Here is a 57,105-nt window from a genome sequence, read left to right on the forward strand (position 1 = left end):
ATGCCCGGCGAGGGCGTGGCCGGCCGCGGCACGGCGGGGGCGGCAGGCGCCGGCGGTCGTGGTGGGGCGAACGGCATGCCGATGGGAGCGGGCGCTGGGCGCGGCGGGAAGGGCGAGGAGGACAAGGAGAAGAAGGCTCCGGCGTACCTCCAGAACCCGGATCCCGACGAGACCTTCGGCGGCTATATCGAAAAACCGACCCCGCCGGTGATCGGCGAGAAGAAGAAGTAGCACCACAGTCCCAGGGGAGGGAGGCACGTGGTGCTCGCGCGCCCGGTCGAGATCACGCTCGACACACTGTTGACCGCGTTCCGTCACGCCAGATGCGGAGATCCGCATCTGATCTTCGCGGGCGGGCTGCGGTACATCCCGCCGTCGTCGCGAAACGGCGAAGACCGGGCGGCGTTCGAGGAGCTCGGAGGGCTCGGGTTCACCGAGGGCAAGCGGCTGACCAGCGACTTCGAAGACGTCCTGCACATACTCGACCGGCCGAACACCGAGTACTACGCGACGGTTCGCACGGAGACGGAGCAGTACAGCGTGCTCGTCGCCGTGCGCGGGCGCGCCGCGGTGACGGCGATCTGCGAAGGAAACCGGGTGTGGCTGAAAGGCGTGCGGACCTCCGACCGCGCGGCCGCGCTCGTGATGAACCTGCCCGAGTACCCGCCCGCGCGATTCTCCCCGTTCTCCTTGCCCCAGGACGATTTCAACGGCGACGGCGGCAACGACCTCTACGACGAGCCCACGTCTCGAAGCCGGGAGGCCCGGCAACTGGACGAAGTGTTCGAGCAGCCCTATTTCGGTGTCGGGTTCTTCGCCGCGGCCATGCGTCCTGACGGGGGAAGACGCACGGAGGCCACAGACGACCTGACCTATCTCGACCTCGACGCCGGCCGGGTGGCCATGCACGTGAGCGGTTCTCCCCGGAACCGGTACATCACCGTCCTCCCCGGCGAACCCACGTTACTGGCGCAAAAGCTCGCCGCGCTGCGAGCGAGCCTCGACCACTGACTCGATCAGACGCACCGACCGGGCGGGATCCAGCGCGACAGCGTCCACAGTGGACTGGACATAGGGTGCGACATCGCAGCGCCGGTGCAGGAACAGCCCGGTTCCCCGGTGTTTCAAGTGGACCAGCGGCCGCGCGGGACCGAATTCCAGCAGAACGTAGTCGCCGCCGGGATACGCTCCGGCGGCGAAGGGGATGACCCGGAGTTCGACCGTAAGCGGCAAGTCTCTTCTGGCCCAGCACCGCGAAAGAAGAGTTCGTAGCCCTCGCGTAGGCAGGCGTTCGGAGCGGCTCGGGGACCAGCGTGGTCCCGAAAGCGACGATCTTGGTGGCCTCCTTTCCATACTGTGCAAGCGTTTCCCGCTGGACGGCCAAGTCGGCGAACCACCAGGGGCCGCTGTCGCGGGCCAACGAGAGCAAAGCCTCCCGACGCTCCCCCGTGACTTGATAGACCGCAAGCAACGCCGAAACTTCTTCGGCGGACGCCGCGCGCAGGCCGGTTTCGATCCGGCTGATCGTCGACTGGGACCACGCCAGTTTGTCGGCCACCTCGGTCGCGGCCAGCCTGGCGGCCTTCCGTGCTACTCGCAGTGCCTCGGCGAGCGCTCTCGCCTGGGGTGTGGGCTTCGGCTTCGGCATCGCGAGCAACCTGCCCGGTGCGCCCTGGCAAGTCATCCCCCGAGGCGGGCGACCTCACGAACTGCCCCGGAGATGGCAGGAAAGTCCTTCTTCAGCAGCGCCCCGTGGTTGCTCTCGACCTTCGCGCTCACCTTGATGTTCGGGTTCCGGGCGGTCACGGCGTCGAGCCCGGCGCGGATCTGTTCCTGCTCATCCGCCTTGCTGCCGAACGAGGTTCCCGACGCGACCACGTACCGCATCGGCACCTTCACCCGGTCGAGCACCGGGCCCAGCTCCGCTTCCCGCGAGAGCTTGCCGAGTTCGATGTTGCTCTCCGCCTGCTGGGCAGCACTCATCCGCGGCGTCAGACCGGTCGGGCGCAGCAGCGGCATGACCAGGTTCAGTCGCTTGAACAGCTTGCGGATCCGCTGTTCCATGGCGTCGTCCAGCCAGTCGTAGGGGAACGCGCCGTCGACGAGCACCGCGCCGATGGTCCGCTCCGGATTCCGGGCGGCCCAGTGCGCGGCTACGACCGCGCCGTAGGACCAGCCCACCACGACGGCCCGCTCCACTCCGCGGGCCGCAAGGACGGCGTCGACGTCGCGGACTGCGGCCTCGAAGGAGTAGTCGGCCGAACGCCGCGATTTGCCGCGGGCGCGCTCGTCGTAGGTGATGTGGCGGAAGTCCGTTCCCAGGTCGGCGAGGATCCGGCGCCAGTAGCCCTGGGTCGCGAACTGGCCGTTGAGATAAACGATGGGGATGCCGGGGCCGCCGGTGTCCGTGACGGCCAGCGCGGTGTCTTCGACGGGGAGCATTCCGGTCCAGGAAGAGGAAGTCATGAGGGAACTATCGAGGTCCGGCCTGACACCGCTCTGACGTCGCCCTGACACGAAAAAGCCCCCTCACGACAGCGAGGGGGCCTTTCGCGAAACGGGACTACTTGAGGGCGAACCCGCCGGAGCCCGCCCAGTCGAGGGCGAAAGCCGGGAGCAACCCCAGCACCAGCGTGACGATGACGCCGAGCGTGATCGCCGTGGTGGTGAACGCGCCGGGCACGGTGACGGTCGGGCCGTCGGGCGCCGGCTCGGAGAAGTACATCAGCACGATCACCCGCAGGTAGAAGAACGCGGCGACGGCGCTGAAGATCAGGGCGACGACGACCAGCGGCGCCATCCCGTCTGACAGGGCCGCCGAGAACACCACGAACTTGCCGACGAAGCCACTGGTCAGCGGGATACCGGCCAGCGCCAGCAGCAGGAACGTGAACACACCCGCCAGTACCGGAGACCGCTTCGCCAGGCCTGCCCAGGCGGACAGGTGCGTCGCCTCGCCGTTCGCGTCCCGCACCAACGAGACGACACCGAACGCGGCGAGCGTGGTGAAGCCGTAGGCCAGCAGGTAGAACAGCGTGCTCGACAGGCCTTCCTCGGTCATCGCGATGGCACCGACGAGCAGGAAGCCGGCGTGCGCGATGGACGAGTAGGCGATCATGCGCTTCACGTCGGTCTGCGTCAGGCCGAGCACCGCGCCGATCAGCATCGAGATGATCGCGACGGCCCAGAGCACGCCGCGCCATTCCCAGCTGGTCGACTCGAACGCCACCTGGAACACCCGCAGGATCCCGCCGAACGCGGCGACCTTGGTGCAGGCACCCATGAACGCGGTGACCGGCGTCGGCGCACCCTGGTAGACGTCCGGGGTCCAGGTGTGGAACGGGCCAACGGAACCCTTGAACAGCAGGCCGACCGCGAGCAGCCCGAGCCCGGCGAACAGCAGCGTGTCCGACCGGTCCGAACCGGCGGCGGCGTTGGCGATGTCCGACAGTTTCACGGAGTTCGCGTAGCCGTAGAGCAGCGCGAGACCGTAGAGGAAGAACGCCGACGAGAAAGCGCCGAGCAGGAAGTACTTGACCGCGGATTCCTGCGAGAGCAGGCGACGGCGACGGGCCAGACCGCACATGAGGTACAGCGGCAGGCTCAGCACTTCGAGCGCGATGAACATGGTGAGCAGGTCGTTGGCCGCGACGAACGCCATCATGCCGCCGAGCGCGAACAGCGTCAGCGGGAAGACCTCGGTCTGCATGCCGGTGGTGCCGACCTGCGCGCGGTCCTGGACCGTGCCGGGGCGGATACCGGCCTGCGCGACGAACGCGCCACCCGGCTCGACCGAGCGGTCGGCGATCAGCAGCAGCGCACCCAGCGCGAGCGCCAGCAGCGTGCCCCACAGGAACAGCGACGGCCGATCGACGGCGATGGCGCCGCTGAAGGTCGTGACGCCGCCCTTCGGCGCGGAAGTGCTGGCGTACCAGGCGAGGAAGACGCCCGCCGCCCCGATCCCGACCAGGGACAGGAAGACCTGCGACGGCCACCGCATGTGCTTGGGCAAGAAGGCTTCGAGCAGCACGCTGACACACGCGGCCCCGAGGATGATCAGGATCGGCGTGACGGCGAAGTAGTCGATCGACGGCACCTGCACCGGTGGCGCCTGAGTCAAGAAGAGCACGGTTTACTTGCCTCCCTGCACGGACGACATCGTCGCCTGCACCGACGGGGTGATCGTGTCGAGCACCGGCTTGGGATAGAACCCGAGCGCGATGATCAGCACGACCATCGGCGCCAGGATCGCGATCTCCCGGCCGCCGAGGTCCTTGATGGCTTTCGTGGCACCGAGTTCGGGAGCCATGGCCGTGCCAGGGCCACCACCGGCGCCGATCAGGGCGTCGCCGCGGACGGGGCCCTGCATGACGCGCTGGTAGAGCCAGAGCACGTAAGCCGCGGCCAGCACCATGCCGACCGTCGCGATGATCGTGTACACCGGGTAGTCCACAAAGGACCCCAGCAGCACCAGGAACTCACTGATGAAGGAGTTCGTGCCGGGCAGGGACAAAGTGGACAGACCGGCGATGAGCAGCATCCCGCCGAGCAGCGGGGTCACCTTCGCCATGCCGCCGTAATCGGAGATCCTGGTGGATCCGCCGCGCATCACGATCAGGCCGACGACCACGATCAGCATGCCGGTGGCGAGGCTGTGGTTCAGCATGTACGACACCGAGCCGACCATCGCCTGCTCGTTGAAGGTGAAGATGCCCAGTGCGATGAAGCCGAAGTGGGCGATCGACACGTACGCGATGAAGCGCTTCATGTCGCGCTGCCCGGCCGCGAGGATCGATCCATAAAGGACACCCGCGACGGCGAGCACCAGCACCCATGGCGCGAGTTCCTTGCTGGCGTCGGGGAACATCGGGAGGCAGTAGCGCAGGAACCCGAACGTGCCGACCTTGTCCAGCACGCCGACCAGCAGCACCGCGACGCCGATGGGCGCCTGTCCCGCGGCGTCCGGCAGCCAGGTGTGGAACGGCACCAAAGGGGCCTTGATCGCGAACGCGAGGAAGAACCCGAGGAACAGCCAGATCTGCGTGCCCAGCGGGGCGTCGCGGACGACCGTGACGAGGGTTTCCCAGTCGAAGCTGCCCTTGCCGAGCTTGTCCGACGCGAGCGAGTACGCCCCGATCGCCGAGGCCAGCATGATCAGGCCGCCGAGGAACGAGTACAGGAAGAACTTGACCGCCGCGTACTGCCGGTTCGCGCCGCCGTAGCCGCCGATCAGGAAGTACATCGGGATCAGCATGATCTCGAACAGCACGTAGAACAGGAAGACGTCGGTCGCGGCGAACACCGCGATGGTCAGCGCCTCCTGCACCAGGATCAGCGACAGGAACCCGCCCGCCGAGCGCCCGGCCGGGAGCTTGTCGGTCAGGCCCAGCGCGCCGACCACGATCGGCACCAGCAGGCCGATGACCGCGATCATCACCAGCGCGATGCCGTCGATGCCGAACGAGATGTGGATGCCGAAGTTCGGGATCCAGTCCATCGAGGACTTCTGCTGGATGCGGTCCCCCGAAGGCGCGTAGCTCGCCCACATCGGGATCACCAGCAGGAACGTCAGGAGCGACACCACGAGCGCGGTGAGCGTCGCCAGCCTGTCGTTCTTCTTCATCCCCGCGACGACCGCGGCGCCGACCAGCGGCAGCAGGATGGTTGCGAGTACCCAGGTCATCAGGAGAACCTCACCAGCAGGAGTGCCGCCAGAAGCAGGAATGTGCCGCCCAGCATGGACAGTGCGTACGAGCGGACGAAGCCGGTCTGCAGGCGGCGCAGGCGCCCGGATCCGCCGCCGAGCGCGGCGGCGATCCCGTTGACCGCGCCGTCGACGCCGCGGTTGTCCACGTAGACCAGCGCCCTGGCGAGCCAGGTGCCCGGGCGGGCGACCAGCGTCTCGTTCAGGGTGTTGCCGTACAGGTCGTTGCGCGCGGCCTTGACCACGGCCGAGACCCGCTCGGGGCGTTCCACCGGAACGTCCTTGCGGCCGACGAAGAACCACGCCGCCACCGCGCCGAGCACCGACAGCGCCACGGTGAGGATCGGGACCAACGCGTGCGGGATGACACTGTGGCCACCCTCTTCGAGCGGGCCGACCACCGGTGAGAGCCATTCGGCGAACCGGTCTCCGAGGGCGAAGAACGCACCGGCGCCGACCGAGCCGACGGCCAGGATGATCATCGGCCACTTCATCACCGCGGGCGACTCGTGCGGGTGGAAGTCGCGGCCGTCGCTGGACTTGATCTCCTTCCAGCGTTCCTTGCCGAAGAAGGTCATCACCATCAGGCGGGTCATGTAGAACGCGGTGAGCCCTGCGCCGAGCAGTGCCGCGCCGCCCATCACCCAGCCACGCCAGCCGCCCTGCGACAGCGCCGCTTCGATGATCGCGTCCTTGGTGAAGAAGCCCGAGAGCGGCGGGATGCCGATCAGCGCCAGGTAGCCGAGGGCGAAGGTCCAGAAGGTGACCGGCAGATGCTTGCGCAGCCCGCCGAACTTCCGCATGTCGACCTCGTCGTTCATGGCGTGCATGACCGAACCGGCCCCGAGGAACAGCCCGGCCTTGAAGAAACCGTGCGCGACCAGGTGCATGATGCCGAGCGCGTAGGCGATCGGCCCGAGGCCGACGGCGAGCATCATGTAACCGATTTGGCTGACCGTGGAGTACGCCAGGACCTTCTTGATGTCGTCGTAGGCGCAACCGATGACGCACCCGATCAGCAGCGTGACCGTGCCGACGAGGGTGACGATCAGGCGGCCGTCCGCGGTGGCGTTGAAGATCTCGTGCGCGCGGGCGACCAGGTAGACGCCGGCGGTGACCATCGTCGCCGCGTGGATGAGGGCCGAGACCGGGGTCGGGCCCTCCATCGCGTCGGGAAGCCAGGCCTGCAGCGGGAACTGGCCGGACTTACCGCAGGCGCCCAGCAGCAGGAGGATCGCGATCGCGGTGACCGCGCCGGTCGGGATCTGGCCGACGGCGCCGAACACCTCGGCGTAACCGGTGCTCCCGACGTACTTGAACATCAGGAAGATCGCCAGCGCGAGCCCGACGTCACCGACGCGGTTCATCAGGAACGCCTTCTTCGCGGCGGTGGCCGCGGACGGGCGGTCCTGGTACCAGCCGATGAGCAGGTACGACGCGAGACCCACGCCTTCCCAGCCGAGGTACAGCGTCACGAAGCTGTTGCCCAGCACCAGGATCAGCATCGAGGCGACGAACAGGTTGAGGTACGCGAAGAACCTCGACCGATCGCGGTCCTCGGACATGTAGCCGATCGAGTAGAAGTGGATCAGCATGCCGACGCCGGTGATCAGCAGCACGAACGTCAGCGACAGCGCGTCGATCCGCAGCCCGAAGTCGACCTGCAGCGCCGAAACCGGGATCCACGAGAACAGCTTGACGTCGGCGGTGGCCTTCGTGTCGGCCGTGAAGAACAGGATCAGGCCGTACACAAAGGACAGTGAGACGGTCGCGCTGCCGAGGAGGTGTCCCCAGCCCCTGGCCCGCTTACCCGCCAGCAAGAGAATAAGGGCGCCGAGAGCCGGGAAGGCCACCAGCAGCCACGATGATGCGGTCACTCTCGGTGCTCCCTAGTACTTCAGCAGGTTGGTGTCGTCGACCGAGGCCGAGCGCCGGGTGCGGAAGATCGCCATGATGATCGCGAGCCCCACCACGACCTCGGCGGCGGCGACGACCATCACGAAGAACGCCATCACCTGGCCGTCCAGCGACCCGTTGATCCGGGCGAACGTGACCAGGGACAGGTTCGCCGCGTTCAGCATCAGCTCGATGCACATGAACACGACGATCGCGTTGCGGCGCACCAGCACCCCGACCGCGCCGATGGCGAACAGCAGCGCGGACAGGAGCAGGTAGTACGTCGGGGTCATTCCTTCTCCCCTTCAGACTTGCCGACGAGAGCGTGGGCGTCGGGGCCTTCGTCGGTCCCGGCGACCTGCTTCCGTTCGGTTTCCAGCTGTGCGGCCGAAGTCGACTCGATGATCTCCGAGAGCGACTCCCTGGCGATCGAGCCGTCGGGCAGCAGCGCCGGAGTGGCGACCGAGTTGGCCGTGGCGAACACACCCGGGCCGGGCAGCGGCGAAGGCCGGTCGTGCTTGCCGGTGAACCGGTCGACGACGAGTTCCTTCTGGTTCTTCTTGCCGCCCTTGGCGTGCCGATCGGTGAACGCGAGCACCATCGCGCCGAGCGCGGCGGTGATCAGCAGCGCCGAGGTGAGCTCGAACGGGAACAGGTACTTGGTGAAGATCAGCCGCCCCAGCCCGCCGGGGCCGCCACCGTCGAGGTTCGCCGGATCGCGCGGCAGCGCCGGGGTGACGTTGGCCAGCGCGCGGGCGAGCCCCGCGGCGAGCAGCCCGCCGACACCGATGCCGAGCAGGGTCGCCATGACCCGCTGCCCACGCAGCACTTCGACGACCGAGTCGGAACTCTCGCGGCCGACCAGCATCAGCACGAACAGGAACAGCATCATGATCGCGCCGGTGTAGACGATGATCTGCGTGAAGCCGAGGAACGGCGCCTGCTGGATCATGTACAGCGCGCCGAGGCACAGCATCGTGAGGACCAGCCACAGCGCCGAGTGCACGGCGTTGCGGGAGAAGATCATGCCGAGCCCGCCGAGCAGCGCGAGCGGGCCGAGCACCCAGAACGCGATGGTCTCGCCGGTGGTGATCCCGGCCGAAACGTCCGTCTGCGCGAGGAAAGCCGTGATCACTTGACGGCCTCCGTGCTCTCAGCGGGCTTAGGGCGCGCGAGTTCCGGGCCGTTGACGTAGTAGTCCTGCTCGTTGTCGCCCAGCCGCATCGGGTGCGGCGGCTGCTCCATACCGGGCAGCAGCGGCGCGAGGAGGTCTTCCTTGGTGTAGATCAACCGCTGCCGGTCGTCGTCGGCCAGCTCGTAGAAGTTGATCATCGTCAGGGACCGGGTCGGGCAGGCCTCGACGCACAACCCGCAGCCGATGCAGCGCAGGTAGTTGATCTGGTAGTCGGCGCCGTACCGCTCACCGGGCGAGTAGCGCGCCTCTTCGGTGTTGTCGCCGCCTTCGACGAAGATCGCGTCCGCCGGGCAGGCCCACGCGCACAGCTCGCAGCCGACGCATTTCTCCAGCCCGTCCGGATGCCGGTTGAGCTGGTGCCTGCCGTGGTAACGCGGAGCGGCGGGGGCGCCTGCCTCCGGGTACTCCTCGGTGGCGACCTTCTTGAACATCATCCCGAAGGTGACACCGAAACCCTTGATGGGATCAAACATCCCCATCGCCGGCCTCCCTTCCACTGGAAACCGCCGCGGGCTTGCGCTTGGCAGCCCGGGCTTCGGCCTTCGCGAGGGCCTTCTGACGCGGAGTCTTGTCCGGAACCTGCAGGTCGAGCGGCGGCACCGGGAACCCGCCACCGGTCACCGGGACGTAGTCGTCGTCCGGGACCTTCTTGTCCGGCAGCAGCAGGCTCAGGATGACGACGACGAGGATGAGCGCGCCGCCGCCGATGAGGATCTGCGGGGTGGACAGGCCACCCGAGTTCTTGATCGCGCGGACCGTGACGATCACGACGATCCAGACCAGGTTGACCGGCACCAGGACCTTCCAGCCCAGCCGCATGAACTGGTCGTACCGCAGCCGCGGCAGCGTGCCGCGCAGCCAGATGAAGCCGAACAGCAGGATGAACAGCTTGGCGGCGAACCAGATCAGCGGAAGCCAGCCCTGGTTCAGCGCGTGGTCCGCGCCGACGAACGGGAACTTCCAGCCGCCGAGGAACAACGTGGTCGCGAACGCCGAGACGATCACCATGTTGACGTACTCGGCGAGGAAGAACATCGCGAACTTCATCGAGCTGTACTCGGTGTGGAAACCGCCGACCAGCTCGGATTCGGCCTCGGGGAGGTCGAACGGCGCGCGGTTGGTCTCACCGACCATGGAGATCAGGTAGATCACGAAGCTCGGCAGCAGCAGGTAGAAGTACCAGCCGCTCTGCTGCGACTCGACGATCGCCGACGTCGACATCGAACCCGCGTAGAGGATGACGCCGACGATGGAGAGACCCATCGCGATCTCGTAGGAGATCACCTGAGCCGCGCTGCGCAGACCGCCGAGCAGCGGGTACGGCGAGCCGGACGACCAGCCGGCCAGCACCAGGCCGTACACACCGATCGAGGAGCAGGCCAGGATCACCAGCACGCCGACCGGCAGGTCGACCAGCTGGAGCACGGTCCGCTCACCGAAGATCGAGACCACCGGGCCGAACGGGATCGCCGCCAGCGCGATCAGCGCGGGTACCGCGGAGATCACCGGCGCGAGGAAGTACACCTTGCGGTCGGCGGTGTCCGGGATGATCTGTTCCTTGAACGGCAGCTTGATCGCGTCCGCGAGGGACTGCAGGTAGCCGCCGGGGCCGACCCGGTTGGGGCCCGGACGGTTCTGCATCCGGCCGACCGCTTTCCGCTCCCAGACGATCAGGAAGATCGTCAGGATCGGGCCGATCAGCAGGATGACGACCGTCTTGAGCAGGACCAGCCACAACGGGTCGTCCGCCAGCAGCGCCGCCCGCTCGGCGGCGTCCGGCATCTGGCTGAGCAACGGAGTCACTTCTCACCTCCGGTGAGGGTGACGGCCGAACCGTGCCCCGCGCTCAGGGAAGCGCGGACGGCCGAGCCGTCGGAGTTGCCCGGGAGCCATACGACGCCGTCCGGCAGGTCGGCGACCTCGATCGGCAACGTGATGGAACCGCGTTCGGTGGAGACCTTGACGCTGCCGCCCAGGCCTTCGGCGGTCTTCGCCGAGAGCTTGGCGACGACCTCGCGCTGCGTGCCCTTGAGGTGCGGCTCGCCGTCCTGCAGCGAACCGTTGTCGATCAGCTGCCGCCAGGTGGCGAGGAGGACCTGGCCGTTCTTGGGCTCCGGACGTGCGATGAAAGCGTCCTTCATTGCGAAATCTGCAATGAAGGAGTCCTTCATCTCACGGGCAGGCAGCTTGGCCAGATCGGCGGCGGAAGCGGCCGGGGTCTGCGTGAAGATGTCCGCGTCCATCTCGACGGCGAGCGTGTCGAGCACCCGGCAGTCCGGCAGGGCGCCGGTGCCTTCGAGGGTGACGGCGAACTCGCGGCGGCGGCCTTCCCAGTTCAGGTAGCTGCCCGCCTTCTCGACCGCCGGGGCGATCGGGAGGACGACGTTCGCGTGCTCGGTGACCCCGCTGTGCCGCAGTTCCAGGCTCACCACGAACTTCGCGTTCTCGAGCGCGCGACGGGCCAGGTCCGGATCCGGCAGGTCGTCCGGGTCGACGCCGCCGACCAGCAGGCCGTCGATGTCCTGACCCGAAGCGGCCTTGAGGATGGCGGTGGTGTCACGGCCCTCCGTGGCGGGAAGCGTGACGCCCCAAGCCTTTTCGACCTCGGCACGAGCCTCTGCGTCGGCGACCGGACGGCCACCGGGCAGCAGCGTCGGCGCCGCGCCCGCCGCCAGGGCACCGCGTTCACCCGCACGACGCGGGATCCACGCGAGCCGGGCGCCGGTGCGCTCCACCAGCCGGTGCAGGGCCGAGAAGAGACCCGGGACCTCGGCGGCACGTTCGCCGACGAGGATCACCGCCCCCTCCGAGGCCAGTGCCTGGTCGACGTCCTGCGCGTGCTGCGCGATGCCGTCGATCGCGGCGGCCTCGGCACCCGGCGCGCAGGCCAGCAGTTCGCCGAAGGTCTTGCGGACCGACGAGGTGGTCCACTGTCCCAAGTGGACTACGCGGGTGCGGTTCTTGCGGGCCGCCTTGCGCAGCCGCAGGAACACGATCGGCGCTTCGTCCTCCGGCTCGAACGCGACGCACAGCACCGTGCGCGCCCGCTCGATCTCGCCGAAGGTGACTCCGCTTTCCGGCGTCGTCCCGACCACGTGCGACGCGAGGAAGCCCAGCTCCTCGGCCGAGTGCGGGCGGGCGCGGAAGTCGATGTCGTTGGTGCCCAAGGCGATCCGCGCGAACTTCGAGTACGCGTAGGCGTCCTCGACAGTCAACCTGCCACCGGTCAGCACCGCGGCGCCCTTGCCGTCGCGTGCCTTGGCCAGCCCTTCGGCGGCCGCGCGCAGCGCGTCGGTCCAGGAAGCCTCTTCCAGCACGCCGTCGGCGTTGCGGACCAGCGGACGCCGGATGCGGTCATCGGCGGTGGCGTAACGGAACGCGAAGCGGCCCTTGTCGCAGAGCCACTCTTCGTTGACCTCGGGGTCGTCGCCCGCGAGCTTCCGCATGACCTTGCCGCGGCGGAAGTCGGTCCGCTCGGCGCAGCCGGACGAGCAGTGCTCGCACACGCTCGGCGCGGACACCAGGTCGAACGGCCGCGAACGGAACCGGTACGCGGCCGACGTCAGCGCGCCGACCGGGCAGATCTGGATGACGTTGCCGGAGAAGTACGACTGGAACGGCTGGCCCGACGTCGTCCGGGAGGCCAGGTCCAGCACGTCGGCGGTCTCCGCGGTACCGATCTGCTGGTGGGCACCGCGTTCGAGCAGCTCGATGAACGGGTCGCCGGCGATCTCGCGGGAGAACCGGGTGCAGCGCTGGCAGAGCACGCACCGCTCGCGGTCCAGCAGGACCTGCGAGGAGATCGGCAGCGGCTTCGCGAACGTCCGCTTCGTGTCGACGAAGCGGGAGTCCGCGCGGCCGTGCGCGAGCGCCTGGTTCTGCAGTGGGCATTCGCCGCCCTTGTCGCAGATCGGGCAGTCCAGCGGGTGGTTGATGAGCAGCAGCTCCATCACACCCTGCTGGGCCTTGTCCGCGACGGCGGAGGTCAGCTGGGTCTTCACGACCATACCGTCGGCGACCGTCATGGTGCACGAGGCCTGCGGCTTCGGCATCGGACGGCCGCCCATTTCGACCTCGACCAGGCACTGGCGGCAGGCGCCGGCCGGGTCGAGCAGCGGGTGGTCGCAGAAGCGCGGGATGACCGTGCCGAGCCGTTCGGCGGTGCGGATCAGCAGCTCGCCCTTGGGCGCGATGACCTCTTCACCGTCGATGACCAGCTTGACGTGGCCCTCGGGGACCGGAGTGTCCTCTGTGGACGTCCCGGGCTTGTCGGGTGCGATCGTCATGCCTGCGCCCCCACCAATTCGCGCTTGTTTGCTTGACACAAAGCCAGGAATTCATCCCGGAAGTACTTGATACCGCTCTGGATCGGCGAGACCGCGCCGTCGCCGAGGGCGCAGAACGAGCGGCCGAGGATGTTGTCGCAGACGTCGAGCAGGGTGTCGATGTCCTCCTTGGTGCCCTTGCCCTCGACCATGCGCTCCAGGATCTGCGCCAGCCAGTACGTGCCCTCGCGGCACGGCGTGCACTTGCCGCAGGACTCGTGCTCGTAGAACTGCGTCCACTTCATCACGGCCCACGGCACGGAAACGGTCTCGTTGAAGACCTGCACGGCCGTCGTGCCCAGCATCGACCCGGCTTCCGCCGCGCCTTCGAAGTCCAGCGGAACATCGAGGTGCTCGGCGGTGAACATCGGCGTGGACGAACCACCCGGCGTCCAGAACTTCAGCGGGATGCCGTCCTTCATGCCGCCCGCCATGTCCAGCAGCTCGCGCAGCGTGGTGCCGAGCGGGCATTCGTACTGGCCGGGCTTCTCGACGTGGCCGGAGATCGAGTAGATCTTCGGGCCTGGCGACTTCTCGCGGCCCATCTCGCGGAACCAGCTCGAACCGCCGTTGACGATGTACGGCGCGCTGGCGATGGTCTCGACGTTGTTCACCGTGGTCGGCGCGGCGTAGAGGCCCGCGGCGGCCGGGAACGGCGGCTTGAGCCTCGGCTGGCCGCGACGGCCTTCGAGCGAGTCCAGCAGCGCCGTCTCCTCGCCGCAGATGTACGCCCCGGCGCCCGCGTGCACGGTGATGTCGAGGTCGAATCCGGAGTCGAGGATGTTCTCGCCCAGGTAGCCCGCCTCGTACGCCTCGCGCACGGCCGCGTTGAGGCGGCGGATGCAGTGCAGCGCCTCGCCGCGGACGTAGATGAAGCAGTGGTGCGAACGCATCGCGTACGAGGCGATGATGCAGCCCTCGATCAGCGAGTGCGGGTCCGCCATCATCAGCGGGATGTCCTTGCAGGTGCCCGGCTCGCCCTCGTCGGCGTTGATGACGAGGTAGTGCGGCTTGTCCTCGTTCGGCGGCATGAAGGACCACTTGATGCCGGCCGGGAAGCCCGCGCCGCCACGGCCGCGGAGGCCGGAGTCCTTGACCAGCTGGACGATCTGCTCGGGAGTGGCCTTGAGCGCCTTGCGGATCGCGGTGTAGCCCTCGAGGGCTTCGTAGGACTGGATCGTCCAAGAGTTGGGCGAAAGCCAGCGCTTCGTGAGGACCGGAGTGATGGGATCGGCCATTACTTCTTCTCCACTTCGGGGAGCGGAACGTCCTTCATCGCGGGCGCGGTCCAGCCGCGGTCCTGCGCGACCTGCGCGCCCCGCAGGGTTTCGACGGCCTGCGAAGGACCGTCGACGTCCGTGCGGTACTGCTGCACGTCCTCCGGGAAGAACCCGGCGAGCTGCAGTTCGGCGCCCTTGAAGTTCGTCAGCGGCGCGCCGCGCGTCGGGGCAGGCTTCTTGCCCGCCTGCAACGCGTCGACCAGCGCGACGGCCTTGTCCTCGGTCTGGTTGTCGAAGTACTCGTAGTTGACCTGGATGACCGGGGCGAGGTCACAGGCCGCGAGACATTCGGCGTGCTCCAGCGTGATCGAGCCGGGCTCGTTCGGCGTGCCCGCGGTCTCGTTGTGCCCCAATGGCTTCTCGTCGGAGCCGAGGTGCGTCTGGAGCTTCTTGTAGATCGCGTCGCCGCCCATGGCCGCGCACAGCGTGTTGGTGCAGACGCTCACCAGGTGCTCGCCGCACGGGCGGCGCTTGTACATGGTGTAGAACGTCGCGACCGCGCTGACCTCGGCGTCGGAGAGGTCCAGGTTCTGCGCGCAGAAGGCGATGCCCTCCTGGCTCACGTAACCCTGCACCGACTGCACCAGGTGCAGCATCGGCAGCAGCGCCGACCGCGACTGCGGGTACCGCGCGATCAGGTTCTGGGCCTTCGCGTAGGTGTCGGCGTCGAAGATGTCTTCGAGCTTCGCGTTTTCCAGGATCCCTTCCGCCTCGGCGGGATCCGGCGCGATCGCGATCACGTCGACGTCGCCACCGGCGGCGATGTGGGTCTGCTCGGCCAGGCTGGTGCCGGGCTCGGGCGTGGGTGTCGTTTCGGGCTGGGTGCTCAACGGTCCACTCCCCCCATGACGGGGTCGATCGAGGCGATGGCGGCGATCACGTCCGCCACGAGGCCGCCTTCGGCCATCGCGGGCATCGACTGCAGGTTCACGAAGCTCGGTTCGCGCACGTGGACCCGCAGCGGCCTGGTGCCGCCGTCGGAGACCAGGTGCACGCCGAGTTCGCCGCGCGGCGACTCCACGGAGGTGTAGGTCTGGCCCGGCGGGACCTTGAAGCCCTCGGTGACCAGCTTGAAGTGATGGATCAGCGATTCCATCGACTGGCCCATGATCTTGCGGACGTGCTCGAGCGAGTTGCCCATGCCGTCGCTGCCGATCGACAGCTGCGCCGGCCAGGCGACCTTCTTGTCCTCGACCATGACCGGGCCCGGCTCGAGCTTCTTGAGGCACTGCTTGATGATCCGCAGGCTCTGGTGCATCTCCTCGACACGCAGCAGGTAGCGCGCCCAGCAGTCCGCCTCGGTGGAGGTCGGGATGTCGAACTCGAACTCCTCGTAGCGGGAGTACGGCTCGGTCTTGCGCATGTCCCACGGGAGACCCGCGCTGCGCAGCACCGGGCCGGTGACACCGAGCGCGAGGCACGCGTCGACCGGCAGGTACCCGACGCCCTTGAGCCGGTTGCGCCAGATCGGCTGACCGGTGAAGAGCTTGTCGTACAAGGGAAGCCGCTCGTCCATCGTCTTGACGAACGCGCTGACCACCTCGTGGTAGTCGGCGGGCATGTCCTGCGCGAGACCGCCGGGGCGGATGAACGCGTGGTTCATCCGGAGACCGGTGAGGTGCTCCAGCAGGTGCAGGACCTCTTCACGCTCACGGAAACCGAGCGTCATCGCCGTGGTGGCACCGAGTTCCATCCCGCCGGTGGCGATGTAGACCAGGTGGGAACCGATGCGGTTGATCTCCAGCAGCATCACGCGCAGCAGTTCGGCGCGGCGCGGGGCCTGGATGCCGAGCAGCTTCTCGACGCCGAGGCAGTACGCCATCTCCGTCGAGAGCGGGGCGAGGTAGTCCATGCGCGTCACGAAGGTGACGCCCTGGGTCCACGTGCGGTACTCGCAGTTCTTCTCGATCCCGGTGTGCAGGTAGCCGATGACCGAGCGGAGCTGGGTGACGGTCTCGCCCTCCATCTCCAGCACGAGCCGGAGCACGCCGTGCGTCGACGGGTGCTGCGGGCCCATGTTGATGACCATGCGCTCGTCGTGGCGGGAGTCCTCGATGAGGTCTTCCCAGTCACCGCCGGAAACGGTGTAGACGCGGCCTTCGGTCGTGTCGCGGGAGTCGGCTTCGGGAACTTCCGCCTCTTGGAATTCGGTGCTCACGAGTACGACCTCCGCTGGTCCGGCGGCGGGATCTCCGCGCCCTTGTATTCGACCGGGATCCCGCCGAGCGGGTAGTCCTTGCGCTGGGGGTGACCGTCCCAGTCGTCCGGCATGAGGATGCGGGTCAGCGCCGGGTGCCCGTCGTAGACGATGCCGAACATGTCCCAGGTCTCCCGCTCCTGCCAGTCGGCCGTCGGGTAGACCCCGACCAGCGACGGGACGTGCGGGTCTTCGATGTCGAGGGTGACCTCGAGCCGGATACGGCGCCGGTAGGTCATCGACGTGAAGTGGTAGACCGAGTGCAGCCGCTGCGGGACGTCGACGCCGTAGTCCACACCGGACACCGAGCTGAGCAGTTCGAAGCGGAGACCGGCGTCGTCGCGCAGGACCTTGGCGATCTCGACGAGGTGCTCGCGGGAGACGTAGAAGGTGATCTCGCCGCGGTCGACCGTGGTCTGCTGGATCGCGTTCGCCGGGATCTTGTTGTCCGCCAAGGCCGCGTAGAACTCGTCGGCGAACTCGTCGAACCAGCCGCCGTACGGGCGCTCCGCCGGGGGCGGGCTGTACGCGGGGAGACGGACGCCGCCGTAACCGGAGGTGTCACCGGTGCCGCGGACACCGAACATGCCCTGGCGCTCTTTACCGGTGACGACCGGCTCGGCCGGGCGGGTGCCCTGCGGCTCAAGACCGCCTTCGGGCCGGTCGGCGCTGGACTGCTCGCCGCCGGTTTCCGGGGTTTCGGGGGAGTTTTCTTCGGGCACGTCGCTCACTTCTTCGCGTACTTGATCGAGGAGGCGATCAGCTCGGTGCGCTCACCGCTGGCGGCGCGGATCGCGGCCCGGCGGGCGTTGATCGGCTCGTCCTGGATCTTGGCGTGCAGCTTCAAAATCGCGTCGAGCAGCATCTCGGGGCGCGGCGGGCAGCCGGGGAGGTACATGTCGACCGGGACGATGTGGTCGACGCCCTGCACCACGGCGTAGTTGTTGAACATGCCGCCGGACGAGGCGCAGACGCCCATCGCCAGCACCCACTTGGGCTCGGCCATCTGGTCGTAGATCTGGCGGAGCACCGGCGCCATCTTCTGCGTGACGCGGCCGGCGACGATCATCAGATCGGCCTGGCGCGGCGTCGCGCTGAAGCGCTCCATGCCGAAGCGGGCGATGTCGTAGCGGGAACCGCCGACGGTCATCATCTCGATCGCGCAGCAGGCGAGACCGAAGGTGGCGGGCCACATGGAGTTCTTGCGGGCCCAGTTCACCAGGCCTTCGAGGCTGGCCAGGAGGATGCCGTTGGGGAGTTTTTCTTCGAGGCCCATGCTTCTCTAGTTCCAATCCAGGCCGCCGCGACGCCACACGTAGGCGTACGCGAAACCGACCGTCGCGATGAACAGCACGATCTCCACCAGGCCGAACATGCCCAGCGCGTCCGCGGAGACCGCGAACGGGTAGAGGAAGACCATCTCGATGTCGAACAGGATGAACAGCATCGCGGTGATGTAGTACGCGACCGGCATCCGGCCGCCGCCGACGACCGGCTGCGGCGACGGTTCGATACCGCATTCGTAGGCCGCGAGCTTCGCCTTGTTGGCCCGGCTCGGGCCGACGAGCGGGCCGAGCAGCACCGAAAGCACCGCGAATCCGAGAGCGAGGACGAACAAGAGGACCAGGGGGAGGTACATGTCCAGGTTCGGCACCGAAGGGGTGCTCGCCTGGGACAGCACGGGCAACATCAGCACGGGGTTTTCGCCATCCTTTCCGCGCCGCTGCGGTTTTCGAGTCGGGGTTCACCGCTTCCCTCGGTCGGCACCCTAAGTCACCTGGGTCACACCGCCGAGGGTTAGGCAACCCTTACGGGCCGTGCATGACGGCCCCCTTGCTTGTGAAATAGTTCACAAGCCTCCCGTCGAGGATGTGAAGCGATTCACAAAGCATGGGGCGAGTGTAGGACGTGACTCACATTCTTGTCCCTAGGCCCCGTGCTATAAGGCTGCCCTAACTTGGCCGCACGGCCAGTACGGTTTCGTCGCCCGTGCGGTACCGGTGACCTGCGACGTCGTTCTCAAGATCGGCTTCAGAGGGCTGTTTGACCACATTTGTCCTGTGACCGATACCACTGCGCGGAGTACCCGTGACTGGTCCAGACGTGTGGAACCAGGGCAATTAGTCGACTGCTTGCGGCCGCTTCCGAAGCGCTCGGTGGGACGTCGGACGGGACGTTGTGAAAGCCACTTTCGCAACGCTGAAGGTTGCGAAAGTGGCTTTCACAACCCTCTGAGCAGGGCCGGGTTGCCCATGAGCGGTCCGGACGTGTGGTGGCGGCCGTGGCACACAGCATTTCGTCCTCTGAGTGCGGTGGTTCGAAGGGCGAACTACCGCAGTCAGAGGACGAAATGCGGGGCGTCAGCGCGGGGAGGGGGTGGCGCGCGCCAGAGCGGCGATCAGGCGGTCGACGCCGTCCCCGCCCTTGGCGTCGTAGCAACCCGAAAGTCCCTTGTAGACCAACGGAAGGATCGAGTTGATCCGCAGTCCGTACTTCGTCGCCGCGTGCATGACCTTCGGCTTCCCGATCAGCTTCGCGAACACGTTGCCGAGCCGGTAGTAGCCGCCCATCAGCTCCGCGACGGCGCGCGGGTAGCCCTCCAGCGCCCGCTCACGCGAAGGTCCTTCGCGCCGCGCCAGCGCCTGCACGACGAACTCCGACGCCAGCTGCGCGGACTCCATCGCGGCCGAGATGCCCTCGCCGTTGAACGGGCTGACCATGCCGCCGGCGTCGCCGAGCAGCAACAGACCGTCGCGGTAGTGCGGGGTGCGGTTGAAGCCCATCGGGAGACCGGCGCCGCCGACCTTGCCGATGGCGTTCTCCTCGCGGTAGCCCCATTCCTCGGGCGTCCCGTCGAGCCACTGACGCAGCAGCGCGCGGTAGTCGGTGCTGCGGAACGCGGCCGACGTCGACAGCATGCCGAGGCCGACGTTCACCGTGCCGTCGCCGAGCGGGAACGCCCAGCCATAGCCGGGCAGCAGCTTCGGGTCGCGCGGGTCCGAGCGGTCCCACAGCTCCAGGTGGCCCTCGATGAACGGGTCGTCGTGACGCGGGCTCTTGTAGTACTGCCGCACCGCGACGCCCATCGGGCGCTTCTCGTTCTTCTGGATGCCGACGCTCAGCGCGAGCCGCGCGGAGACGCCGTCGCAGGCCAGCACCAGCGGAGCGCGGTAGCTCACCGGCGTCTTCTCCGGGCCGACCTTCGCCTCGACGCCGATCACGCGACCGGCCGGGCTGGTGATGGCACCGGTGACGGTGGTGCGCTCGTAGAGCCGCGCGCCCGCCTTCACCGCGGTCTTCGCGAGCAGGTCGTCGAAGTCCTGGCGGGTCCGCGAAACGCCGTACGGCGGGTAGCTCGTCAGGTCCGGCCAGTCCAGTTCCAGCGTGAGCTCGCCGGTGAGGATCCGCAGGCCGCGGCTGTGCACCCAGCCCGCGTCCTCGCTGGTGTCGATCCCCAGGTCGATGAGCTGCTTGACACCGCGCGGGGTCAGGCCGTCGCCGCACACCTTCTCGCGCGGGAACTCGGTCTTCTCCAGCAGCAGCACGTCGACGCCCGCGCGGGCGAGGTACGTGGCGGCGGTGGAGCCGGCCGGTCCGGCACCGACGACGATGACCTCGGCGTCGTGGTCTGCGTTGCGACGTGTCATGGCCGCGAGTTTACGGAGGGCTTTTTGGCGCGGTGGATGGCGACGACGCCGAACGTGAGGTTCAGCCACTCCACCTCGGTCCACCCGGCGCTCGCGATGATCTCGCCCAGCGTCCGCTGATCCGGCCACGCCAGCATGGATTCGGCCAGGTAGGAGTAGGCCTCGGGGTTCGACGAGGTCCTGGCGCCGACCCAGGTGAGCAGCTTCGCGATGAACTTCCGGTGCAGGAACCGGATCGGCGGGAATGTGGGCGTCGACACCTCGCAGATCACCAGACGGCCGCCCGGTTTGACCACCCGCGCGATCTCGGTGAGCGCGGCCTTGGTGTCGACGAAGTTCCGCAGCGCGAGCGAGATGGTCACCGCGTCGAAGCTGCCGTCGGCGAACGGCAGCTTCATCGCGTCGGCGGCCACCATGGGGACGCCGCGATGCTTGCCCGCCTTGAGCATGCCGACCGAGAAGTCCGCCGCGAGGCACCACGCGCCGTTGCGCGCGTACTCGACGGTGGACACGCCGGTGCCCGCCGCGAGGTCCAGCACCTTCTCCCCGCGTTTGGCGTCCAGCACCCGGCCGGTGATGGTGCGCCAGCGGCGGTCGAAGCCGAAGGTCATGAACGAATTCGCGCGGTCGTAGCCGTCCGCGACGTCGTCGAACATGGCGGCGACTTCGTGCGGATCCTTGTCAAGACTCGCTCGGGACATACCCCGCACACTACTTCGCTCACGCTGAGGGATCGCGGCCAAGCGGGAGCAAAGCGACAGCCCGTAGGTTCACCTGGCCCGGTGAAGCAACGCCGGGGCACGGTGCGCACCGGCCCCCGCGACCTCGCCGGCGAGGATCCTCCGCTCCAGCAACCGCAGTTCCGGCCCCGGTTCGAGGCCGAGCTGATCGACCGAGATCCGGCGCGCACGCCGGTACGCCGCCAGCGCGTCGGACGTGCGCCCGGCTCGCCACAGAGCGTCCATCAGGAGGTACTGGGCACGCTGCCGCAAGGGGTGCCGCCGCACCAGATCGGCCAGCTCGACGGCCGCGCTCGCGTGCCGTCCGAGGTCGAGTTCCGCCTGGTAGAGCTCTTCGAGCAGGACCAAACGGTGCTCCGAAAGCCGCATCGTCTCGTCCGAGAGCAGGGGGACGTCCAGGCCCTCGTACGGCGCTCCGTGCCAGTGTGTGAGGGCCTGCCGGATCAGCGAGGCGCGCTGCGCGGAGTCCGCGGTCTTCAGCGCCTGGCCCGCCAGCGTCTCGAAGGTCTCGACGTCGAGTTCGCCGGGGTGGACCTCCAGCCGGTAGCCGCCGTTGTCGAAGGCGAGCCGGTCGCCCTCGGGCAGGGCCTGCCGCAGCTTGTGGACGTGCCAGTGCAGCTTCGGCACCGCCCGCGGCTCCCACTTGCTGTCCCACAGCGCCTCGGTGAGCACGTTCACCGGGACGAAGGTGTTCGCCCGGACCAGCAGCACGCCGAGGAGCGTTCTCCGCATCCGGCCGTGCAGCGGGACCGACCCCGAACCGGAAGAGATGCTGAACGTTCCCAGTACTTCGAACCTCACGTGCCGTCCTCTCGCTCGATGGCGTGAGGGGACGATGAATGCCGGTTGTACAAAGAAGATACAAATGATCTTGCGGTGATCAAGTGTGCGCGGAGAGCATTCCCCGCACCGCCCGTGGCCAGGCGAATTCCTCCGCGCGAGCCCGCGCCGCCGCACGCCGTGCGTCCTCCGGGCTCTCCAGTAGTCCGGTGACGGCACCCGCGAACGCGGGGGCGCGATCGTCGACGGCCTCGCCGCAGCCGGGCCGCACGATCTCCCGCAGCGCCGACGACGCCGACACCACCACCGGCGTGCCCGAAGCGAGCGCCTCCAGCGCGGCCAGCCCGAACGTCTCGTGTGGACCGGGCGCGAGGGAGACGTCGGCGCTGGCCAGCAGCCGCGCGACGTCGCCACGTCCGGAAAGGAAGCCGAGGAAGGTCACCGGAAGCCCGCGCGCCCGCCGCTCCAGCGCACGCCGCCGAGGGCCGTCACCGGCGATTACCAGCCGTACGCGGTGCCCCGCCTCGGTGAGCTCGGCGACGGTGTCCACACTGCGCTCGACGTGCTTCTCCGGCGACAGGCGTCCACAGTGGACGATCAGCGCGTCGGCGTTCCCGGTCAGCGTGTGCCGCCAGCCGTCGTCGCGCCGGGCCGGGGTGAAGGTCGCGAGGTCGACGCCGAGCGGGACGCGCCGCACGTTCGGCGCGGCGATCCGGTCGAACTCCGCGCGGGCGAACGCCGTCGTGCAGACCACCGTGTCGTAGTGCCGCGCCATCCGCCGGTTCGCGACGTCCGCGACGCGCCGCGCGACGGGTTCGGGCATCAGGAACTGCTCCAGCAGCCGGTCGAGGCGCTCGTGCGAGATCACCATGCTGGGCACGCCGTTGCGCCGCGCCCAGACACCCATGCCTCGCAGGGTGAGCCTGTCGGACACTTCCAGCCTGTCCGGCTCCAGGCGTTTCAGCACCGCGCGCACCCGATGCGGATCGACCGCGCGATAGCCGCCGGTACCGGGGATCTGTGGCGCGGGAAGGGAAAACCGGCGCACGCCCGAGGGCAACGTCTCGTCCGCGTAGCGCTGCCCGGGCACCACGAGGGTCACCTGATGGCCGCTGGCCACATAACCGGCGCCGAGGTGATGCAGCGCCGTCCGCAGCCCGCCCGAGCGTGGTCCGTAGAAGTTGGCCAGCTGGACGATGTGCATTTGATCAGGCCGCGCGAGCGACTTTGCCTTGGACGGCTTCGTAGTGGCCGACCAGTTCGTGGCAGACCGCGGGCCAGGTCCGGCCGAGTACGACCTTGCGCGCCTTCTCCCCCAGCCTGGCCCGGAGTGCTTCGTCGCGCAGGTCGTTCACCTTGTCCACCAGCGCCGCCGCGAATCCGGCGCGGTCGGCGGGCAGCAGATAGCCGGTGCGTCCGGGCAGGACCAGATCCTTCGGCCCGCCCGCGTCCGGGGCGAGCACGGGGAGCCCGGACGCCATCGCCTCTTGGATGGCCTGACAGAACGTCTCGTGCGGTCCTGTGTGGACGAAGACGTCGAGGCTCGCGTACGCGGCGGAAAGTTCCTCGCCGTACCGGGCGCCGAGGAACGCCGCGCCCGGGATGCGTTCGCGCAGCATCGGCAACTCCGGCCCGTCACCGACGACGACCACGCGGATCCCGTCGATCCCGGCGAGCGCGGTCAGCCGCTCGACCTCCTTCTCGGGCGCGAGCCTGCCGACGAAACCGACCAGCAGTTCGCCGTTCGGCGCCAGTTCGGCGCGCAACGCCGGATCGGCGTGAACCGGCGAGAACCGCTCGATGTCGACGCCGCGCGCCCAGCGGTGCACCCGCGGGATCCCGTGCAGTTTCAGCTGTTCCACCGAATCCGTCGACGGCGCGAGCGTGCGGTCGGCCCGCGAGTGCAGGCGGCGCACCCATCGCCAGGCGGCGCGGGCGGCGATGCCGAAGCCGTACGCGGCGGCGAAACCGGCGATGTCGGTCTGGTACACCGCGACGCACGGCACGCGCAGCCGCCTGGCCGCGGCGAGCCCTCGCGCGCCGACCACGAACGGCGACGCCAGATGCACCACGTCGGGCCCGAAATCGGCGAGCGCGGTGAGCACCGTCCTGGTCGGCACGCCGACCGGGAGGGAGTTCACGCCGGGGAAGTCGAGGGCGGGAATTCGCACGACCGGGGCGCCGAGGTACTCGACGGGGCCCGGCCCCGGGGCGATGATCAGCACGTCGTGCGCGCGGCCGCGGAGGTGTTCCACGACGCGGAGCACGGAGTTGGTCACGCCGTTCACCTGGGGCAGGAAACTTTCGGTGACTATCGCGACTCGCACGCGGATCACTGTCGCATCCGGTTGTGACGGCCACGCCAACAAAAACGGAACAGACGACATGTCATCTCAAGGTCGTGTTCCGTAAACCAGGCTCGGCCACACTAGGCAGGCATGACCCTCCTGTCGTCTAGGCCGCCTCAGCCCGTCGAGCCCGGGCTGGTGTCGAGGGCCCTCGAAGTGGCCGGGCGGCTGGCCAACGACGCGACCGACGTGATCACCGCGACCGCCGGCCGGGGCGCCCAGCCCGATCCGAAGGACTCGCCCTTCGACTGGGTGACCGACACGGACCGGATCCTCGAACGCCACACCCGGCGCGTGCTGACCGCGGAGTTCCCCGGCGTCCCCGTCGTCGGCGGCGAATTCGGCGCCGACCACGGTGCCGACGTCGCCGAGTACCGCTGGGTGGTCGACCCGGTCGACGGCACCGCGAACTACGTCGCCGGGGTGCCGTGGTGCGCGTACAGCCTCGCCCTGATCGACGCTTCGGGGCCGGTGGTGGGCGTGGTCGCGGATCCGTACCGCGCCCAGATCTACGCCGCCGCGCGCGGCCGCGGCGCCCGGGCGAACGGCAAACCGATCAAGCTGACCGATCGGTGCGGTACCGCCGGGGCGATCGTCTGCACGGAACTCACGCGCAAGGGTGTCTGGCCGGGGATGGGCCAGTTCATCGAACGGGCCGCCGCCGCGCACGCCGGGGTCCGGGTGCTCGGCTCGGCGGCGCTGGCGATCGCGCAGGTCGCCCTGGGGCACGCGGCCGCGGCGGTGCTGCACAGCTACCGCGAATGGGACGTCGCCGGCTCGGTCGCGCTGGCCATCGAGGCCGGGGCCGTGGTGCTGGACCGGCACGGCGAGGACACCGCCCTGCCCGTCGACGCGCTCCTGGTGGCTGCCCCCGGGGTGGCGGACGAGGTCCTGGGCTGGTGGCGGGACTCGGTCGGCTGAGTTCCGCCCTCAATCACGCGAGTTCGCCGTCTGATCACGCGTGTCGTCCGTCTGATCACGCGAGTTCGCCGTTTCCGCACGCCGAGCCCGCGTGCCGCATCGGACGACACACGTGATCAGACGGACGACACTCGTGATTGGGCGCGGGACTCACGTGATTGAAGGCGGAACTCGCGTGATCAGGCGGCGGACTCGGCGAGCGAGCGCCGGTAGGCCAGCCGTTGCCGCCGGATCCACCACAGCAGCGGGCCGGCGATCAGCCAGGTGAAGAAGATCATGCTGCCCAGCGGCAGCAGCGTGTTCGCCGCCGAACGGCCGGCCACCCGCGCGAGTTCCGGGTCGCCGACGTCGTACTCGATGTTCACCAGCTGACCGGCGGCCAGTCCCGACGGGTAGAGCACGCCGTTGGCCGGGCTGTGCATGATGCCGTCGGGGGTGGCGTAGTTGATGATCGTGCGGTCGAACGTCACCGACTCGACCTGGGCCGTGGCCTGCCCGAGTTCCGCCTCGATCGAGTTGTCGTTGCGGATGGCGGCGAACAGCAGCGAGACACCGAGCACGGTGACGAGTGAGGCGACAACGAGGGCGGCATACCACCCGATGCGCCTCACCCGCTCCGTCTTGGCCGTCACGCCGCGAGCGTATCGCTACCCGTCAGTGGGCGTGTCGCTCGGCGAGGAATTCGTGCGTCGCCTTGATCTGCGGGTAGGACTTCGGTGCGACCGGGGCCACAGCGGCCCGCTGAGCCGCGGCAGGAACACCGTTCGGGCCCACCGCGGGCTTGCCCTTGGTGTACAGCCACGTCTGGAACAGGTCGTACAGCGGCTTGCCCGAGATCTTCTCCGCCAGCGCGATGAACTCCGGGATCACCGCCGGCTTGGCCTTCTTCACCTGCTGCCAGGTCTGCAGGATCCGGAAGAACGTCTCGTCGCCCACGGCCTTGCGCAACGCGTGCACGGCGAGCGCGCCGCGGTCGTAGACGGCCGCGTCGAACTGGTTCTCCGCACCCGGGTCGGCGGGCAGGACCTGCCAGAACGGGTCCTCGGCCGGCACCGAGTCGTAGATGTACTGCGCGAGTTCGTCCGCCGTGCCCTCGCCGGTCTCCTCCGACCACAGGAACTCGCCGTAGGACGCGAAGCCCTCGTTCAGCCAGATGTCGCTCCACTTGCCGAGCGTGACGCTGTCACCGAACCACTGGTGCGCCTGCTCGTGCGCGACGACCGAGGTGTTGGAGCCGGACCGGAACGCCCGGGCGCCATAGACCGGCCGCGTCTGGTTCTCCAGCGCGAAGGTGATGCCGGTGGTGACGACACCGCCCTGCGCCTCGAACGGGTAGGGCCCGAACTTCGAGGCGAGGAATTCGGTGATCTCCGGCGTCCGCTCGACGCTGGCCTTGGCCGCGCCGAGCGACTCACCGAGGTCGGCGCCGTACGCGGTGATGAACGGCTGACCGTCCGGAGTGGTCTGCTGGTTCACCTCGAACTTGCCGACCTCCAGCGACGTGAGGTACGTCGCCTGCGGTTTGGTGCTGCGCCAGTTCCAGCGCGTCCACCCGGGCCGCTGCACCGTCTTGCGCACGAGCGTGCCGTTCGACAGCGCCGCGACGTCGTTCGGGACCTCGACCGAGATGTCGTAGGTGGCCAGGTCGGTCGGGTGGTCGTTGGACGGGAACCACCAGGCCGCGCTCTGCGGCTCGTCGACGGCGAGCGCGCCGTCCGGGGTCTTCTTCCAGGCGGTGAAGCCGTCGATCTTCACCTTCGAAGGCGTGTCGGCGTAGGCCACGACGACGGTCGCCGTCTGGCCCTTCTTCAGCGGCGCCGACGGCGTGACGGTCAGCTCACCGGTGCCGTCGGTCGACGTCGCGAACTTCGCGGGCCGGTTGTTCACGCGGACGCTCGACACCTTCAGACCGAAGTCCAGGTTGAACGCCGAAAGGTCCTGCGTCGCGGTGAGCAGGATCGTCGTGGCCCCGGACAGCAGGTCGGTCGCGGGCTGATAGGTCAGCCGCAGGTCGTAGTGACCGACGTCGTAGCCGCCGTTGCCGGCGTGCGGGTAGTACGGGTCGCCGATGCCGATCGAGCCGGGCGCGGGTGCGGCGGCCGCGCTGCCGGCGAGCAGCACCGAGACGACGCCCGCGGTCAATCCGGCGAAGCCGGCGCGAGTCTTCAAGCGCATTGCGAATCCTCCCAGGATTTGTCAGCGCGCTCGAACGTAGCCAGCCGATCATGCTCCAGACACGTCCAAAGGAGGGGTTCCTAACCCCTGGACTGAGATCAAAATCGGCTAGACAGCCCGCACCGCGGAGGAAACCGCCGTACGGAGGCGCGCGTGCAGCTCGCGGTGGCGCGTTCGGTCCACCCGGACCTCCACCACCCGCAGCCCCGGCGCGGGCTTGAGCGCCTCGCGGAACTCGGCCAGCGTCTCGGCGACGACATGCGGCACGCGGTAACCGGCGCACAGCGCGCCCAGATCGGCTCCGTGCGGCGTCCCGAAGACGCGCTCGAAGCTGGCGTCGTGCTCCGGCGCACCCTGCTCCAGCAGGGAGAAGATGCCGCCGCCGTCGTCGTTGAGCACCACGATCGTCAGGTCGGGACGCTGTTCGGCGGGCCCGGTCAGCAGGCCGCTCGCGTCGTGCAGGAACGTCAGGTCGCCGAGCAGGGCGTACGAATGTCCCCTGTGGACGGTCGCGGCGCCGATCGCGGTCGAGACCATGCCGTCGATCCCGGCGACGCCGCGGTTGCGGTGCACGAGGACGTCGGGCCGCAGCCGTCCGGCGAGCGCGACGTCCCGCGTCGGGTTGGACGAGCCGACGACCAGCAGCGATCCTTCCGGGACCGCGTCGACGAGTTCAGTGGCCAGGCGCAGCCCGCTCGGCCATGGCTCCGCGGCCAGTGCCTCGGCCACCGCGGCCGACGCCGCCCTGTCCGCGCGCTGCCAGCTCGCGAGCCATTCCGGGTCGGCCGGTTTGGACGGCTCGTCGAACCATTGGCCGACCTGGCGGACGTTGTGCGCGGGCGCGGGCCAGTCCGAATCGGGCCGGACCAGCAGCACCTCGACGTCGGGATCGGACAGCACCCGCTGGACCTGCCGGAACACCGTCGGACGCCCGATGCACAGGACCTGTTCGGGTTTGTGCCGCGAGATGAACTCCTCGACACCGAGCAGCCACGCGCCGGACGAGATCGCCGTCGCGCCGGCCATCCCGATGCCGCCGGTCTCGGAGACGACCGGCCAGCCGTGCAGTTCGGCCCATTCACTGGCCGCCTGCACACCGGTGTCGCACGCGATGACCAGGCCGGACCTGGCCGAGGGCACCACGAACGAGGGAAGCGCGCCGAAGTCGGGAAGCTCGGTCCAGCGAGCACCGTCGGGACGACCTTCGAGTGACTCGTACCACTCGCCGTCATCGTCGATATCAGGGACCAGCGGCTCGCGGAACGGGATGTTGAGGTGCACGGGACCGCAGCGCCATTCGCCGTACGCGGCGTTCCAGGCGCGGCAGATCTGGCCGCGCCAGTACGAGTTCTGCCCGGCACGGCGTTCGGCGACGGCGAGCTCGTCGAAGTAGCGGATGGCGTTGCCGTAGAGCTGGTGCTGGTCGATGACCTGGCTCGCGCCGGCGGCCCGCATCTCGGGCGGCCGGTCGGCGGTCAGCACGATCAACGGGACTCCCGCGCGATCGGCCTCCAGCACGGCGGGGTGGAAGTTCGCGGCCGCGGTGCCCGACGTGCACAGCACGGCGACCGGGCGGCCGGTGCGCGCGGCGATGCCGAGGGCGAGGAAGGCGGCGCCGCGTTCGTCGATGCGGACGTGCAACTGGAGGCGCCCGGCGGCGGCCGCGTCGTACAGCGCGATCGACAGCGGGGCGTTGCGTGAGCCCGGGCACAGGACGACGTGGGACACGGTGTTGCGGACGAGTTCGTCGACGATGACCCTGGCCTGCGCGGTGGAAGGATTCACCGGCAGACCTCGGGTTTCACACTACGACTCACGGCCACACGTCCTATTCTCCCAAACGTGGATGACGCCCAGGTTTCCGAGCTGTTCGACCCCGCCTTGTGGACCGAGGTCGAAGGTTTCGACTTCACCGACATCACCTATCACCGCTCCTCTGAGAGCCGCTCAGGCAAACGTGTCGTACGTGTCGCGTTCGACCGTCCCGAGGTCCGCAACGCCTTCCGCCCGCACACCGTCGACGAGCTGTACCGCGCGCTCGACCACGCGCGGATGAGCTCGGACGTCGGCTGCGTCCTGCTCACCGGCAACGGCCCGTCGCCGAAGGACGGCGGCTGGGCGTTCTGCTCCGGCGGTGACCAGCGTATTCGCGGACGCTCCGGGTATCAGTACGCGGACGGGGAGACCTCCGACACGATCGATCCGGCCAGGGCCGGACGGCTGCACATTCTCGAGGTCCAACGGCTGATCAGGTTCATGCCGAAGGTGGTCATCGCCGTGGTCCCGGGGTGGGCGGCGGGCGGCGGGCATTCGCTGCACGTGGTGTGCGACCTCACGCTGGCTTCGGCCGAGCACGCGCGGTTCAAGCAGACCGACGCCGACGTCGGCTCCTTCGACGGCGGCTACGGCTCGGCGTATCTGGCCAAGCAGGTCGGGCAGAAGTTCGCGCGGGAGATCTTCTTCCTCGGGCGCGAGTACACGGCCGAGCAGATGCAGGCGATGGGCGCGGTCAACTCCGCCGTCCCGCACGCGAAGCTCGAGGCCGAGGCGCTGGACTGGGCGTGGGCGATCAACGGCAAGTCACCGACGGCGCAGCGGATGCTCAAGTACGCGTTCAACCTCACCGACGACGGCCTGGTCGGCCAGCAGCTCTTCGCCGGCGAAACGACGCGGCTCGCGTACATGCAGGACGAGGCCGTCGAAGGCCGCGACTCCTTCCTGGAGAAGCGCTCCCCCGACTGGTCGGCGTTCCCGTACTACTACTGACCTGCGTTTAGCGGGCTGAACGCGATCCGGGGGCGGACGTAGGGTGGCGGGATGCGTGCGGTGGAGGTGGACGGGAGTCCGGAGTCGGTCGTCGAGCTGACCGCGGCACTGGCCGGGGCGCTCGACGGCGGCTCGCCCGTCCTCCCCTACTCGTCCGAGGCCCTGCGGGACGCGATGGAGCCGGCCCGCCCGGCCGAGCCGGGGACGGCGGCGATCATCGCCACCTCCGGGTCGACCGGCGAACCCAAGGGCGTGCTGCTGTCGGCGTCGGCGCTGACCGCGTCGGCTCACGCCACCCACAGGAGGCTCGGCGGGCCGGGGCACTGGTTGCTCGCGACCCCGGCGCAGTATGTCGGCGGCCTGCAGGTGCTGGTCCGCTCGCTCCTGGCCGGGACGACACCGGCCGTCCTGCACGCCGCCGGTTTCCGGCCGGACGACTTCGCCGAAGCCGCCGCGCCGCTGCTGTCACTGGACGCCCCGCGCTACACCGCGCTCGTGCCGACTCAGCTCGGGCGGTTGCTCGACGCGGGCGGCCCGGGTCTCGCGGCCGCCCGCGCTTTCGACGCGATCATCGTCGGCGCCGCGGCGACCACCGCCGAGCTCCGCGAGCGCGCGGCCGAAGCGGGCGTGAAGATCGTGCCCGCGTACGGCATGAGCGAGACCGCGAGCGGCTGCGTCTACGACGGCGTACCGCTGGACGGAGTACACGTCGAACTCGAGGACGAGCGGGTCTGTATCACGGGTGACGTCCTCGCGCACGGCTACCGGCTGCGACCCGACCTGACCGCGGAGGCCTTCGAGGGCGGGCGGTTCCGTACCTCCGACCGCGGCCGGTGGACGGCCGACGGGCGGTTGGAGATCCTCGGGCGGATCGACGACATGATCAACACCGGCGGGGTGAAGGTGGCCGCCGCGGCCGTCGAGCGGATCTTGACCGCACAGCCCGGAATCCGGGACGCGTGCGTGGTCGGAGTACCCGACCCGGAGTGGGGCGAGGCCGTCGTCGCGCTCGTCGTCGGCGCTGGTTGCGACGTCGAATCGCTGCGTGCCGCGTGCCGTGAAGAGGCCGGTGCGGCGGCCGCTCCGAAGCGGGTCGAATTCGCCGAAGAACTCCCTCTGCGGGGCCCCGGGAAGGTCGACAGGGCGGCCGTCAGGAATCTCCTACGAAGGTCGTGAATTCCCCACCGATTACCGGGACGTTGTTGACACGATCATTACCCGCGGGTTTACGTCTACATATGACGCGCTGGACACGCACAGTATTGGCCTGCACCGCCGTCACGATGGGACTGGTCGCTTTGGCCGGGCCCGCGCTGGCGGACGAACCGGAGACCGCCGTTCCGAACAGCGGCACACTCACCTGGACCCTGGAAGACACGATCGACGACCTGAAGTAGGGCGGTTCGTCACCTGCTCGCGATGGCCGGGCAGGTGACGAGCCCCGCATACCGGCCGGTAGTGGCCAGGGCCAGAATGGCGGCATGGCGACTGCTGGTGAATGGATCGAAGGGGCGCGCCCGCGGACGCTGCCCAACGCGGTGGCGCCGGTGGTCGCCGGAGTCGGCGCGGCGATCGCGCTCGACGGCTTCTCCTGGCCGCGCTCGATTCTCGCGTTGCTCGTTGCGCTTTCGCTGATCGTCGGCGTCAACTACGCCAACGACTACTCCGACGGCATCCGCGGCACCGACGAGAACCGCGTCGGTCCGCTGCGGCTGGTCGGCTCCGGGGTCGCGAAGCCGAAGGCCGTCCTCGTGGCCGCTCTCGTCGCACTCGGGCTCGCCGGAGTCCTGGGGCTCGTGCTCGTCGCGATCAGCGGACTGTGGTGGCTGCTGGCGATGGGCGCGGTCTGCATCCTGGGTGCCTGGTTCTACACCGGCGGCAAGAAGCCTTACGGCTACTACGGTTTCGGCGAGATCGCGGTCTTCGTCTTCTTCGGGCTGGCCGGCGTACTGGGCACTGTGTACGTCCAAGCCGGACAGTTGAGCTGGACCGCGCTCGGCTGCGCGGTCGCCGTCGGCTCGTTCTCGACCGGTGTGCTGACCGCCAACAACCTCCGCGACATCCCGACCGACATCGAGTCCGGCAAGCGCACCCTCGCCACCCGGCTCGGTGATGGCGGCACGCGGCGGCTTTACCTGGTGCTCGTCGCCGTCCCGTATGTCGTGAGCGTGCTGCTCGCCTTCGTGACGCCGTGGGCGCTGCTCGGCCTGCTGACCGCGCCGTTGCTGCTGAAGTCGGTCAAGGCCGTCGGCGGCGGCGCGCAGGGGCGGGCGCTGATCCCGGCGCTGCGGGACACCGGGTTCGCGATGCTGGGGTGGGCGGTGCTGACCGCGGTCGCGCTGGCGCTGTGATCCTGGCGCCCTGAGGCGTCACCGGACCTTTGATGCGCGTCTGTGTGGATTTCGGGTCGTTGGATGACCCGAAATCCACACAGTGGGCGCGAAAGGTCCGGTCACGCAGCTTCCGCGCCGCGTTCGGTCACTGGGGATGAACGGGCCGTTCATACCTTGAGTTTTTCGCTTCGAGGCACTATCTGTTGTGGTCCAGGAACGGTGCGGTCACCACATGTAGCCCACGTGGTAGCAAAGGTCCCTTGCTCCCTTTGGTGATCCGGCGCCACCTGAGGTAGACCGCCCACCCCGCGTTGCGAAAGTGGCTTTCGCAACGCCCCGACAAGCCGCCCCCGACCGAGCCCCTCAGGCTTCCGGAGCGAGCTTCCCGCTCGCCAGGAACTCCCGGTACTTCTCCAGATAAGGCGCGATGTCGATGTTCTTCTGCGCCAGCCAAGCGTCGTCGTAGTACGTGTTCGCGTACCGCTCGCCGCCGTCGCACAGCAGCGTGACGACACTGCCCGCCTGCCCCTCCGACACCATCCGCGAGATCAGCGTGAACGCGCCGAAAAGGTTCGTCCCGGTCGAGCCGCCCGCCCAGTGCCCGGTCCGCTCGCGCAGCACGCGGATGGCCGCCAGCGAAGCGGCGTCCGGCACCTGAAGCATCTCGTCGATCACACCGGGTACGAACGACGGCTCGACACGCGGCCGGCCGATGCCCTCGATCCGCGACGGCATGCCGGTGCTGTAGTCGAGCGCCCCGGTCTGCCAAGCGCCGAAGAACGACGAGTTCTCCGGGTCGACGACGGCGATCTTCGTGGTGTGCCGCTTGTAGCGCACGTAGCGGCCGAAGGTGGCGCTCGTGCCGCCGGTCCCGGCGCCGACGACGATCCACGTCGGCACGGGGTGCCGCTCGGACTGCATCTGCGCGTACACGGATTCGGCGATGTTGTTGTTCCCACGCCAGTCCGTCGCGCGCTCGGCGTAGGTGAACTGGTCGAGGTAGTGCCCGTTGCACTCCGAGGCGAGCCGCTCGGCCTCCGGGTACATGTCCGGCGCGCGGTCGACGAAGTGGCATTCGCCTCCGTAGAACTCGATGAGCGCGATCTTCTCCGGCGACGTGCTGCGCGGCACCACGGTGATGAACCGCAGCCCCAGCATCCGCGCGAAGTACGCCTCCGAGACCGCCGTCGAGCCACTGGACGCCTCGACGAGCACGGTGTCCTGCCCGATCTGGCCGTTCACCAGGCCGTACAGGAACAGCGAACGCGCGAGCCGGTGCTTGAGCGAGCCGGTCGGGTGGACGGACTCGTCCTTCAGGTAAAGATCGATGCCCCACTCGGCGGGGAGCGGGAAGACGTGCAGATGCGTGTCGGCGCTGCGGTTCGCGTCGGCCTCGATGATGCGGACGGCTTCACGGACCCAGCTCCGGCTGTGCAGACGGCTCACGCTGCACCGTCCGCTCGGTCGCCGCGCAGCTGGGAGCGCAGTTCGGCACGGGCGCGAGCGCGCTTTTCGTTGCGGCGGGCGAGTCCGGCGGTCACGCGCGCGTTCAGCGGGCGGAACAGCAGCAGACCGAGCGGCAGCCCCACGACCAGGCCGATCAGCAACGCGACCAGCAGCGGGACGTTGACCAGCAGCAAGCCCCCCGCGATGACCCCGACCAGGACGAACCTGGCCAGCACGTACAGCGTCAGGTCACGGGGCAGGTGATTATCGCTCACATCAACGCAGGCTACGCGTTGCCGTTGCGGCCCTCGTCCAGGCCCGCGTTGTTGGGCCGCCCTTCGAAGCGGGTGGAGAGCACGACGGTGGTGTTCGTCCGGCCGACGCCGGGGATCCGCCGCAGCCTCCCGAGGGTCTTCTCCAGATCGTCGACGGTCGCCACCCGCACCTTGACGACGAAGGCCTCGTCACCCGCGACGGCGTAGCAGCTTTCGACCTCGTCGAGGGCCCCGAGCGCCTCCGCGACGTCGTCTTCGGTCGCGGTGTCGGTGGGGTGGATGCCGACCAGCGCCGTCACCCCGAGTCCGACCGTGTTGGGGTCGACCATGGCGTGGTAGCCGGTGATCACGCCGGCGGCCTCGAGTTTGCCGACCCGCTCGTGCACTGATGAAGCCGAGAGCCCGACAGACCGGCCGAGGTCGGCGTAGGTAGCCCGCCCGTTCTCCCGCAATGCCGCGATGATCTTCCGATCCACCTGGTCCACCGCTACACCTTAGGTGCCACGGCCCGATTCGCGAGATCAGGGCGCGTTTTCATACATCCGTGACAAGACCGGGGTCCCCGCGCACGCATGTCGTGGTTGTCGGTTTTGACCTTTAAGGGCTCTTTACCTATGGACAACCGTTCGAGTACCTGACGGGTGAGATGCAACGATTGCCGTGTTGGCTACCCGGCACGACGGGCATCGGACCCGCCTCCGGTTTAGCACCGAAACCGTGAAGGAGGCGGAAAATGACCGCGACCATGGGCGGAAGGTTGCTCACCCCCGGTGAAGTGGCGGCCCTGTTCCGGGTCGACCCCAAGACCGTGACCCGCTGGGCGACCGCGGGCCGGATCGGCTCGATCCGCACTCCCGGCGGGCACCGCCGGTTCCGCGAGGCCGAGGTGAACGAGCTCCTCGCCGAGCTGACCACCGACGCCAGCGAGCCCGCTCGCAAGGTCTGACCAGGCATTTCCCCTAAAAAGGACTCCAGTGACGAAGGGCTCGTAACCGCCCTTCGTCACATTGGGGTATCCATGAGTCCCCCCGCGCGCGGCAAAGAGGCTAGCCTCGTGGGACTGAGCAACGTCCTCCACGCGGAAAGGGACCGAGCATGATCTATCTGCTCGCGGCCATCGGAGCGCTCACCGTCGCCGTGGTGTTGTGGCGCGCGTTCGGGATCGAGCGTGTCGGGGTGCCCTCGTCGCGACCGACCTTGGCCCCGGATGACGACCCCGACTTCCTGCGCAAGCTCGGTGAGCAGCAGCGCAAAGGTAAAGACGAGGACAAAGATTAGGGCTGGATCGGCTGATACTGCTGACCGCCGAAGCCGTCCGCGACGGTGGCCGCCAGTTCCAGCAGCGCCAGCCGGGTGTCCTCGTCGAGCCGGTCCAGTTCGATCTCGGCGCCCTCTTCCAGGTGCGGGTCGAACGGGATGCGGCATACCGAACGGACACGCGCGCCGAAGTGCGCGGAGAGCTTGTCGAGATCGACCGAGCCACCCTTCGGCCGCACCGAGTTGATCACGGCGACGGACCGTTTGACCAGGTCGCCGTAGCCGTGCGCCTCCAGCCAGTCGAGGGTGGCCGACGCACTGCGCGCCCCGTCGACGGAGCCTGACGAGACCACCACCAGCGCGTCCGCGACGTCCAGGACGCCCTTCATCGCCGAGTGCATCAAACCGGTCCCGCAGTCGGTGAGCACGATGTTGTAGAAGTGCTCCAGCAGGTTGACCGTGCGCCGGTAGTCGTCCTCGGAGAACGCTTCCGAGACCGCCGGATCCTGCTCGCTGGCGAGGATCTCCAGCCTGCTCCCGCCCTGCGAGGTGTACGAACGGACGTCGCTGTACCTGGTGATCTTGTCCGCGTCCCGCAGCAGATGCCGCACGGTCGCGGTGGTCTCGATCGGGATCTTCTGCGACAGCGTCCCGCGGTCCGGGTTCGCGTCGACGGCGACCACCCGGTCACCGCGCAGCGACGCGAACGTCGAGCCCAGCGTGGTCGTCGTGGTGGTCTTGCCGACGCCACCCTTGAGGCTCAGCATCGCGATCTTGTAGCACCCGCGCAGCGGCTGGTTGATCTGCGCGATCAGCTCGCGTTTGCGCCTGTCCTTGGGGCTCTCCCCCGGATTGACGAGCTTGCCGGTGCCGACGTAAAGCGCCTTGCGCCAGCCCGACTGCGGCTTGCGCTTCTGCGGCTTCACCAGGCTCGCGGTGGCGAGTTCGTCCGGGAGCGCGTGCCTGCCCTGCGGCTGCGGAAGCCCCGGCACCGCCTGCTGTTGCTGTGGCGGCGGCGCGTACTGCTGCTGCGGCGGGTACTGGGCGGCCTGCTGCGGCGGCGCCTGCTGAGGCTGAGGCTGCAGCGGAGGCAGGTTCTGGTCGTAGGGCTGCTGGTACTGCTGCCCTTGCGAAGGCTGCGGCAGCGGAGGAGCGGGCTGCTGCTGCGGATACTGACCCTGCTGCGGGTATTGAGGCTGGACGACCTGGGTCGGCTCGGCCTCGAAACCACTCGCGGCCGGATGCGGCGCCGAGTCCGTCCTGTCCTCGGAGAACAACTCCGAGGGCTGGGCGCTCTCGGTCGGTTCGGGGTGGCCAGGAGCCGATTCTTCGCTGGGTCCGGTCACCGCTGAATTCCTCCTCCGCGCACGTCTTCCCCCATTACCTCAGTATTGACGGTAGCCGGGTCGCGCGCAGCGGCGACGGTCAGCCCCCGGCGTAGGAGTGCAGGCCCGACGTCACCAGGTTCACGAAGAACATGTTGAAGATCGTCGCGGAGAAACCGACGATGTTGATGATCGCGGCCCGCTTCCCGCGCCAGCCCGCGGTGGCCCGGGAGTGGAGGTACGCCGCGTAGACGACCCACGCCACGAACGCGACGGTCTCCTTGGGGTCCCAGCCCCAGAACCGGCCCCACGCCGCCTCGGCCCACACCGCGCCGCACAGCACGCCGAAGGTGAAGATCGGGAAGGCGAAGATGGTGGTGCGGTAGGCGATGCGGTCGAGCACGTCCGCCGAGGGCAGCTTCGGGGCGAACTTGGCGAACTTCGCGGGGTTGTCGTCGTGCGCGGCGCGGAAGAGGTAAAGGACACTCGCGACACCGGGCACCAGGAAGACCCCGGAGCCGATGATCGCCGCGGAGACGTGGATGACCAGCCAGTACGACTGGAGCGCGGGCTGCACCGGCGCGGCCGTCGTGTACAGCATCGTGCCGTTGACGAACATCAGGATCACGACCGGCAGGAGCAGGAAGCCGGTGAGGTGGCGGACCGGGAACTTCCGCATGATGACGAGCCAGGTCACGACGGCGATGAAGGTCGTGGCCATGCCGTATTCGTAGAGATTGCCCCACGGCGCGCGGTGCACGGCGAACCCGCGCAGCACGATCGCGGCCAGGTGCAGCAGCGCGGCCAGCACCAGCAGCGCGGCGCCCATGCGGCCGATGCGCTCGGGGCGGCCGACCTCGCGCGGCGTCTCGACGGGCGTTCCGTAAGCAGGAGGCGGACCGCCGGCACCGACCAGCTCGCGGGCCTTCTGCTTGCTGCGTTCGGCCGCGAGCCTGCCCTTCGCGCCGAAGCCCTGCTCGACGAGGGCGAACATCAGCGCGAGGACGTAGATCGCCGCCGCGGTGGTGTAGGAGTAGTCGCTGTACTGGGACAGCGTCTCGTTGATCGGCATGACCTCTAGTTGCCTCTCTGCCCCTGGACCAGCTTGTCGCTGATCCGCTGGAACTCTTCGCCGTAGCCCGCCTGATCGGTGCGCGCCAGCCCGGCGACCTCGATCACGGTACCCGTCTCACCTTCACGCGCCGGGGTCACCCGCACCCACACCCGGCGCCGTTTGACCAGCAGCGATCCCGCCAGCCCGATCAGCATCGCGACCGCGCAGACGAGCACCCAGCCCTGCACGGGGTCGTGCGAGACCTGGATGGCGACCCACTCCTGGACACCGTCGAAGCGGACCTTCGTGCCGTCGTCCAGCACGGTCTCCTGGCCCTGGTCCAGGTTCTGCCGGGTGAGCTTCTTGAGCCTGCCGTCCGCGACGAGCGACTGGTCGATCTGGAAGATCGACTGCCCGCGGCCTGCGTCGAGGCCGAGGTCGCCGCGGTAGATGTCGACGGCCACCGCCGGCTTGTTCGCCTCGGGCCGCGACGACGTCAGCACGTTGCCGTGCAGGAACGCGGTCGGGGCGAGCAGGCCGGTGATCGCGAGCTGACGGGTGCGGCGTTCGATCGGGTCGGCGATGCCCGGCTGGTCGATCTTCGTCGCGCCTTCGGAGAGCTTCGTCGGCTCGTCGGCGGGACGCCACGGCGTGATGTTGGTGCGCACGGTGCCGTCGGGGAAGGTCACCGTGAACTTCGGGGAGTAGCCGAAGTTCAGCAGGTAGACGCGGTCGCCCGCGGTGCGCAGCGGCGAGTTGACCTCGAGCCCGTACGGCTTCCACGCGCCGGTCTGCAGATCCTCGCCGGACTGGTACTCCATGTTGGAGTGGTAGTAGTTCGCCTGCCCGTTCTCGGTGTAGCGCGCCTCGAAGTCCTTCAAGCGGATGCAGAACGCGTTGAGATCGGTGCCGTCGACGCGCAGCCCGGCGTTGAAGGTGTCGTAACCGAGGATGCCGGAGTTGCACCACGGGCTGCCGTCGGCCTGGACGATGACCTGGCCTTCGTAGCCGAACATCTTGCCCAGTGCGAAGAAGACGATCAGGCCGAGCATGCCGAAGTGGAAGACGAGGTTGCCGGTCTCGCGGAGGTACCCGCGTTCGGCGGAGATGCTTCGGCTTCCGTCGGCCTCTTCGCGTTCGACGCGGCGCCAGCCTTTGAGAAGCGTGTGCGTGTCCGTCATGACCGTCTCGGGGGTCCGGTCGGTCGTGCTGGACACGTGATGCGGCATCCGCGAGAGCTTGCGCGGCGTGAGCACGGGCTTCGCGCGCATCGCCTTCGCGTACTCGAAGCTGCGCGGCGCGAGGCAGCCGATGAGCGAGACCATCAGCAGGATGTAGATCGCCGAGAACCAGACGCTGCCGTAGACCTCGAAGAACTGGGTGCGGTCGAGCAGTTCGCCCCACCAGCCGTGCGCGGCGATGTATTCGTCGGTCTTGGCGACGTTGAGGTTCCGTTGCGGCAGCAGGGCGCCGGGCATCGCGGCGAGCGCGAGCAGGAACAGCAGCACCAGCGCGGTGCGCATCGACGTCAGGCCGCGCCAGGTGTTGCGCAGGAAACCGAGGACGCGCTTGAGCGGGGTCTGACGGTATTCGGTGGTGGTCACAAGGGCAGCCTGATGTCGGTCACGAGGGTGTTCCTGATCCAGCCGGTCATGTCGCCCCACAGCCCGGTCACCAGCAGGACGCCGACGACCAGCAGCAGGACGCCGCCGAAGACCTGCACCTGACGGCCGTGGCGGCGAAGCCAATCGGTGGCGCGGACGGCCCAGCGGGCACCGAACGCGATGAGGAGGAACGGCAGGCCGAGGCCGAGGCAGTAGACCAGGATCAGCACGTAGCCGCGCGCCGCCGCGCCGCCGGTGGCGCTGGCCATGGACATGACCGCGGACAGCGTCGGCCCGATGCACGGCGTCCAGCCGAGCCCGAACACCGCGCCGAGCACCGGCGCGCCCCACAGTCCGCCGCGCGGCACGTGGTGCGAGCGGAACTCGCGCTGCAGCCCCGGGATCCAGCCGAGGAAGACCAGCGCCATCGCGATCGTCAGCACGCCGCCGAGGCGCTGGATGAGGTCCATGTTGAGCTGGACGACGTCGGCGATCCACACCAGCGTCCCCAGCGTCACCACGAAGACGACGGTGAACCCGAGCACGAACAGCGCCGCCGCGCCGACGACGGCGTAACGGCCCTTCTTGCGCTCCTCGTCGGCGCTGACCGCGGGGGCGTCCGCGCCGACCAGCGCCGCCAGGTACGCGAGATACCCGGGCACCAGCGGCACGACGCAAGGCGACGCGAAGGAGATCGTCCCGGCCAGCAGCGCCACACCCGCCGCGAGCAGCAGCGGCCCGGAGAGGGCCAGCTCGGTAACGGAGTTCACGCAAAGGAGCGTAGGGAGTGTGGTCGGAGTGAAAACGCCGGGGCTGGCCCAACGGGACCTACGTCGCACCCGGTCAGGACCTTGGTCCCGCCCCCTTCACGCGCGTTTCGTCCTCTGAATGCGGTCGTTGCACGCGCAAGGAACGCATTCAGAGGACGAAACGCGGGAGGGGGTCAGGCTGGTTCGGCGGCCAGGCGCTGGACGACGGGCAGCAGGTCCGAGGCCAGCAGGTCCCGCAGGAAGACGGCCGCGACGCGGTGCTGTTTGTCCAGCACGATCGTCGACGGGATGATGTTGCGCGGGTAGCCCGAGAGCTGCAGCAGCGTCCGCCCGGACGGGTCGTAGATCGACGGGTACGTCAGCTTCCTGTCCCGCATGAAGTCCTGCGCGGGGGCCCGGTCGTTGTCCCGCAGGTCGATGCCGACCACCTGGACGCCCGACGACTTCGTCTGCTCGTAGACCTTCTGCATCTCCGGCGCCTCGACCCGGCACGGCCCGCACCACTGGCCCCACAGGTTCAGCACGATGACCTTGCCGGGGAAGTCCGCGATCGAAAGCTGCTTGCCCTCGTTCATCAGGTCGTCGCCGGACAGCGTCGGCGACGGCTGGCGGTCCGCGACGTCGTAGGTGATGTCGACCTTCCCGCCCGGCGAAACGAAGTTGAACGAGCCGCCGGTGACGACGGCGTCCTTGCCGGTGGTGCAGCCGGTGACGACGAGCATCAACACCGCCAGGGCCGCCAGCGCACGCTTCATGCCCCGGTCACCTTCGGGTCGGTCGTGCCGGCGGGCTCGCTGTAGACGATCCGCACGAGTTCCTCGCCCTCGAAGACCAGGCTGGTCAACGACGCGAGCGAACACTGCCGGTTGCGCGGGTCGTGCCAGAGCCGCTTCGCCTCCAGGAACCGCCGCACGGTCCAGATCGGCAGCTGATGGGAGACGCACAGCGCCTCGTGGCCCTCGGCCGCCCGCCGCGCGCGGTGGATCGCGCCGAGCATGCGGTGCGCGATCTCGACGTACGGCTCACCCCAGGACGGCCGGAACGGATTGACCAGCTTCGGCCAGTGCTTCGGCTCGCGAAGCGCGCCATCGCCGACCGCGACCCGCTCGCCCTCGAACTGGTTGTCCGCCTCGATGAGCCGCTCGTCGGTCTCCACGTCGAGCCGGTGCGCGGCCGCGATCGGCGCGGCGGTCTCCTGCGCGCGCTGAAGCGGCGAAGCGACGACGTGCGTGATGTCGTGCGTCGCGACGGCTTCGGCGACCGTCAGCGCCTGGCGCTGCCCGCGATCGGAGAGCTTGAAGCCGGGCAGGCGGCCGTACAGGATCTTGTCCGGGTTGTGCACCTCGCCGTGGCGAAGCAGGTGCACGATCGTCGTCGCGCTCACTCCTGGACCGCCTCGGCGGCGGCGCGGGCGGCCACACGAAGCGCGGACTCGATGATCTCGAACTCGGCGTCGCCCATGGCCGCGTTGACGAACCAAGCCTCGTACGCGCTCGGCGGCGCGTACACGCCGTTGTCCAGCAGCGCGTGGAAGAACGCCGGGAACCGCCAGGTCTCCGAAGCCTGCGCGCCCGGGTAGTTCGTCACCGGGTTCTCGCTGAAGAACACGCTGACGAGGTTGCCCGCGTACTGCACGGTGTGCGTGACGCCCGCCTGGGTCAGCGACCGGTCGAACAGTTCGCCGAGCCGCTTCGCGTTGGCGTCGAGCGCCGCGTACACGGCGTCGTCGGCCGCGCGCAGCGTCGCGAGCCCGGTGGCGACGGCGACGGGGTTCCCGGACAGCGTTCCCGCCTGGTACACCGGCCCGCCCGGGGCCAGCTTCGCCATCACGTCGGCGCGGCCGCCGAAGGCCGCGGCGGGCAATCCGCCGGACATCACCTTGCCGAAGGTGTACAGGTCGCCGGCGACACCGTCGAGGCCGAACCAGCCCGCCTTCGAAACGCGGAACCCGGTCATCACCTCATCCATGATCAGCAGCGCGCCGTGCTCGTGCGCGATCTCCTTGAGCCCGGCGTTGAAGCCGTCGATCGGCGCGACGGCGCCCATGTTGCCCGCGGCGGCTTCGGTGATGATCGCGGCGATCGCGTCCGGATTGTCCACAAAGGACTTCCGGACCGCGTCGAGGTCGTTGTAGGGCAAGACGATCGTGTCGGCCGCCTGCGCGCCGGTGACACCGGGCGAGGTCGGGAGGCCGAGGGTCGCGACACCGGAGCCCGCTTCGGCGAGCAGCGCGTCGACGTGACCGTGGTAGCAGCCCGCGAACTTGATGATCTTCGGCCTGCCGGTGAATCCCCTGGCCAGCCGGATCGCGCTCATCGTCGCCTCGGTGCCGGAGTTGACCAGGCGCACGCGCTCCACCGGCTCGACGCGGGCGATGATCTCCTCGGCGAGCTCGACCTCGCCGCGCGTCGGGGTGCCGAACGACAGCCCGTCGACAGCGGCTTCGCGCGCGGCGGCGACGACGTCCGGATGCGCGTGCCCGAGGATCATCGGCCCCCACGAGGAGACGAGATCGACATAGCGGGCGCCGTCCGCGTCCCAGAGATACGGTCCCTCGCCGCGCACCATGAACCGCGGGGTGCCGCCGACGGAGTTGAAGGCCCGCACCGGGGAGTTCACCCCGCCCGGGATCGCGGCCTTCGCTCGTTCGAACCATGCCTTGGACTGATCGACTCCGGTAGTCACTTCCCCAGTCTCGCAAATCCCCGATGACACCCGCCGCCAGGTCGTGTCTGTTCCGGGCATGGCGTGACCAGGCCCACTAGGGTGGGAAGTACTCGGCGTCGAAACCCTCGCGGAGGAATCCACGTGTCCACGGTGCCGTCACCACCGACCCACCACCGTCGCCTGCGCTGGCAGGCCTTGGCCGGATTCATCGCCATGTCGGCGATCGTCGGCGTCGTGGCCGCGCTCGCCGTGGCCACCCGCTCCGAAGCGCACAACGCGCTGATCCGTCCGTCGTGGGCGCCGCCGGGCTGGCTCTACGGTCCGACGTGGACAGCCCTGCTCCTCGCGGTCGCCATCGCGGGCTGGGGCTACTGGCGGACCGACGGCGAGACGCGCGGCTTCGCCTTCTACGGCGTCTGCCTGCTGCTGACCCTGCTGTGGACGCCGCTGTTCTTCGCCGGCGGAGCACACGCCCTGGCACTGGCCGACGTCGTCGTCCTGGACTTCATGGTGCCCGTCACGATGATGGAGTTCGGGCGCCGCTCGAAGCTCGCCGCCTGGCTGCTGGTGCCATATCTGCTGTGGTTGCTGTACTCGACCGCGGTCAACGCCGCCGTCGTCTGGCTCAACTAGTCCTTGGGCTTGCGGCCCTTGGCCCGCACGGCGAGCAGGAACTGGCGGATCGCGTCCACCACGAGGATCGCGGCCAGGACGCCCAACCCGATGGCGCCGGCGAGCGGGCCGCCGAAATACCGCTGCGATTCCAGCGTCGTCGTCTCGCCGTAGGTGATCACGACCGGGACGACACCGGCCTTCCAGCACGCGAAGGCGCCCCACACCGCGAGCGCGGCGAGGATCAGCTCGACGGCCCCCACCACGGCGCGCAGGGGTTTGTGCAGCCGGGCCGCGGGCCGGGAGTCCTCCGGTGGCCACAGATCGGCGCCGGTCGGCTGGGGAAGGTCGATCACGGTGAGCAGTTTCTCATGACTCTGTGGTGCGAGCACGCACCAAATCCCCGAGAGCCTCGCGAAGGGCGTCCGGATCCTTCGCCCAAGCTCGCACGAACACGCCGTCTTCGAGCTTCAACCCGACTTCACCGAACTTCTTGGGGACCGTCCAGCCGCCGCCGAGGACGCGCGATCCGACCGGCGCCTCGTCTTCCAGGACCTCGGCGATCCTGGCCGCCTCCAGCGTTTCCTTGCCCTGCCGGTAGCCGTCCGGCGTGACTTCGAGCGAAAGGTACCGGCGGCGCGCGTAGACCCACGGAACGGTGATCGCCACCAGCCCCACCGCGACCAGGATCCAGGCGAGCCAATGGACCGGGCCGCCGGTCGCCAGTTCGGCGAGCAGCCCGGCGAGGGCGAACAACGGCGCCCACAGCAAAGCCGTCCAGCCGACGCCGGGTTCGTCGTAGCGGGGCGGCTCGGCGGTCATGGCAGCGTGCGCCCGACCTTCGGGAAATGATCGGAGACGCTGGGCAGGTACATGAGGACCAGCGCGATCGCCACCAGCAACGTGGACACCAGCAGGAACACGTTGAGCGAGCCGCGCAGGATCAGCAGTTCCACCAGGACCAGGAAGACCGCCCCCACGGTGAGCACCGTCCTGGCCGACCGCGTTCCCTCGCGGGCCTTGTACGCGAACAACGCGAACAGGACGGCGAAGGTGAGCGCACCGCCGAACAGCATCCACAGCAGGGTGTTCACGCCGGACGCGACCTGCGCCGGGTCGGCGGGCTGGCCGGGGACCGGGTTCTCCCTGATCTGCTTGAGGATCCCCTCGGTCAGTTCGTCTTTCAGCACCAGCAGGGCGATCTGACCGGCCACCAGGACGACACCGGCGAGGATCCACAGCCAGAACGAGATCGCGACCGGCTTCGGCACCACGATCTTCGGCGGCTTCTGGCCCGGCAGGATCGGATCCGGGGACATTCCGCGCTTACGGCGCTCGTCGTCCGTTTCGTCGGCTTTGCTGTCGCTCACGCGAGGCAGCCTAGTCCAGCCAAGCTGCGGCTTCGGCGGCCCAGTAGGTCAGGATCATGTCCGCGCCCGCGCGGCGGATCGAGGTCAGCACCTCGAGGATCGTGCGCTCGCGGTCGAGCCAGCCGTTCGCCGCGGCGGCCTCGACCATCGCGTACTCGCCCGAGATGTTGTACGCCGCGACGGGAACCGGCGACGCCTCGGCGGCGGCCCTGATGACGTCCAGATAGGACAGGGCGGGCTTGACCATGACCATGTCGGCGCCCTCGGCGATGTCCAGCTCGATCTCGCGCAGCGCCTCGCGCACGTTGCCCGGATCCTGCTGGTAGGTCTTCCGGTCGCCCTTCAGCTGCGAGTCGACGGCCTCGCGGAAGGGACCGTAGAACGCGCTGGCGAACTTGGCCGAGTACGCGAGGATCCCCGCGTCGGTGTGCCCGGCGCGGTCCAGCGCACTGCGGATGACGCCGACCTGGCCGTCCATCATGCCGCTCGGGCCGAGCAGGTGAGCGCCCGCTTCCACCTGCGCCAGTGCCATTTCCGCGTACACGCGCAGGGTGGCGTCGTTGTCGACACCGCCGTCGGCGTCGAGGACGCCGCAATGACCGTGGTCGGTGAACTCGTCGAGGCACGTGTCCGCCATCAGGACCGTCGCGTCGCCGAGCTCGGACCTCAGGTCGCGCAGGGCGACGTTGAGGATGCCGTTCGGGTCGATCGCGCCGGAGCCCTCCGCGTCCCGGGTCTTCGGAATGCCGAACAGCATCAGGCCGCCGACACCGGCGTTGACCGCCTCGACGGCGGCCTTGCGCAGTGTGTCGCGGGTGTGCTGGACGACCCCCGGCATGCTGGAGATCGGGCGGGGCGTGTCGGCGCCCTCGGCCACGAACATCGGGAGGATCAGCTGACGTGGGCGCAGCGTCGTCTCACCGACCAGCCTGCGCATCGCCGGAGTGGTACGGAGCCTGCGGGGACGATGTTCGGGAAACACCCTCACGACGGTACTCCCGCCCGCTTGAGAGGCGGTGAACGGCCGAACCTTTCCTAAGGAACGGTAAAGAGTCACCTTTGTCCGATTCCTCCGCGGTGTGACGTGGGTTACCTTCCACGGCATGTCGAGTTCAACGGTGACCGACCAACTGGAAGAACCGCCCGTCGGCTGGCGCGCACGGCTGCGCCAGGTCGGGCCAGGGATCATGGCCGCGGCGACCGGGGTCGGCGCGGGCGACCTCGTCGCGACGATGGTGGCCGGATCGCGCTTCGGGTACACGCTGCTGTGGGCGGTGCTCGTCGGCACGATCTTCAAACTCGCGCTGGCCGAAGCCGTCGGCCGCTGGCATCTGACCTCGGGCCGGACGATCCTTTCCGGCTGGCGGACGCTCGGGATCTGGGCGCTGATCTACTTCGGCATCTACGCGGTGATCTGGGGCTTCGTCTACGGCGCGACGGCCATGTCCGCGTCGGGGCTGCCGCTGAACGCGCTCTTCCCCGCGATTTCGGTGCGGTACTGGGCGATGATCTGCGGCCTGCTCGGCTTCGCACTGGTGTGGTTCGGGCGCTACGCGATCATCGAGAAACTGATGACGGTGCTCACCGGTGTCATGTTCGTGACCGTGGTCGGCACCGCGATCCTCGTCGTGCCGGATTTCGCCGAACTGTTCAAGGGCGCCGTCCCGACCCTGCCCGACGGCTCGCTCGTCTACGTCCTCGGCCTGGTCGGCGGCGTCGGCGGCACGATCACCATGGCGGCCTACGGCTACTGGACGCTCGCGAAGGGCTGGCGCTCGTCGAAGTGGCTGCCGATGATGCGCACCGACAACGCCGTCGGCTACGTGATGACCGGGATCTTCGTGATCGCGATGCTGATCATCGGCGCGGAACTGTTGCTGGGCCAGAAGATCATCTCGGGCGACAAGGGCCTGCTGTTCCTCGGCGACACCCTCGCCGCGGATTACGGGCAGTGGGCGCGGATCCCGTTCCTCATCGGCTTCTTCGCCGTTTCGTTCACGTCGGTGATCGGCGTCTGGCACGGCGTGAGCCTGCTGTTCGCCGACTGGTGGCGCATCCTGCGGCTGCCCGCGAACACGACGGAAAGCGTTGAGGCGTATGAGAAAAAGGCCGGCGAACGCAGTGTCGCGTACCGCGGATACGTGCTGTGGCTGACCTTCCCGCCGATGGCGTTGCTGTTCCTGGACCAGCCGTTCCAGCTCACCGTGATCTACGGCGTGCTGGGCGCGTTGTTCATGCCGTTCCTGGCGGCGACCTTGCTGGTGCTGCTGAACACGTCACGGGTGCCGCGGGAAGGGCGTTCGCGGTGGCTGTCGAACGGGCTTTTGGGGATCTGCCTGGCGATGTTCGCTTACCTGGCGTACACGGAGGTCGTGAAGTTCTTCAGCTGAGGCCGCACCCTGCGGGCCCAAGTACATGAAGGCCCCCTTCACCGCGTCTAGCGCAATGAAGGGGGCCTTCACGTACTAACCGATCGTCAGGAGCGGCGAGCCCGCTTCGCCTTGCGAGGCGGCGGAAGCGCGCCTTCGGCACGGAGCCGGGCGGCGTGCTCGGCGAGCGCGTCGACCAGGTGCGGGACGTCGGCCTTCTCGGGCTGGACGTCGACCCGCAGCCCGAACTCCACGGCGGTCTCCGCGGTCTTCGGGCCGATGCACGCGACCAGCGTGCGGGTGTGCGGCTTGCCGGCGATGCCGACGAGGTTCCGCACGGTCGAGGACGAGGTGAAGCAGACCGCGTCGAAACCGCCGGTCTTGATCATCTCGCGGGTCTCGGCGGGCGGCGGCGCGGCCCGCACGGTGCGGTACGCGGTCACGTCGTCGATCTCCCAGCCACGTTCGCGCAGACCGGCCGAAAGGGTCTCGGTGGCGATGTCGGCCCGCGGCAGCAGCACGCGGTCGACCGGGTCGAGGACGTCGTCGTACGGCGGGAACTCGGCGAGGAGACCCTCCGAGGACTGCTCGCCCTCCGGGATCAGCTCGGGGATGATGCCGAACGAGCGCACCTTCGCGGCGGTCGATTCGCCGACGCAGGCGATCTTCACGCCGGAGAAGGCGCGGGCGTCGAGGCCGAACTCCTCGAACTTCTCCCACACCGCGCGGACGGCGTTGGTCGAGGTGAAGACGATCCACTGGTAGCGGCCGTCGACGAGACCCTTGACCGAACGCTCCATCTGGGCGGGACTGCGCGGCGGCTCGACCGAGATGGTCGGCACCTCGTGCGAGGTGGCGCCGTGGCCGCGAAGCCGCTCCGCCATCTCACCGGCCTGCTCCTTGGTGCGCGGCACCAGGACCTTCCAGCCGTACAGCGCGCGCGACTCCCACCACGACAGCTTCGAGCGCTGGCCGACGGCCTGGCCGATGGTCACGATGAGCGGGCCGACGAGCTCGCCCGCCTCGTTCGCGACGGTGGCCAGCGTGGTGTCCAGGGTGCGCTGGGTGTTGATGGTGCCGTTCGACGTGACGGCGACCGGGGTGGTCGGCGCCAGTCCGTGCTCGGTCAGCGCGGACGCGGCCTCGGCCAGGTGCGCCGACGTCGCGTGCAGCACGATCGGGCCGGGGGTCGCGGCCAGCGCGGCCCACTCGACGTCGCCGCGGACGTCGACCTCGGTGTGCGTGCCACCGAGCGCGACGCCGGCGTACGCCGGGACGGCCGCGCCGGGCGAGACGCCCGGGATGATGTCGAACACGGCGCTGGTCCGGGAAACGGCCTGCACCTCGGCGACGACGGCGGGCTGGGTCAGCGGGTCACCGGCGATGAGCCGGAGCACCAGCCGTCCGGCCTTGGCCTCGTTCACCAGGTCCTTGGCGACTTCGGTGGCCTCGCCGACGGCGGGGCGCACTTCGGCGCCCTCGGCGGCGAAGGCCAGGACGCCCGAAGGGACGTCCGGGTCGGTCACCACGACCTCGGCCTTGGCGAGCAGCTCCTGAGCGCGGACGGTCAGCAGACCGGCGTCACCGGGGCCCGAGCCCACGAAGGCGACACGCCCGGTGGTCTTACGCGCGGGGGTCATCTGTGCGTTCTCCTCTTGAGCGGCCGCAGTCGAGCGCGGCCCTACCTTCAACGTTCTGACTCACTGGGCGGGGCCGGACAGCGCACCGGCCCCCAGGTCGAGCAGCTCGGCGGCCAGTGTCCGGCCGAGCTGATCGGCTTCGTGCTTGTCGGCGAGCGCGGAAGCGCGCACCATGTCGACCGCGTCCCCGTCCCCTTCGACGGCGGCGGTACCCCGCAACGAGATCCGCTCGACGACCCGCCCTTCGGCGTCCAGGTCCTCGACGATCTCCGCCAGCGCTCCGACCGGTGCGCTGCACCCGGCTTCCAGCGCCGCGAGCAACGCCCGCTCGGCGGTCGCCACGGCACGGGTGCCTTCATCGTCCACGCATGCCCCGAGCAGGTGCTCGATGTCCACGTCACCGGTCCGGCACTCCACCGCCAGCGCACCCTGCGCGGGTGCGGGCAGCATCTGGATCGGGTCGAGGGTCTCGGTGATCTCCTCCGCCCGGCCGATCCTGGCCAGTCCGGCACGCGCCAGGATGACGGCGTCGAGCTCTCCGTCGCTCACCTTGCGCATGCGGGTGTCGATATTGCCTCGGATCGGCACGATTTCCAAACCGAGACCGAGCGCGCGCAGCTGCGCGGTCCGCCGCGGCGAGCCGGTGCCGACGGTCGAGCCGGGCGGGAGCTCGCCCAGCGTCAGCCCGTCACGGGCGATCAGCGCGTCACGCGGGTCCTCGCGGCGCGGCACGGCGGCGAGCGTGATGCCCGGTTCCGGCTTCGTCGGGAGGTCCTTGTACGAGTGCACGATGACGTCGACTTCTTCGCGCAGCAAGGCTTCGCGCAGCGCGGAAGTGAAGACGCCGACCCCGATCGTGGGGATCGGCGCGGACGACTTGTCGCCGGGGGTCGTCACGGTGACGAGCTCGACCTCGGCCCCGGTGGCACGCAGGGCGTCGGCGATGGTGCCGGTCTGCGCGAGGGCGAGTTTGCTGCCGCGCGTCCCGATGCGGATGACTCTGCTCACTGGATGATCACTCGTCTTTCGGCGTTGCGGTGGGACTCGCCACGGCGGCGGGCGCCTGCGGGTCGAGGCAGAACAGCTCGCGCAGCGCGTTGGCGTAGTCGGTGTCGGCCGTCTCGGCGGCCAGCTGCTTGACCCGCACCGTCGGCGCGTGCAGCAGCTTGTCGACCACGCGGCGGACCGTGCGGCCGACCTCCTCGCGGACCCCGGCGTCGAGATCCGGCAGGCGGTTGTCCAGCCGCAGCAGTTCGGCGTCGACCACCTCGGCCGCCCGGCGCCGCAGCGCCGTCACCGTCGGGGTGACCTCGGCGCTGCGCTGGCCGGCGAGGTACTCGCGCACCTCGTCGAGCACGATGCCGGTGGCCTTCGCGGTCTGCCGTTCGGTGGTCGGGGTGCCCGCTTCCCGCATGCGGCGCTGGATGGTTTCGAGGTCGACCACGGTGACGTCGGCCAGTGCGGCGACGTCGTGGTCGACGTCACGCGGGAGGCCGAGGTCGCAGACGACCAGCGGGCGCCCGGCACGGGCCGGGACGTGTGCGGCGGTGAAGACCGCGGCCTGCGCGCCGGTGCAGCAGACGACGACGTCCGCCTCGGCGACCGCGTCCGCGATCCCGCTCATCTGGACGGCCTTCGCGGGCACTCCCTGCTCGACGCTCGCGGCGGCGAGGCGGGCGGCCCTGGCCTCGGTGCGGTTGGCGATGGTGATCTCGCCGATCCCGGACTTGCGCAGCTGCGACGCGGTCAGCGCGCCCATCGAACCGGCGCCGATGATCAGCGCGTGCTTGCCCGCGATGTCCCCGGCCGCGGCGAGCGCCTCGGAGACCACCGACGCGCCCAGCTGGTCGAGCCCGGTCTCGGTGTGGACGCGTTTGCCGACGCGCAGCGTGGTCTGGATCAGCTCGTGCAGCGTGCGGCCGACGGTGCCGGCCTCCCGCGCGGTGGCGTAGGAGGACCGGATCTGGCCGAGGATCTGCGTCTCGCCGACGACCATCGAGTCCAGCCCCGAGGTGACCGAGAACAGGTGCTCGATCGCGGCGCCGGCGTAGTGCACGTACAGCGACTCGTAGAGGTCCGCGGGCTGCATGCCGGCCTGGCGGGCGAGCACGTCGGAAACGTCGTTGAGGCCACCGTGGAAGGTCTCGACGACGGCGTAGACCTCGATGCGGTTGCAGGTCGAGACGAGGATCGCCTCGCTGACGTGCTCGGCCTGCTGCAGTTCGTGGAGCACCTTGGTCACGTCGGTCGCGGGGACCGCGACGCGCTCCAGGGTGTTCAGCTCGGCACTGCGGTGCGAAAGCCCGACCGCCAACACGCTCATTTCAGCGCACCACCATTCCGTTGCCGTGGCCGTTCACGCTGCCATTCTCGGCGCCCCCGGGGCCACTGTCCCCTCCGCCGTTGCCGTTAGCGGCCAGATCGGCGCGACGAGCGACGTGGAACGACAGGATCTGCAGCTCGACCGCGAGATCGACCTTGCGCACCTCGATATGTGCCGGAACCTGCAGCACGACCGGGGCGAAATTCAGGATGCACTGCACGCCACCTGCGACGAGCCGGTCGCAGACCGACTGCGCGGCGGTGGGCGGAGTGGCGATGACGCCGATGGAGATCTGCCGTTCGGCGCAGACTTTGGGGATCTCGTCGAGATGTGAGACCGGGAGACCGCCGACCGGGACGCCGACCAGATCCGGGTCGAGGTCGAACAGCGCCTCGACCGGGAACCCGCGGCCGGGGAACCCGCCGTAGTTGGCGAGCGCGTGGCCGAGATTACCGATGCCGACCACGGCGACCTTGTGCTTGCGGGTCAGGCCGAGGATGCGTTCGATCTGGCTGACCAGCACCTGGACGTCGTAGCCGACGCCGCGGGTGCCGTAGGAGCCGAGGTAGGACAGGTCCTTGCGCAGTTTCGCGGAGTTGACGCCCGCGGCCTGCGAGAGCTCCTCGCTGGAGATCGTCGTCGCGCCCTGCTCGGCCAGCCCGGAGAGGACACGGAGGTAGACGGCGAGGCGGGCGACGGCGGCTTCGGGGATGGACTTCGCGCGGACCGCTTCCGGCTCGGCGGTGGTCTCGACGGCTGGCATCTCCGCGGTGGGCGCGTTGTCGGCGTCCGGTGTCACCCGGGTGCGCCGGCCTCGTTGCGACACCACGCTTGTCCGCTCCCTCTGGTCCCTGCTGACGACATGAATCGCCCGAACCTGGAAAACGGCTCTTGACCCGCCGCGCTGAGTCCGGTTCGATGCCGGGCGCTTTCGGAGGCGACGTATCTACGGTAGCCACTTGTGAACGCAGGCACAAAGTCACAGGTAGAGGGGATGACACACCCCACAGTGCCCGGGCGCGTGGGTCGTGAGCGGTAAGTGTCGTTCTAACGACACTTACCACTCACGACCACGGTGACCGAGGCGTCAGCGCGCGTTGACCGTCACCGTGTGCCAGCCGGTGGCGCCGTCGGGAACGGTCCCGGCGCGCTCCTGCGTCTGCGTGTATCCCGACTGATCCGTCGCCCGGACGGCGATCTCGTGCTGACCAGCGGCGACGTCGACCTCGGTCCACCACATCCGCCAGGTGTCCTTCGACGTCTCCGCCGACAGGACCGCCTCCTTCCACGGCCCCTGATCGACCCGGATCTCGACCTTCGCGACGCCGGTGTGCTGCGCCCACGCGGTCCCGGCCACCACGACCTTGCCCGCGTTCACCGCCGAACCCGGCGCGTCGATCCGCGACTGCGTCTTCACCGGCGCTTCCTTCGCCCAGCCGCGGTCGAGCCAGTACGCCTTGCGCTCCGCCCAGGTGGTGATCTCCAGTTCGGTCACCCATTTCGTGGCGGACACGTAGCCATAGAGCCCGGGGATCACAATCCGCGCGGGGAAGCCGTGCTCGATCGGGAGCGGTTCGCCGTCCATGCCGAGGGCGAGCATCGCGCCGCGCCGCGGATCCAGGGCGGCTTCGACCGGGGTTCCGCAGGTCCAGCCGTCGACGCTGGTCGCGAACATCTGCTCGGCGCCGGGTTTCACGCCCGCCTCGTTCAGCAGATCCCGCAGGTCGATGCCGATCCAGCGCGCGTTGGAGATGTACGGGCCGCCGACCTCGTTGGAGACACAGCACAGGGTGACGTCGCGTTCGATCAGCGGCCGCGAGCGGAGGTCTTCATACCGATAGGTGACTTCGCGGTCGACCATCCCGCGGATCTGCAGGCTCCAGTCCTCGGTGCGGACCTGCGGGACCACCAGCGCCGTGTCGATCCGATAGAAATCCTTCGAAGGAGTGATGTACGGCGGAGTGCCGAGCTTCGCGAAATCCGCGTCGGGCGGGATCGGCGGCGCGGTCCTCGCCGCGACGAGCCTGCCGACGGCGGCCCGCGACTCCTCCGCGTTCTTCCTGGTCCCGACGATCTGGCCGGTCAGCGCGGCGACGCCGGCGCCCGCCGCGACGGACGCGCCGGTGATCAGCACCCTGCGCCGGTCCGGGCCTTCGCCTTCACGGTCGTCGAAGAACACCTTCGGGCGGAAGAACGCATGCAGCCGCGTGAACACGATCAGCGCGACGACGGTGGCGATCACCGGCGCCAGCAGCGCGATCTGCCCGAGGTCGGTGCGCACGAAGACGGCGGCGACGCCTGCCGCGCCGAGGACGCCGACGATCACCTGTCCCGGCAGTGGATTGCGGCGCGAGAGCTGCCCGGCGAGCAGCGCGAACAGCACCAGCACCACGGCAAGGCCGATCTTGAGGACGGGCTTGTCCCAGGTCTCCAGCGTCCGCTCGGCCCAGGCGACCACCGCGTGCGGGCTGTGGTCGATGACGAAGTTCGCGACGGCGACGAATGGCGAGGCCGTGTACCCGACGAAACCCGCGACGAGATGTCCCACGCCGAGGGCTGCCGCCAGTGACAGGAGCCCGGTCAGTGCGGCTTGCGGGAAGGTGAGCCTGCGTTCGTCGTCCACGACTCCATCTTCGGAGCGAATCGGCCGTTGGGGCGGCCGATCGCCCCTTACGAGTGTGTTACGCCAATGCTTTCCGGAGCCTGTCCTCTTCGACGCGCCAGTAGCCGTGCTCGGCGTCGTCGACGAGGATCACCGGCACGCGGTCGCCGTATTCGGCCCGCCATTCGGGATCGCTGTCGACGTCCTGGGCCGACCAGGCGACGCCCAGCTCGCCGCAGATCCGCTCGATGTCCTGTTCCGCGACCTCGCACAGGTGGCAGCCCGTGCGGGTCATGACGGTGACGTGGTGGGCCATGCCCCAATCCTTACCTGAGGCGCATCCTGCGCAGCTTCCCGGTGGCCGAATGCGGCAGCGACTCCGCGAACTCGACGGTGTGCGGCACCTTGTACCCGGCCAGATGCTCGGCGCAGTGCTCGACGACCTGCTGTTCCGACAGCGATGCGCCCTGCGCGGGGACGACGACGGCCTTCACCGCCTCGCCGGTCCGCTCGTCGACGACGCCGACGACGCCCGCCTCGACGACCTCGTCCAGCATCGAGATCACGTTCTCGACCTCGTGCGGGAAGACGTTGAAGCCGTTGACGATGATCAGGTCGTTGGCCCGGTCCACCAGGTGCAGGTCGCCGTCGGTGTCGAGGTAGCCGACGTCGCCGGTGCGGAACCAGCCCTCATCGTCGGGGCCGTGCGAGCCGTCGGGCCAGTAGCCGGAGAACAGGTTCGCGCCGCGGATCGACACCAGGCCGGTGCCGCCGTCCTCGTCGAAGGCGTCGCCGAGGTCGTCCGGGTCCAGCGGGACGGGCTCCGCGTCGCCGTCGCTGTCGACGAGCCGGAGCTCGACGCCGGGCAGCGGCCGCCCGACCGAACCGGGCTTCGGGTAGCCGGTGACCAGGGTCGTGGTGACCACGGGCGCGCATTCGGTGAGGCCGTAGCCCTCGTAGACGTCGAGTCCGGTGGCGCCGCGGAGGGCGGTGAGGATCTTGGGATGAAGCGGCGCCGCACCCGAGGTCATCCGCCGCACGGTGGACAGGCCCTGGCCGAGTTCCTCGGGGTCCATCGCGGCGAATTCGGCGTACATCGCGGGCACGCCGGCGATCGACGTCACCCGGTACTCGGTGCAGTCGGCCAGGGTGCGCTCGGCGAGGAAACGCTCGGACAGGATCGCCGTCGCGCCGACCGCCGTGGTCTGCAGCAGGCCGGGGCCGAGGCCGTAGACGTGGAACAACGGGATGGTGATGAGCACGCGGTCGCCGTGTACGAGCGGCGCCGGGACGATCCGGCTCAGCTGATCGAGGTTCGCGAGCAGCGCCCGGTGCGACAGCATCACGCCGCGCGGCGGGCCGGTCGTGCCGGAGGTGTACGAGATGACCGCTATGTCCTCACCGGCGCCGGACGCGTCGACCGGTTCGGCTGCTCCATCCGAGGTAACAGCCGGTGAGAGGCTTGTCACCCCGTCGGGGAGTTCCTCGGTGGGTTCGCGTTCGAGGACGAGCCGTGCGCCGCTGTGCTCCAGCAGCCCGTTCAGTTCCGCGGCCGGCCCCTGCGGCGAGATCGGGACGACCACCGCGCCCGCCCGGAGCGCCCCGAACAGCGAGACGGCGAACGCGGCCGACGTCGGCAGCCGCAACGCCACCCGGTCACCGCGCTCGATTCCCGCGTCGAGCAGGGCGCGGGCCAGCGTGTGGGCGGCGTTGTCGAGCTCCGCCCAGGTCAGCGCGACACCTCCGCCGGTCTCCTGGACGGCCGCCTTGCCCGGCCACTGACGAGCGGCCTCGGCGAGCAAAGTGGGCACACTTGCATCGGCAACCTGCTCCGCGCTCAACTGCGAACCTCTTCCCTGGAGTGAACGGCGTTGCCAGTTTGTCATCCCGGCCACCGTCATGGGGGTCACTCGCTTTCGTCGCAGTTCCGTAACCCCGGCACCGCTACCTACTTCGCGGTAACTACACGTATGCTGCTGTGCGTCGTCGAGTGGTGTTGATCACTCGATGGTGAGAAAGGGAGTCCGGACGTGCAGATCTTGCAGGCCCACGCGGCGGTGGGACATGCGGGCCGGTCCTCCCTGTCCGGAACGGGAGGTGGACCGTGACTCTTCCCGCGCCCAACCCCGTCTCGATGCTGGCGGGCCACATCCTCCGCCGGAGCGGTTTCCCCGCGGCGCCGTCGGCCCGGCCCAAGGTCAGCGACACCGCCGAGAGCGACGCCGCCGCCGAAGCCGCGAAGGCCGAAGCCTGGGAGCTGGTCAGCGCCGCTCAGGACGGCGACACCTCCGCGTTCGGGCGGCTCTACGACCGCTATGTGGACGTCGTCTACCGGTACGTCCTGTTCCGCCTCGGCGACCGGGACCTGGCCGAAGACGTCACCAGCGAGACGTTCCTCCGCGCGCTGCGCCGCATCACGTCGGTGAGCTACCAGGGGCGTGACGTTGGCGCCTGGTTCGTCACCATCGCGCGCAACATCATCCTCGACCACGTGAAGTCGAGCCGGTTCCGCCTCGAGGTCGTCACCGACGAGGTCGCCGAGCCCAACGGGGCGCCGATCGGGAACGTCGGCGTGCAGGCCGTCGCGGGGCCGGAACAGCAGGCCATCAGCCGCGCCACCCGCGCCGAACTGCTGCGGTGCGTCGCCGAGCTCGGCGAGGATCAGCGCGAGTGCATCGTGCTGCGGTTCATGCAGGGGCTTTCGGTCGCCGAGACCGCCGCGATCATGAAGCGCAACGAGGGCGCCATCAAGGCCCTTCAGCACCGCGCGGTACGCCGTTTGGCACAACTTCTGCCCACAGGACTGCGTTAAGCCCGCCGATATACCCACCACCACCCTCAACGGAAACGCTCCGCGTTGCGGCATCGATCCAATATTTATGCCTCACCCGGCCTTGCCGTAACCCTTGGGCGTCCCCGCTCGTTTTCTCAGCCAGACCGGTGTCAGGACCGGGCTGAGCAGATGGAGACTTCGCCGTGGGCGTGCCGGGATGGTTCGCGCGGGAGCGGGCGGACGGTGACCGCTTCGCCGACCTTGTCGACGGCACCGAATCCCCGGACGACGACGAGTTCGCGCACGAACTCGCGCTCGTCGGCGGCTTGCGCGAACTCGGCGCCGGCGGCGCCCCCGACGCGGAAACCCGGCAACGGATCCGCGACGAGATCGCCGGACGCCTCGCCGAATCCGAAGCCGCGCCGAAGCGACGTGGTCACGCCGTCGCCAATCTCGCCGCGGCCGCCGTCGCGCTCGTGCTGGCGCTCGGCGGGATCACCCTGTTGCTGTCCAAGGACGCATTGCCGGGCGATCCGCTCTACGGCATCAAACGAGCGGGTGAATCGGCCTCGCTCGGGCTCACCTTCGACGAGCAGGACAAGGCGAAGAAGCATTTGGAGTTCGCCGCGAACCGCGTCGGAGAACTGGACGAGCTGACCCGGCAGGGCGCGCCCACCGCCGCGTATTTCACCGGACTCGCCGATTTCGAGA

The 57,105-nt window shown here is 69.1% G+C and carries 57 protein-coding genes and 2 pseudogenes (1 of these 59 only partly in view); 13 read left to right on the top strand and 46 right to left on the bottom strand.

What is annotated here, in order from left to right; genetic code table 11:
- A pseudogene (locus ACSMFO_RS37085) lies at positions 1-231 on the top strand (PPE domain-containing protein); the annotation flags it as partial.
- 27 nt (positions 232-258) lie between these two features.
- Positions 259-1,011, top strand: coding sequence for an ESX secretion-associated protein EspG (locus ACSMFO_RS37090; RefSeq protein WP_436462182.1), 753 nt, complete (start codon positions 259-261; stop codon positions 1,009-1,011).
- Here the strand turns inward: ACSMFO_RS37090 and ACSMFO_RS37095 are convergent.
- From ACSMFO_RS37095 to ACSMFO_RS37200, 22 genes and pseudogenes are all read right to left on the bottom strand, one after another.
- Positions 964-1,233 (bottom strand): Scr1 family TA system antitoxin-like transcriptional regulator, encoded by a 270-nt coding sequence (locus tag ACSMFO_RS37095; RefSeq protein WP_436462183.1) that lies wholly within the window; start codon positions 1,231-1,233, stop codon positions 964-966. The genes ACSMFO_RS37090 and ACSMFO_RS37095 overlap by 48 nt on opposite strands.
- Before the next feature lie 79 nt (positions 1,234-1,312).
- A pseudogene (locus ACSMFO_RS37100) lies at positions 1,313-1,684 on the bottom strand (helix-turn-helix domain-containing protein); the annotation flags it as partial.
- Positions 1,681-2,466: an alpha/beta fold hydrolase gene (locus tag ACSMFO_RS37105; RefSeq protein WP_436462184.1), complete on the bottom strand. Its 786-nt coding sequence runs from the start codon at positions 2,464-2,466 to the stop codon at positions 1,681-1,683. The gene ACSMFO_RS37105 and the pseudogene ACSMFO_RS37100, both read right to left, overlap by 4 nt.
- A 97-nt stretch (positions 2,467-2,563) precedes the next feature.
- Entirely contained in the window at positions 2,564-4,129 is a 1,566-nt protein-coding gene (gene nuoN, locus ACSMFO_RS37110) for an NADH-quinone oxidoreductase subunit NuoN (RefSeq protein ID WP_038520052.1), read from the bottom strand.
- Positions 4,130-4,132: 3 nt separating this feature from the next.
- A complete protein-coding gene (locus ACSMFO_RS37115) occupies positions 4,133-5,683 on the bottom strand; it encodes an NADH-quinone oxidoreductase subunit M (RefSeq protein WP_378414961.1) in 1,551 nt (516 codons plus the stop codon).
- Positions 5,683-7,581 carry an NADH-quinone oxidoreductase subunit L gene (gene nuoL, locus ACSMFO_RS37120; RefSeq protein WP_436462185.1) on the bottom strand — a complete coding sequence of 633 codons (1,899 nt, stop codon included), beginning with the start codon at positions 7,579-7,581 and terminating at the stop codon, positions 5,683-5,685. Before nuoL ends, ACSMFO_RS37115 begins: the two co-directional genes overlap by 1 nt.
- Positions 7,582-7,593: 12 nt before the next feature.
- Positions 7,594-7,893, bottom strand: a complete 300-nt coding sequence (gene nuoK / locus ACSMFO_RS37125; protein ID WP_005151882.1) for an NADH-quinone oxidoreductase subunit NuoK — start codon at positions 7,891-7,893, stop codon at positions 7,594-7,596.
- Positions 7,890-8,735, bottom strand: a complete 846-nt coding sequence (locus tag ACSMFO_RS37130) for an NADH-quinone oxidoreductase subunit J (protein ID WP_016330968.1) — start codon at positions 8,733-8,735, stop codon at positions 7,890-7,892. Before ACSMFO_RS37130 ends, nuoK begins: the two co-directional genes overlap by 4 nt.
- Positions 8,732-9,274, bottom strand: coding sequence for an NADH-quinone oxidoreductase subunit NuoI (gene nuoI, locus ACSMFO_RS37135; protein ID WP_436462186.1), 543 nt, complete (start codon positions 9,272-9,274; stop codon positions 8,732-8,734). The genes ACSMFO_RS37130 and nuoI overlap by 4 nt, the downstream gene beginning before the upstream one ends.
- A complete protein-coding gene (nuoH, locus tag ACSMFO_RS37140) occupies positions 9,261-10,598 on the bottom strand; it encodes an NADH-quinone oxidoreductase subunit NuoH (protein ID WP_436462187.1) in 1,338 nt (445 codons plus the stop codon). Before nuoH ends, nuoI begins: the two co-directional genes overlap by 14 nt.
- Positions 10,595-13,081: an NADH-quinone oxidoreductase subunit G gene (locus tag ACSMFO_RS37145; RefSeq protein ID WP_436462188.1), complete on the bottom strand. Its 2,487-nt coding sequence runs from the start codon at positions 13,079-13,081 to the stop codon at positions 10,595-10,597. Before ACSMFO_RS37145 ends, nuoH begins: the two co-directional genes overlap by 4 nt.
- Positions 13,078-14,358, bottom strand: a complete 1,281-nt coding sequence (gene nuoF / locus ACSMFO_RS37150; protein ID WP_436462189.1) for an NADH-quinone oxidoreductase subunit NuoF — start codon at positions 14,356-14,358, stop codon at positions 13,078-13,080. The genes ACSMFO_RS37145 and nuoF overlap by 4 nt, the downstream gene beginning before the upstream one ends.
- Positions 14,358-15,230, bottom strand: coding sequence for an NADH-quinone oxidoreductase subunit NuoE (gene nuoE, locus ACSMFO_RS37155; RefSeq protein WP_436462190.1), 873 nt, complete (start codon positions 15,228-15,230; stop codon positions 14,358-14,360). The genes nuoF and nuoE overlap by 1 nt, the downstream gene beginning before the upstream one ends.
- Positions 15,227-16,558 carry an NADH-quinone oxidoreductase subunit D gene (locus tag ACSMFO_RS37160; RefSeq protein WP_037332934.1) on the bottom strand — a complete coding sequence of 444 codons (1,332 nt, stop codon included), beginning with the start codon at positions 16,556-16,558 and terminating at the stop codon, positions 15,227-15,229. The genes nuoE and ACSMFO_RS37160 overlap by 4 nt, the downstream gene beginning before the upstream one ends.
- Positions 16,555-17,319 (bottom strand): NADH-quinone oxidoreductase subunit C, encoded by a 765-nt coding sequence (locus ACSMFO_RS37165; protein ID WP_038524549.1) that lies wholly within the window; start codon positions 17,317-17,319, stop codon positions 16,555-16,557. Before ACSMFO_RS37165 ends, ACSMFO_RS37160 begins: the two co-directional genes overlap by 4 nt.
- A 5-nt stretch (positions 17,320-17,324) precedes the next feature.
- The gene (locus ACSMFO_RS37170; RefSeq protein ID WP_005151847.1) at positions 17,325-17,873 is read right to left on the bottom strand and encodes a NuoB/complex I 20 kDa subunit family protein; all 549 of its coding nucleotides are present in this window, start codon (positions 17,871-17,873) and stop codon (positions 17,325-17,327) included.
- A 6-nt stretch (positions 17,874-17,879) separates the two neighbouring features.
- Positions 17,880-18,287 carry an NADH-quinone oxidoreductase subunit A gene (locus tag ACSMFO_RS37175; RefSeq protein ID WP_038524552.1) on the bottom strand — a complete coding sequence of 136 codons (408 nt, stop codon included), beginning with the start codon at positions 18,285-18,287 and terminating at the stop codon, positions 17,880-17,882.
- Between the two features lie 670 nt (positions 18,288-18,957).
- Positions 18,958-20,244 (bottom strand): geranylgeranyl reductase family protein, encoded by a 1,287-nt coding sequence (locus ACSMFO_RS37180; protein ID WP_038520070.1) that lies wholly within the window; start codon positions 20,242-20,244, stop codon positions 18,958-18,960.
- Entirely contained in the window at positions 20,241-20,945 is a 705-nt protein-coding gene (locus ACSMFO_RS37185; protein ID WP_350576140.1) for a class I SAM-dependent methyltransferase, read from the bottom strand. The genes ACSMFO_RS37180 and ACSMFO_RS37185 overlap by 4 nt, the downstream gene beginning before the upstream one ends.
- A gap of 69 nt (positions 20,946-21,014) precedes the next feature.
- Positions 21,015-21,785 carry an AfsR/SARP family transcriptional regulator gene (locus ACSMFO_RS37190; protein ID WP_360085948.1) on the bottom strand — a complete coding sequence of 257 codons (771 nt, stop codon included), beginning with the start codon at positions 21,783-21,785 and terminating at the stop codon, positions 21,015-21,017.
- 79 nt (positions 21,786-21,864) lie between these two features.
- Entirely contained in the window at positions 21,865-22,968 is a 1,104-nt protein-coding gene (locus tag ACSMFO_RS37195; protein ID WP_436462191.1) for a glycosyltransferase family 4 protein, read from the bottom strand.
- 4 nt (positions 22,969-22,972) lie between these two features.
- Entirely contained in the window at positions 22,973-24,091 is a 1,119-nt protein-coding gene (locus ACSMFO_RS37200) for a glycosyltransferase family 4 protein (protein ID WP_436462192.1), read from the bottom strand.
- Positions 24,092-24,202: 111 nt separating this feature from the next.
- On the opposite strand from ACSMFO_RS37200, the gene ACSMFO_RS37205 reads away from it, so the two are divergent.
- Complete coding sequence (locus ACSMFO_RS37205) at positions 24,203-25,033, top strand: inositol monophosphatase family protein (RefSeq protein WP_073847212.1); 831 nt, start codon at positions 24,203-24,205, stop codon at positions 25,031-25,033.
- Between the two features lie 179 nt (positions 25,034-25,212).
- Here ACSMFO_RS37205 and ACSMFO_RS37210 read toward each other — a convergent pair whose 3' ends face one another.
- From ACSMFO_RS37210 to menD, 3 genes are all read right to left on the bottom strand, one after another.
- On the bottom strand, positions 25,213-25,665 hold the full coding sequence (locus tag ACSMFO_RS37210; protein WP_360085957.1) for a DUF3592 domain-containing protein: 453 nt from the start codon (positions 25,663-25,665) through the stop codon (positions 25,213-25,215).
- Positions 25,666-25,687: 22 nt separating this feature from the next.
- Positions 25,688-27,208: a M1 family metallopeptidase gene (locus tag ACSMFO_RS37215; RefSeq protein ID WP_436462193.1), complete on the bottom strand. Its 1,521-nt coding sequence runs from the start codon at positions 27,206-27,208 to the stop codon at positions 25,688-25,690.
- 108 nt (positions 27,209-27,316) lie between these two features.
- Positions 27,317-28,993, bottom strand: coding sequence for a 2-succinyl-5-enolpyruvyl-6-hydroxy-3-cyclohexene-1-carboxylic-acid synthase (gene menD, locus ACSMFO_RS37220; protein ID WP_038520087.1), 1,677 nt, complete (start codon positions 28,991-28,993; stop codon positions 27,317-27,319).
- Positions 28,994-29,050: 57 nt separating this feature from the next.
- Here menD and ACSMFO_RS37225 point away from each other — a divergent pair, with 57 nt between their 5' ends.
- From ACSMFO_RS37225 to ACSMFO_RS37240, 4 genes are all read left to right on the top strand, one after another.
- Positions 29,051-29,974 carry a 1,4-dihydroxy-2-naphthoyl-CoA synthase gene (locus ACSMFO_RS37225; protein ID WP_007030899.1) on the top strand — a complete coding sequence of 308 codons (924 nt, stop codon included), beginning with the start codon at positions 29,051-29,053 and terminating at the stop codon, positions 29,972-29,974.
- A 51-nt stretch (positions 29,975-30,025) separates the two neighbouring features.
- Positions 30,026-31,150, top strand: coding sequence for an o-succinylbenzoate--CoA ligase (menE, locus tag ACSMFO_RS37230; protein ID WP_436462194.1), 1,125 nt, complete (start codon positions 30,026-30,028; stop codon positions 31,148-31,150).
- Positions 31,151-31,212: 62 nt separating this feature from the next.
- Positions 31,213-31,371, top strand: a complete 159-nt coding sequence (locus ACSMFO_RS37235; protein WP_162836880.1) for a hypothetical protein — start codon at positions 31,213-31,215, stop codon at positions 31,369-31,371.
- Between the two features lie 84 nt (positions 31,372-31,455).
- The gene (locus ACSMFO_RS37240; protein ID WP_436462195.1) at positions 31,456-32,325 is read left to right on the top strand and encodes a 1,4-dihydroxy-2-naphthoate polyprenyltransferase; all 870 of its coding nucleotides are present in this window, start codon (positions 31,456-31,458) and stop codon (positions 32,323-32,325) included.
- Between the two features lie 345 nt (positions 32,326-32,670).
- Here ACSMFO_RS37240 and ACSMFO_RS37245 read toward each other — a convergent pair whose 3' ends face one another.
- Genes ACSMFO_RS37245 through ACSMFO_RS37255 form a run of 3 tightly spaced genes read right to left on the bottom strand, consistent with a single transcriptional unit; the run spans position 32,671 to position 34,513 of the window.
- Positions 32,671-33,753: a PLP-dependent cysteine synthase family protein gene (locus ACSMFO_RS37245; RefSeq protein WP_436462196.1), complete on the bottom strand. Its 1,083-nt coding sequence runs from the start codon at positions 33,751-33,753 to the stop codon at positions 32,671-32,673.
- Positions 33,750-34,028, bottom strand: coding sequence for a DUF4229 domain-containing protein (locus ACSMFO_RS37250; protein ID WP_016330946.1), 279 nt, complete (start codon positions 34,026-34,028; stop codon positions 33,750-33,752). The genes ACSMFO_RS37245 and ACSMFO_RS37250 overlap by 4 nt, the downstream gene beginning before the upstream one ends.
- An 11-nt stretch (positions 34,029-34,039) precedes the next feature.
- Positions 34,040-34,513, bottom strand: a complete 474-nt coding sequence (locus ACSMFO_RS37255) for an Lrp/AsnC family transcriptional regulator (protein ID WP_037332958.1) — start codon at positions 34,511-34,513, stop codon at positions 34,040-34,042.
- Positions 34,514-34,761: 248 nt separating this feature from the next.
- Between ACSMFO_RS37255 and ACSMFO_RS37260 the strand changes: the two genes are divergently transcribed.
- Both ACSMFO_RS37260 and ACSMFO_RS37265 read left to right on the top strand, forming a co-directional pair.
- Entirely contained in the window at positions 34,762-34,974 is a 213-nt protein-coding gene (locus ACSMFO_RS37260; RefSeq protein WP_005151795.1) for a BldC family transcriptional regulator, read from the top strand.
- A 149-nt stretch (positions 34,975-35,123) separates the two neighbouring features.
- A complete protein-coding gene (locus tag ACSMFO_RS37265) occupies positions 35,124-35,306 on the top strand; it encodes a hypothetical protein (protein ID WP_016330943.1) in 183 nt (60 codons plus the stop codon).
- Here the strand turns inward: ACSMFO_RS37265 and ACSMFO_RS37270 are convergent.
- The 7 genes from ACSMFO_RS37270 to hemL form a co-directional block, all read right to left on the bottom strand.
- A complete protein-coding gene (locus tag ACSMFO_RS37270) occupies positions 35,303-36,631 on the bottom strand; it encodes a MinD/ParA family ATP-binding protein (protein WP_436462197.1) in 1,329 nt (442 codons plus the stop codon). The two genes, ACSMFO_RS37265 and ACSMFO_RS37270, sit on opposite strands and share 4 nt — an antisense overlap.
- Before the next feature lie 79 nt (positions 36,632-36,710).
- Entirely contained in the window at positions 36,711-37,682 is a 972-nt protein-coding gene (ccsB, locus tag ACSMFO_RS37275) for a c-type cytochrome biogenesis protein CcsB (RefSeq protein ID WP_037332963.1), read from the bottom strand.
- 5 nt (positions 37,683-37,687) lie between these two features.
- The gene (resB, locus tag ACSMFO_RS37280) at positions 37,688-39,268 is read right to left on the bottom strand and encodes a cytochrome c biogenesis protein ResB (RefSeq protein ID WP_436462198.1); all 1,581 of its coding nucleotides are present in this window, start codon (positions 39,266-39,268) and stop codon (positions 37,688-37,690) included.
- Positions 39,265-40,038 (bottom strand): cytochrome c biogenesis CcdA family protein, encoded by a 774-nt coding sequence (locus ACSMFO_RS37285; RefSeq protein WP_038520108.1) that lies wholly within the window; start codon positions 40,036-40,038, stop codon positions 39,265-39,267. Before ACSMFO_RS37285 ends, resB begins: the two co-directional genes overlap by 4 nt.
- A gap of 173 nt (positions 40,039-40,211) precedes the next feature.
- On the bottom strand, positions 40,212-40,793 hold the full coding sequence (locus ACSMFO_RS37290; protein ID WP_436462199.1) for a TlpA family protein disulfide reductase: 582 nt from the start codon (positions 40,791-40,793) through the stop codon (positions 40,212-40,214).
- Positions 40,790-41,422 (bottom strand): histidine phosphatase family protein, encoded by a 633-nt coding sequence (locus tag ACSMFO_RS37295; protein ID WP_016330937.1) that lies wholly within the window; start codon positions 41,420-41,422, stop codon positions 40,790-40,792. Before ACSMFO_RS37295 ends, ACSMFO_RS37290 begins: the two co-directional genes overlap by 4 nt.
- Positions 41,419-42,723, bottom strand: a complete 1,305-nt coding sequence (hemL, locus tag ACSMFO_RS37300) for a glutamate-1-semialdehyde 2,1-aminomutase (protein WP_436462200.1) — start codon at positions 42,721-42,723, stop codon at positions 41,419-41,421. The genes ACSMFO_RS37295 and hemL overlap by 4 nt, the downstream gene beginning before the upstream one ends.
- Positions 42,724-42,846: 123 nt before the next feature.
- Between hemL and ACSMFO_RS37305 the strand changes: the two genes are divergently transcribed.
- Complete coding sequence (locus tag ACSMFO_RS37305) at positions 42,847-43,338, top strand: tryptophan-rich sensory protein (protein ID WP_436462201.1); 492 nt, start codon at positions 42,847-42,849, stop codon at positions 43,336-43,338.
- On the opposite strand, the gene ACSMFO_RS37310 is transcribed toward ACSMFO_RS37305, so the two are convergent.
- The 4 genes from ACSMFO_RS37310 to hemB are packed head-to-tail and all read right to left on the bottom strand — an operon-like array spanning position 43,335 to position 45,669.
- Positions 43,335-43,709 (bottom strand): hypothetical protein, encoded by a 375-nt coding sequence (locus tag ACSMFO_RS37310; protein ID WP_037332976.1) that lies wholly within the window; start codon positions 43,707-43,709, stop codon positions 43,335-43,337. The two genes, ACSMFO_RS37305 and ACSMFO_RS37310, sit on opposite strands and share 4 nt — an antisense overlap.
- The gene (locus ACSMFO_RS37315) at positions 43,687-44,139 is read right to left on the bottom strand and encodes a hypothetical protein (protein WP_436462202.1); all 453 of its coding nucleotides are present in this window, start codon (positions 44,137-44,139) and stop codon (positions 43,687-43,689) included. Before ACSMFO_RS37315 ends, ACSMFO_RS37310 begins: the two co-directional genes overlap by 23 nt.
- The gene (locus tag ACSMFO_RS37320; protein ID WP_038520117.1) at positions 44,136-44,687 is read right to left on the bottom strand and encodes a hypothetical protein; all 552 of its coding nucleotides are present in this window, start codon (positions 44,685-44,687) and stop codon (positions 44,136-44,138) included. The genes ACSMFO_RS37315 and ACSMFO_RS37320 overlap by 4 nt, the downstream gene beginning before the upstream one ends.
- Positions 44,688-44,697: 10 nt before the next feature.
- Positions 44,698-45,669: a porphobilinogen synthase gene (gene hemB / locus ACSMFO_RS37325; protein WP_436462203.1), complete on the bottom strand. Its 972-nt coding sequence runs from the start codon at positions 45,667-45,669 to the stop codon at positions 44,698-44,700.
- 136 nt (positions 45,670-45,805) lie between these two features.
- Between hemB and ACSMFO_RS37330 the strand changes: the two genes are divergently transcribed.
- Positions 45,806-47,077 (top strand): Nramp family divalent metal transporter, encoded by a 1,272-nt coding sequence (locus tag ACSMFO_RS37330; protein WP_436462204.1) that lies wholly within the window; start codon positions 45,806-45,808, stop codon positions 47,075-47,077.
- Positions 47,078-47,163: 86 nt separating this feature from the next.
- On the opposite strand, the gene ACSMFO_RS37335 is transcribed toward ACSMFO_RS37330, so the two are convergent.
- The 7 genes from ACSMFO_RS37335 to ACSMFO_RS37365 form a co-directional block, all read right to left on the bottom strand.
- Positions 47,164-48,696 carry a uroporphyrinogen-III synthase gene (locus tag ACSMFO_RS37335; RefSeq protein WP_005151748.1) on the bottom strand — a complete coding sequence of 511 codons (1,533 nt, stop codon included), beginning with the start codon at positions 48,694-48,696 and terminating at the stop codon, positions 47,164-47,166.
- 60 nt (positions 48,697-48,756) lie between these two features.
- The gene (hemC, locus tag ACSMFO_RS37340) at positions 48,757-49,704 is read right to left on the bottom strand and encodes a hydroxymethylbilane synthase (protein ID WP_436462205.1); all 948 of its coding nucleotides are present in this window, start codon (positions 49,702-49,704) and stop codon (positions 48,757-48,759) included.
- A gap of 7 nt (positions 49,705-49,711) precedes the next feature.
- Entirely contained in the window at positions 49,712-51,019 is a 1,308-nt protein-coding gene (locus tag ACSMFO_RS37345) for a glutamyl-tRNA reductase (protein WP_073846228.1), read from the bottom strand.
- A gap of 1 nt (position 51,020) precedes the next feature.
- A complete protein-coding gene (locus ACSMFO_RS37350) occupies positions 51,021-51,848 on the bottom strand; it encodes a redox-sensing transcriptional repressor Rex (RefSeq protein WP_378418400.1) in 828 nt (275 codons plus the stop codon).
- Positions 51,849-52,106: 258 nt separating this feature from the next.
- Positions 52,107-53,642 carry a molybdopterin-dependent oxidoreductase gene (locus tag ACSMFO_RS37355; protein WP_436462206.1) on the bottom strand — a complete coding sequence of 512 codons (1,536 nt, stop codon included), beginning with the start codon at positions 53,640-53,642 and terminating at the stop codon, positions 52,107-52,109.
- A gap of 58 nt (positions 53,643-53,700) precedes the next feature.
- Entirely contained in the window at positions 53,701-53,937 is a 237-nt protein-coding gene (locus ACSMFO_RS37360) for a glutaredoxin family protein (RefSeq protein WP_038520134.1), read from the bottom strand.
- A gap of 10 nt (positions 53,938-53,947) precedes the next feature.
- Complete coding sequence (locus tag ACSMFO_RS37365) at positions 53,948-55,432, bottom strand: AMP-binding protein (RefSeq protein WP_436462207.1); 1,485 nt, start codon at positions 55,430-55,432, stop codon at positions 53,948-53,950.
- 293 nt (positions 55,433-55,725) lie between these two features.
- Here ACSMFO_RS37365 and ACSMFO_RS37370 point away from each other — a divergent pair, with 293 nt between their 5' ends.
- Positions 55,726-56,433, top strand: coding sequence for a sigma-70 family RNA polymerase sigma factor (locus ACSMFO_RS37370; protein WP_378418394.1), 708 nt, complete (start codon positions 55,726-55,728; stop codon positions 56,431-56,433).
- Positions 56,434-56,597: 164 nt separating this feature from the next.
- Positions 56,598-57,105, top strand: the start of a protein-coding gene (locus ACSMFO_RS37375; protein ID WP_436462208.1) for a DUF5667 domain-containing protein. It continues 578 nt past the right edge of the window; the window shows 508 of its 1,086 coding nt (coding positions 1-508); it begins with the start codon at positions 56,598-56,600; its stop codon lies off the right edge, out of view.

Origin of the sequence: Amycolatopsis sp. w19 (assembly GCF_051373225.1) — a bacterium.
Taxonomy (GTDB): domain Bacteria; phylum Actinomycetota; class Actinomycetes; order Mycobacteriales; family Pseudonocardiaceae; genus Amycolatopsis; species Amycolatopsis japonica.

Coding starts and splice junctions, on each gene's coding strand:
- ACSMFO_RS37105 (WP_436462184.1), bottom strand. CDS start 2,466: ATGACTTCCTCTTCCTGGACCGGAATGCTCCCCGTCGAAGACACCGCG.
- ACSMFO_RS37115 (WP_378414961.1), bottom strand. CDS start 5,683: ATGACCTGGGTACTCGCAACCATCCTGCTGCCGCTGGTCGGCGCCGCG.
- nuoK (WP_005151882.1), bottom strand. CDS start 7,893: ATGACCCCGACGTACTACCTGCTCCTGTCCGCGCTGCTGTTCGCCATC.
- nuoI (WP_436462186.1), bottom strand. CDS start 9,274: ATGGGGATGTTTGATCCCATCAAGGGTTTCGGTGTCACCTTCGGGATG.
- ACSMFO_RS37145 (WP_436462188.1), bottom strand. CDS start 13,081: ATGACGATCGCACCCGACAAGCCCGGGACGTCCACAGAGGACACTCCG.
- nuoF (WP_436462189.1), bottom strand. CDS start 14,358: ATGGCCGATCCCATCACTCCGGTCCTCACGAAGCGCTGGCTTTCGCCC.
- ACSMFO_RS37170 (WP_005151847.1), bottom strand. CDS start 17,873: ATGGGCCTCGAAGAAAAACTCCCCAACGGCATCCTCCTGGCCAGCCTC.
- ACSMFO_RS37175 (WP_038524552.1), bottom strand. CDS start 18,287: ATGTTGCCCGTGCTGTCCCAGGCGAGCACCCCTTCGGTGCCGAACCTG.
- ACSMFO_RS37180 (WP_038520070.1), bottom strand. CDS start 20,244: ATGACACGTCGCAACGCAGACCACGACGCCGAGGTCATCGTCGTCGGT.
- ACSMFO_RS37185 (WP_350576140.1), bottom strand. CDS start 20,945: ATGTCCCGAGCGAGTCTTGACAAGGATCCGCACGAAGTCGCCGCCATG.
- ACSMFO_RS37195 (WP_436462191.1), bottom strand. CDS start 22,968: ATGCACATCGTCCAGCTGGCCAACTTCTACGGACCACGCTCGGGCGGG.
- ACSMFO_RS37205 (WP_073847212.1), top strand. CDS start 24,203: ATGACCCTCCTGTCGTCTAGGCCGCCTCAGCCCGTCGAGCCCGGGCTG.
- ACSMFO_RS37215 (WP_436462193.1), bottom strand. CDS start 27,208: ATGCGCTTGAAGACTCGCGCCGGCTTCGCCGGATTGACCGCGGGCGTC.
- menE (WP_436462194.1), top strand. CDS start 30,026: ATGCGTGCGGTGGAGGTGGACGGGAGTCCGGAGTCGGTCGTCGAGCTG.
- ACSMFO_RS37235 (WP_162836880.1), top strand. CDS start 31,213: ATGACGCGCTGGACACGCACAGTATTGGCCTGCACCGCCGTCACGATG.
- ACSMFO_RS37240 (WP_436462195.1), top strand. CDS start 31,456: ATGGCGACTGCTGGTGAATGGATCGAAGGGGCGCGCCCGCGGACGCTG.
- ACSMFO_RS37260 (WP_005151795.1), top strand. CDS start 34,762: ATGACCGCGACCATGGGCGGAAGGTTGCTCACCCCCGGTGAAGTGGCG.
- ACSMFO_RS37265 (WP_016330943.1), top strand. CDS start 35,124: ATGATCTATCTGCTCGCGGCCATCGGAGCGCTCACCGTCGCCGTGGTG.
- ccsB (WP_037332963.1), bottom strand. CDS start 37,682: ATGCCGATCAACGAGACGCTGTCCCAGTACAGCGACTACTCCTACACC.
- ACSMFO_RS37290 (WP_436462199.1), bottom strand. CDS start 40,793: ATGAAGCGTGCGCTGGCGGCCCTGGCGGTGTTGATGCTCGTCGTCACC.
- ACSMFO_RS37315 (WP_436462202.1), bottom strand. CDS start 44,139: ATGACCGCCGAGCCGCCCCGCTACGACGAACCCGGCGTCGGCTGGACG.
- ACSMFO_RS37335 (WP_005151748.1), bottom strand. CDS start 48,696: ATGACCCCCGCGCGTAAGACCACCGGGCGTGTCGCCTTCGTGGGCTCG.
- ACSMFO_RS37345 (WP_073846228.1), bottom strand. CDS start 51,019: ATGAGCGTGTTGGCGGTCGGGCTTTCGCACCGCAGTGCCGAGCTGAAC.
- ACSMFO_RS37360 (WP_038520134.1), bottom strand. CDS start 53,937: ATGGCCCACCACGTCACCGTCATGACCCGCACGGGCTGCCACCTGTGC.